The organism is Pseudaeromonas pectinilytica, from assembly GCF_054780855.1.
In genome coordinates this window covers 1-57,671 of sequence record NZ_BAAGVN010000358.1, presented here as the reverse complement: position 1 = coordinate 57,671, position 57,671 = coordinate 1, and the positions used below count along the sequence as shown (strand labels likewise).

General features: G+C 56.1%; 53 protein-coding genes and 1 other annotated feature. Of the genes, 24 read left to right on the top strand and 29 right to left on the bottom strand.

Going from position 1 to position 57,671, the window contains the following annotated elements:
* Window positions 1-207: 207 nt before the first annotated feature.
* The 13 genes from nuoN to ACYVG7_RS19475 are packed head-to-tail and all read right to left on the bottom strand — an operon-like array spanning window position 208 to window position 15,048.
* Window positions 208-1,671, bottom strand: a complete 1,464-nt coding sequence (gene nuoN / locus ACYVG7_RS19535) for an NADH-quinone oxidoreductase subunit NuoN (protein ID WP_460884773.1) — start codon at window positions 1,669-1,671, stop codon at window positions 208-210.
* Window positions 1,671-3,194 carry an NADH-quinone oxidoreductase subunit M gene (gene nuoM / locus ACYVG7_RS19530; RefSeq protein WP_460884772.1) on the bottom strand — a complete coding sequence of 508 codons (1,524 nt, stop codon included), beginning with the start codon at window positions 3,192-3,194 and terminating at the stop codon, window positions 1,671-1,673. Before nuoM ends, nuoN begins: the two co-directional genes overlap by 1 nt.
* Before the next feature lie 16 nt (window positions 3,195-3,210).
* Window positions 3,211-5,058, bottom strand: coding sequence for an NADH-quinone oxidoreductase subunit L (gene nuoL / locus ACYVG7_RS19525; protein WP_460884777.1), 1,848 nt, complete (start codon window positions 5,056-5,058; stop codon window positions 3,211-3,213).
* Window positions 5,058-5,366 (bottom strand): NADH-quinone oxidoreductase subunit NuoK, encoded by a 309-nt coding sequence (gene nuoK / locus ACYVG7_RS19520; RefSeq protein ID WP_460884771.1) that lies wholly within the window; start codon window positions 5,364-5,366, stop codon window positions 5,058-5,060. Before nuoK ends, nuoL begins: the two co-directional genes overlap by 1 nt.
* Window positions 5,363-5,893, bottom strand: a complete 531-nt coding sequence (nuoJ, locus tag ACYVG7_RS19515; RefSeq protein WP_460884770.1) for an NADH-quinone oxidoreductase subunit J — start codon at window positions 5,891-5,893, stop codon at window positions 5,363-5,365. The genes nuoK and nuoJ overlap by 4 nt, the downstream gene beginning before the upstream one ends.
* A gap of 10 nt (window positions 5,894-5,903) precedes the next feature.
* Window positions 5,904-6,446: an NADH-quinone oxidoreductase subunit NuoI gene (gene nuoI, locus ACYVG7_RS19510; protein WP_460884769.1), complete on the bottom strand. Its 543-nt coding sequence runs from the start codon at window positions 6,444-6,446 to the stop codon at window positions 5,904-5,906.
* A 10-nt stretch (window positions 6,447-6,456) separates the two neighbouring features.
* Window positions 6,457-7,431 (bottom strand): NADH-quinone oxidoreductase subunit NuoH, encoded by a 975-nt coding sequence (gene nuoH, locus ACYVG7_RS19505; protein WP_460884768.1) that lies wholly within the window; start codon window positions 7,429-7,431, stop codon window positions 6,457-6,459.
* Window positions 7,428-10,169: an NADH-quinone oxidoreductase subunit NuoG gene (gene nuoG, locus ACYVG7_RS19500; protein ID WP_460884767.1), complete on the bottom strand. Its 2,742-nt coding sequence runs from the start codon at window positions 10,167-10,169 to the stop codon at window positions 7,428-7,430. Before nuoG ends, nuoH begins: the two co-directional genes overlap by 4 nt.
* Before the next feature lie 60 nt (window positions 10,170-10,229).
* The gene (nuoF, locus tag ACYVG7_RS19495) at window positions 10,230-11,567 is read right to left on the bottom strand and encodes an NADH-quinone oxidoreductase subunit NuoF (protein ID WP_460884766.1); all 1,338 of its coding nucleotides are present in this window, start codon (window positions 11,565-11,567) and stop codon (window positions 10,230-10,232) included.
* Entirely contained in the window at window positions 11,564-12,124 is a 561-nt protein-coding gene (gene nuoE / locus ACYVG7_RS19490) for an NADH-quinone oxidoreductase subunit NuoE (protein WP_460884765.1), read from the bottom strand. Before nuoE ends, nuoF begins: the two co-directional genes overlap by 4 nt.
* Window positions 12,125-12,126: 2 nt before the next feature.
* Window positions 12,127-13,932: an NADH-quinone oxidoreductase subunit C/D gene (gene nuoC, locus ACYVG7_RS19485; RefSeq protein ID WP_460884764.1), complete on the bottom strand. Its 1,806-nt coding sequence runs from the start codon at window positions 13,930-13,932 to the stop codon at window positions 12,127-12,129.
* Between the two features lie 9 nt (window positions 13,933-13,941).
* Entirely contained in the window at window positions 13,942-14,616 is a 675-nt protein-coding gene (locus tag ACYVG7_RS19480) for a NuoB/complex I 20 kDa subunit family protein (RefSeq protein WP_460884763.1), read from the bottom strand.
* Between the two features lie 9 nt (window positions 14,617-14,625).
* Entirely contained in the window at window positions 14,626-15,048 is a 423-nt protein-coding gene (locus tag ACYVG7_RS19475) for an NADH-quinone oxidoreductase subunit A (RefSeq protein ID WP_460884762.1), read from the bottom strand.
* A gap of 318 nt (window positions 15,049-15,366) precedes the next feature.
* Here ACYVG7_RS19475 and ACYVG7_RS19470 point away from each other — a divergent pair, with 318 nt between their 5' ends.
* The gene (locus ACYVG7_RS19470; RefSeq protein ID WP_460884761.1) at window positions 15,367-15,849 is read left to right on the top strand and encodes a glutathione peroxidase; all 483 of its coding nucleotides are present in this window, start codon (window positions 15,367-15,369) and stop codon (window positions 15,847-15,849) included.
* Window positions 15,850-15,884: 35 nt separating this feature from the next.
* Here the strand turns inward: ACYVG7_RS19470 and ACYVG7_RS19465 are convergent, their stop codons facing one another.
* From ACYVG7_RS19465 to ACYVG7_RS19445, 5 genes are all read right to left on the bottom strand, one after another.
* On the bottom strand, window positions 15,885-16,406 hold the full coding sequence (locus tag ACYVG7_RS19465) for a Slp family lipoprotein (protein WP_460884760.1): 522 nt from the start codon (window positions 16,404-16,406) through the stop codon (window positions 15,885-15,887).
* 26 nt (window positions 16,407-16,432) lie between these two features.
* A complete protein-coding gene (locus tag ACYVG7_RS19460; protein WP_460884759.1) occupies window positions 16,433-16,726 on the bottom strand; it encodes a hypothetical protein in 294 nt (97 codons plus the stop codon).
* A gap of 48 nt (window positions 16,727-16,774) precedes the next feature.
* Window positions 16,775-17,482, bottom strand: a complete 708-nt coding sequence (gene tsaB / locus ACYVG7_RS19455; protein WP_460884758.1) for a tRNA (adenosine(37)-N6)-threonylcarbamoyltransferase complex dimerization subunit type 1 TsaB — start codon at window positions 17,480-17,482, stop codon at window positions 16,775-16,777.
* Window positions 17,479-19,461: an ATP-dependent DNA helicase gene (locus tag ACYVG7_RS19450; RefSeq protein ID WP_460884757.1), complete on the bottom strand. Its 1,983-nt coding sequence runs from the start codon at window positions 19,459-19,461 to the stop codon at window positions 17,479-17,481. The genes tsaB and ACYVG7_RS19450 overlap by 4 nt, the downstream gene beginning before the upstream one ends.
* 76 nt (window positions 19,462-19,537) lie before the next feature.
* Entirely contained in the window at window positions 19,538-19,822 is a 285-nt protein-coding gene (locus tag ACYVG7_RS19445) for a hypothetical protein (protein WP_460884756.1), read from the bottom strand.
* Between the two features lie 185 nt (window positions 19,823-20,007).
* Here ACYVG7_RS19445 and ACYVG7_RS19440 point away from each other — a divergent pair, with 185 nt between their 5' ends.
* The 9 genes from ACYVG7_RS19440 (at window position 20,008) to hisIE (ending at window position 29,140) form a co-directional block, all read left to right on the top strand.
* Window positions 20,008-21,537: a histidine kinase N-terminal 7TM domain-containing diguanylate cyclase gene (locus tag ACYVG7_RS19440; RefSeq protein ID WP_460884755.1), complete on the top strand. Its 1,530-nt coding sequence runs from the start codon at window positions 20,008-20,010 to the stop codon at window positions 21,535-21,537.
* A 271-nt stretch (window positions 21,538-21,808) separates the two neighbouring features.
* Window positions 21,809-21,948, top strand: a sequence feature (His leader region).
* A 19-nt stretch (window positions 21,949-21,967) separates the two neighbouring features.
* Window positions 21,968-22,864 (top strand): ATP phosphoribosyltransferase, encoded by an 897-nt coding sequence (gene hisG / locus ACYVG7_RS19435; RefSeq protein ID WP_460884754.1) that lies wholly within the window; start codon window positions 21,968-21,970, stop codon window positions 22,862-22,864.
* 11 nt (window positions 22,865-22,875) lie between these two features.
* Window positions 22,876-24,177: a histidinol dehydrogenase gene (gene hisD / locus ACYVG7_RS19430; RefSeq protein WP_460884753.1), complete on the top strand. Its 1,302-nt coding sequence runs from the start codon at window positions 22,876-22,878 to the stop codon at window positions 24,175-24,177.
* Window positions 24,174-25,268: a histidinol-phosphate transaminase gene (hisC, locus tag ACYVG7_RS19425; protein WP_460884752.1), complete on the top strand. Its 1,095-nt coding sequence runs from the start codon at window positions 24,174-24,176 to the stop codon at window positions 25,266-25,268. The genes hisD and hisC overlap by 4 nt, the downstream gene beginning before the upstream one ends.
* Before the next feature lie 13 nt (window positions 25,269-25,281).
* The gene (gene hisB, locus ACYVG7_RS19420) at window positions 25,282-26,403 is read left to right on the top strand and encodes a bifunctional histidinol-phosphatase/imidazoleglycerol-phosphate dehydratase HisB (RefSeq protein WP_460884751.1); all 1,122 of its coding nucleotides are present in this window, start codon (window positions 25,282-25,284) and stop codon (window positions 26,401-26,403) included.
* A gap of 4 nt (window positions 26,404-26,407) precedes the next feature.
* Window positions 26,408-27,022: an imidazole glycerol phosphate synthase subunit HisH gene (gene hisH, locus ACYVG7_RS19415; RefSeq protein WP_460884750.1), complete on the top strand. Its 615-nt coding sequence runs from the start codon at window positions 26,408-26,410 to the stop codon at window positions 27,020-27,022.
* A gap of 9 nt (window positions 27,023-27,031) precedes the next feature.
* A complete protein-coding gene (gene hisA, locus ACYVG7_RS19410; protein WP_460884749.1) occupies window positions 27,032-27,769 on the top strand; it encodes a 1-(5-phosphoribosyl)-5-[(5-phosphoribosylamino)methylideneamino]imidazole-4-carboxamide isomerase in 738 nt (245 codons plus the stop codon).
* Complete coding sequence (gene hisF, locus ACYVG7_RS19405) at window positions 27,751-28,524, top strand: imidazole glycerol phosphate synthase subunit HisF (protein WP_460884748.1); 774 nt, start codon at window positions 27,751-27,753, stop codon at window positions 28,522-28,524. Before hisA ends, hisF begins: the two co-directional genes overlap by 19 nt.
* Entirely contained in the window at window positions 28,517-29,140 is a 624-nt protein-coding gene (gene hisIE / locus ACYVG7_RS19400; protein WP_460884747.1) for a bifunctional phosphoribosyl-AMP cyclohydrolase/phosphoribosyl-ATP diphosphatase HisIE, read from the top strand. Before hisF ends, hisIE begins: the two co-directional genes overlap by 8 nt.
* An 81-nt stretch (window positions 29,141-29,221) precedes the next feature.
* Here the strand turns inward: hisIE and ACYVG7_RS19395 are convergent, their stop codons facing one another.
* Window positions 29,222-30,361 carry a 3-phenylpropionate MFS transporter gene (locus ACYVG7_RS19395; protein WP_460884746.1) on the bottom strand — a complete coding sequence of 380 codons (1,140 nt, stop codon included), beginning with the start codon at window positions 30,359-30,361 and terminating at the stop codon, window positions 29,222-29,224.
* Between the two features lie 96 nt (window positions 30,362-30,457).
* The gene (gene nfsA, locus ACYVG7_RS19390) at window positions 30,458-31,183 is read right to left on the bottom strand and encodes an oxygen-insensitive NADPH nitroreductase (protein WP_460884776.1); all 726 of its coding nucleotides are present in this window, start codon (window positions 31,181-31,183) and stop codon (window positions 30,458-30,460) included.
* Between the two features lie 200 nt (window positions 31,184-31,383).
* Between nfsA and ACYVG7_RS19385 the strand changes: the two genes are divergently transcribed.
* Window positions 31,384-32,373 carry a response regulator gene (locus ACYVG7_RS19385; protein ID WP_460884745.1) on the top strand — a complete coding sequence of 330 codons (990 nt, stop codon included), beginning with the start codon at window positions 31,384-31,386 and terminating at the stop codon, window positions 32,371-32,373.
* Window positions 32,374-32,383: 10 nt separating this feature from the next.
* A complete protein-coding gene (locus tag ACYVG7_RS19380) occupies window positions 32,384-32,815 on the top strand; it encodes a PAS domain-containing protein (protein WP_460884744.1) in 432 nt (143 codons plus the stop codon).
* 49 nt (window positions 32,816-32,864) lie between these two features.
* Here the strand turns inward: ACYVG7_RS19380 and ACYVG7_RS19375 are convergent, their stop codons facing one another.
* Window positions 32,865-33,143: a YfcL family protein gene (locus ACYVG7_RS19375; protein ID WP_460884743.1), complete on the bottom strand. Its 279-nt coding sequence runs from the start codon at window positions 33,141-33,143 to the stop codon at window positions 32,865-32,867.
* Between the two features lie 260 nt (window positions 33,144-33,403).
* Between ACYVG7_RS19375 and ACYVG7_RS19370 the strand changes: the two genes are divergently transcribed.
* A complete protein-coding gene (locus ACYVG7_RS19370) occupies window positions 33,404-34,153 on the top strand; it encodes a TerC family protein (RefSeq protein ID WP_460884742.1) in 750 nt (249 codons plus the stop codon).
* Between the two features lie 91 nt (window positions 34,154-34,244).
* Here the strand turns inward: ACYVG7_RS19370 and aroC are convergent, their stop codons facing one another.
* Window positions 34,245-35,333 (bottom strand): chorismate synthase, encoded by a 1,089-nt coding sequence (gene aroC, locus ACYVG7_RS19365; RefSeq protein WP_460884741.1) that lies wholly within the window; start codon window positions 35,331-35,333, stop codon window positions 34,245-34,247.
* 6 nt (window positions 35,334-35,339) lie between these two features.
* Window positions 35,340-36,275 (bottom strand): 50S ribosomal protein L3 N(5)-glutamine methyltransferase, encoded by a 936-nt coding sequence (gene prmB, locus ACYVG7_RS19360; RefSeq protein WP_460884740.1) that lies wholly within the window; start codon window positions 36,273-36,275, stop codon window positions 35,340-35,342.
* A gap of 65 nt (window positions 36,276-36,340) precedes the next feature.
* On the opposite strand from prmB, the gene smrB reads away from it, so the two are divergent.
* Window positions 36,341-36,889 carry an endonuclease SmrB gene (gene smrB / locus ACYVG7_RS19355; protein ID WP_460884739.1) on the top strand — a complete coding sequence of 183 codons (549 nt, stop codon included), beginning with the start codon at window positions 36,341-36,343 and terminating at the stop codon, window positions 36,887-36,889.
* Here smrB and ACYVG7_RS19350 read toward each other — a convergent pair.
* A complete protein-coding gene (locus tag ACYVG7_RS19350) occupies window positions 36,886-38,100 on the bottom strand; it encodes a methyltransferase (protein WP_460884738.1) in 1,215 nt (404 codons plus the stop codon). The two genes, smrB and ACYVG7_RS19350, sit on opposite strands and share 4 nt — an antisense overlap.
* Window positions 38,101-38,243: 143 nt before the next feature.
* On the opposite strand from ACYVG7_RS19350, the gene ACYVG7_RS19345 reads away from it, so the two are divergent.
* Window positions 38,244-39,932, top strand: a complete 1,689-nt coding sequence (locus tag ACYVG7_RS19345) for an aspartate:alanine antiporter (protein ID WP_460884737.1) — start codon at window positions 38,244-38,246, stop codon at window positions 39,930-39,932.
* 129 nt (window positions 39,933-40,061) lie between these two features.
* On the opposite strand, the gene ACYVG7_RS19340 is transcribed toward ACYVG7_RS19345, so the two are convergent.
* Together ACYVG7_RS19340 and sixA are read right to left on the bottom strand one after the other, a co-directional pair.
* Window positions 40,062-40,265, bottom strand: coding sequence for a DUF1107 domain-containing protein (locus ACYVG7_RS19340; protein WP_460884736.1), 204 nt, complete (start codon window positions 40,263-40,265; stop codon window positions 40,062-40,064).
* Window positions 40,266-40,391: 126 nt separating this feature from the next.
* Window positions 40,392-40,859 carry a phosphohistidine phosphatase SixA gene (gene sixA / locus ACYVG7_RS19335; protein WP_460884735.1) on the bottom strand — a complete coding sequence of 156 codons (468 nt, stop codon included), beginning with the start codon at window positions 40,857-40,859 and terminating at the stop codon, window positions 40,392-40,394.
* A gap of 165 nt (window positions 40,860-41,024) precedes the next feature.
* On the opposite strand from sixA, the gene ACYVG7_RS19330 reads away from it, so the two are divergent.
* Entirely contained in the window at window positions 41,025-43,808 is a 2,784-nt protein-coding gene (locus ACYVG7_RS19330) for an insulinase family protein (RefSeq protein ID WP_460884775.1), read from the top strand.
* 73 nt (window positions 43,809-43,881) lie between these two features.
* Here ACYVG7_RS19330 and fadJ read toward each other — a convergent pair whose 3' ends face one another.
* Entirely contained in the window at window positions 43,882-46,017 is a 2,136-nt protein-coding gene (gene fadJ, locus ACYVG7_RS19325; protein WP_460884734.1) for a fatty acid oxidation complex subunit alpha FadJ, read from the bottom strand.
* Window positions 46,014-47,327 carry an acetyl-CoA C-acyltransferase FadI gene (gene fadI, locus ACYVG7_RS19320; protein ID WP_460884733.1) on the bottom strand — a complete coding sequence of 438 codons (1,314 nt, stop codon included), beginning with the start codon at window positions 47,325-47,327 and terminating at the stop codon, window positions 46,014-46,016. The genes fadJ and fadI overlap by 4 nt, the downstream gene beginning before the upstream one ends.
* A 176-nt stretch (window positions 47,328-47,503) precedes the next feature.
* Between fadI and ACYVG7_RS19315 the strand changes: the two genes are divergently transcribed.
* The 8 genes from ACYVG7_RS19315 (at window position 47,504) to ACYVG7_RS19280 (ending at window position 56,653) form a co-directional block, all read left to right on the top strand.
* Complete coding sequence (locus ACYVG7_RS19315; protein ID WP_460884732.1) at window positions 47,504-48,460, top strand: AAA family ATPase; 957 nt, start codon at window positions 47,504-47,506, stop codon at window positions 48,458-48,460.
* Window positions 48,457-49,344: a DUF58 domain-containing protein gene (locus ACYVG7_RS19310; protein ID WP_460884731.1), complete on the top strand. Its 888-nt coding sequence runs from the start codon at window positions 48,457-48,459 to the stop codon at window positions 49,342-49,344. The genes ACYVG7_RS19315 and ACYVG7_RS19310 overlap by 4 nt, the downstream gene beginning before the upstream one ends.
* Window positions 49,341-49,805 (top strand): DUF4381 domain-containing protein, encoded by a 465-nt coding sequence (locus ACYVG7_RS19305; protein ID WP_460884730.1) that lies wholly within the window; start codon window positions 49,341-49,343, stop codon window positions 49,803-49,805. The genes ACYVG7_RS19310 and ACYVG7_RS19305 overlap by 4 nt, the downstream gene beginning before the upstream one ends.
* Complete coding sequence (locus ACYVG7_RS19300; RefSeq protein ID WP_460884729.1) at window positions 49,793-50,755, top strand: VWA domain-containing protein; 963 nt, start codon at window positions 49,793-49,795, stop codon at window positions 50,753-50,755. The genes ACYVG7_RS19305 and ACYVG7_RS19300 overlap by 13 nt, the downstream gene beginning before the upstream one ends.
* Entirely contained in the window at window positions 50,748-52,220 is a 1,473-nt protein-coding gene (locus ACYVG7_RS19295) for a VWA domain-containing protein (RefSeq protein WP_460884728.1), read from the top strand. Before ACYVG7_RS19300 ends, ACYVG7_RS19295 begins: the two co-directional genes overlap by 8 nt.
* Window positions 52,214-53,755 carry a BatD family protein gene (locus tag ACYVG7_RS19290; protein ID WP_460884727.1) on the top strand — a complete coding sequence of 514 codons (1,542 nt, stop codon included), beginning with the start codon at window positions 52,214-52,216 and terminating at the stop codon, window positions 53,753-53,755. The genes ACYVG7_RS19295 and ACYVG7_RS19290 overlap by 7 nt, the downstream gene beginning before the upstream one ends.
* Window positions 53,756-53,918: 163 nt before the next feature.
* On the top strand, window positions 53,919-55,214 hold the full coding sequence (locus ACYVG7_RS19285) for an outer membrane protein transport protein (protein ID WP_460884726.1): 1,296 nt from the start codon (window positions 53,919-53,921) through the stop codon (window positions 55,212-55,214).
* Between the two features lie 224 nt (window positions 55,215-55,438).
* A complete protein-coding gene (locus tag ACYVG7_RS19280; RefSeq protein WP_460884725.1) occupies window positions 55,439-56,653 on the top strand; it encodes an EAL and HDOD domain-containing protein in 1,215 nt (404 codons plus the stop codon).
* Window positions 56,654-56,663: 10 nt separating this feature from the next.
* Here the strand turns inward: ACYVG7_RS19280 and ACYVG7_RS19275 are convergent, their stop codons facing one another.
* The gene (locus tag ACYVG7_RS19275) at window positions 56,664-57,254 is read right to left on the bottom strand and encodes a thymidine kinase (RefSeq protein ID WP_460884724.1); all 591 of its coding nucleotides are present in this window, start codon (window positions 57,252-57,254) and stop codon (window positions 56,664-56,666) included.
* Window positions 57,255-57,671: the final 417 nt, after the last annotated feature.

Sequence of the window (57,671 nt, the reverse complement as noted above, 5' to 3'; positions counted from 1 at the left end):
GGGATGGAGTCTGGACGAAAAGCAGACCGTTGGCGGCAGGGATGCCGCCGTCGAGCCTACACGGATGTATTCACGGCGTGTCTGCGTTCGCCCTGACTCCTGAATACGGGCTTGATGCCGGGTTTTGATCCGAACAACGCGTAACTGGGACAGAGCCATTAAAAAGGCTGCCCACAGGCAGCCTTCGAAGATCGGCGTGAACCGATTTTATTGCAGCGTCACCAACTGGGTCTGTTGTACCAGTTCCAGCAATGGCTGCGGAAACAGCCCCAACAACAAGACGATCAACGCAGACAACAGTACCACGACCCCACCGGCCGACAGGGCCCAGTCGTGCTCGGCATCCCGCGCTTGCATGCCAGGCTCACGCAAGTACAGGGTCACCATCACCCGCAGGTAATAGAACAAGCCCAAACCAGAGCCCAGGATCACCGCCGCGGTCACCCACCACAAACCGGATGTCACACCAACGGCAATGATATAGAACTTGCCAATGAAACCTAACGTGGTCGGGATACCGGCCAACGACAGCATCATCACCGTCAATACGGCGGTGAGATAAGGACGATGCCAGAACAGGCCCCGATAACTGTGCAGGGAGTCCGCATCTTTGCCCCGGTAAGGACTGGACATCAGACTCACGACCCCGAATGCCCCCAGGCTGGTAAACAGGTACATCAACAGATAAACACCCGCGGCTTCCAGGGGGATCAGTTGCTGACGGCTGGCGATCACCACAGCCAGCAGATAGCCGAAATGGGCAATCGACGAGTAACCCAGCATCCGCTTGATGTTGCTCTGCACCAAAGCCAGCAGATTGCCGACCAGGATCGACAGGATGGCGATCACCGAGAGCAGCAGATGCATCATCTGGGCTTCGGCTGCCGGTATGGCCAGATAAAAGCGTAATAAGGCACAGAAGATGGCCACCTTACTGGCGGTTGCCAAAAATGAGGCCACGGGTGCGGGGGCGCCTTCATACACATCGGGAGTCCACAGATGAAATGGAGCCATCGACAACTTGAAGGCAAATCCCACCAGCATCATGCCGAGTCCAGCTAGGAACAAGGGCTGAAATTCAGGGCTGGTGGCCAGCGCCGTGCCCAATTGGGCAAAACTCAAGCTGCCGGACTGGGCATACAAGAGTGCCATGCCAAACAGCAAGAATCCGGTCGCAGTCGCCGACAGCACCATGTACTTGACCCCGGCTTCCAGTGAGCGCCGCTCGCGGTAGGCATAACCGACCAGACCAAACATCGGCAACGAGATGAGTTCGATGCCGATGAACAGCGACGCCAGATGCTGGGTCATCGCCAGAACCAAACCACCGCAGGTCGCAATCAGCAGCAGTAAATAGAACTCTTCCCGGTTATCCGGATAGAGACGCAGCCAGGCTCGAGCAAAAGTGCAACTGGCCAGTGAGGCAATCAGCACCAGCGCCATGTAAAAAATCGCGTAGTGATCCAGCCGTAACAGCGGTGTCAACTCCTGAGTGGGTAACCGCACCAGCAGCAACAGGGAAAGCAATGCGAGATTCAGGCCGCCAATAGTGACAAAGAAGGCGACATCAATACTGCGACGCCAGGCAATCGCCAGCATCAACACCACCATAGTCATGGCAGTCAGAGCCAGCGGTAAACCCGCCATGAGTTGTTCTAGAGTAAACGTCATCAAAGCACTCCTTCACTGACGGCGGGAAGAGAAACGAACCAGTGCTGCACAGCTCCGACAGTTCCGCTGGCGGTATCGATCACCGGCTGCGGGTACAAGCCCAACAGGATCAACAACCCGGCCAGCAGCAGCATCATGCCCAGCTCCCGAGGGCGCATGGCCAACAGCACGCTATCGCTCTTAGCCGGCCCGAAGCAGGCACGCTGCAACATGATGAGGGAATAGACGGAGGCCAGTACCAGTCCAGTGGTCGCCACCACGGTCACCACTGGGACACGGGAGAAACTGCCCATCAGGATCAGGAACTCACCCACGAAGTTACCAGTACCCGGCAGCCCCAACGAGGCGACCGAGAAGAACAGCATGACCGCCGGTAGATAGCGGATACGTCCCCACAGCCCCCCCATCTGCCGCAGATCACGCGTATGCAGACGCTCATACAACTGACCACACAGGATAAACAGGGCCGCAGCCGAGAGGCCATGGGCAATCATCTGGATCACAGCTCCCTGCAGCGCCAGCTCGGTACCGGCATAGATGGCAATCAACACAAAGCCCATATGCGAGATACTGGTGTAGGCAATCAGGCGTTTGATATCGGTCTGGCTAAACGCCAGCACGGCGCCATAGATGATGCCACCAATACCCAGCCACATGGCAATCGGTGCAAACTCGGCGGAGGCATGGGGAAACAGTGGCAAGCTGAAGCGTAGCAAGCCATAGGCCGCGGTCTTCAACAAGATCCCCGCCAAATCCACAGAGCCGGCAGTCGGAGCCTGACTGTGGGCATCCGGCAACCAGCCATGTAATGGCACCACCGGCATCTTGACGGCAAAAGCAATGAAGAACCCGAGCATCAACACATATTCAACCCCGGCCGACATGGGGGTATTGAGTAGCTCTTCGTAGCTAAACGTCAGAATATGGGTTGCCTGATAGTGGACAAACACCAGCCCGAGGATCGCCACCAGCATGATCAGACCGCTGACCTGGGTATAGATGAAGAACTTGGTGGCGGCATTGATCCGTGAGCGGCCATCGGAGGCGGCATGCCCCCACAGCGCAATCAGGAAATACATCGGCACCAGCATCATCTCCCAGAAGAAGAAGAACAGGAACAGATCCATCGCCATGAACACGCCGATGACGCCCCCCAGGATCCACAACAGATTTAGATGGAAAAAGCCAATCCGTTGTGCGATTTCACTCCAGGAGCACAGCACCGCCATCACCCCGAGGAAGCCGGTCAGCATCACCATCAGCAGCGACAAGCCATCAATAGCCAGATGAATGCTGATGCCAAAGCGCGGGATCCAGGGCACCAGGAACTCGGCCGTCCAGGCCGGAACTCCTTGCGCACTGAGCGAGAAATCACCTTGCCACCAGAGCCCTATACTCAGCAGTAACACGGTTAACATGGACAGGAGCGCAATCCAGCGCGGCAATTGGCTGCCTTGCCGCTCAGTCTGCCAGCAGAGTAATCCCCCAACAAACGGGGTCAAAAGTATCCATAATAGCGTCACGATCCGTACTCTCTCTTCAGACCAACAGCAACAGCGCCAGTATCATCAGCGCCCCCAAGCCCATCGAGGCTGCATACCAGCGCAGCTTACCCGTGACGGTTGTCACCAGCAGTTTGTTACCCAGTTGCGCCAGCCCACCCGGCAGTTCCATCAGCCGATCACAGGGATCTCGAGCCAAGACACGGGCGAGGAACAAATAAGGTCGGACAAACAGTCGATCATAGAGCCAGTCAAAACCCCAAGCGTGGAGCCAGAGTCCGCCCAACAGACGGCCCAGTGCCGAGTTAGCGATCCGGGTGATGAATCTGCGCTCGCCGAGGAACAACCAAGCGGCCAGCGCGATACCAGATAACGCCACACCCGCCGAGACAAACTCCAGCAGATGCTTACCCTCTTCAAGATGATCCCCTGGACCCGCGGGTAAAACACCAGTCAACGGAGGCACAATCCAGGCTCCGACTACGGTCGAAAGCGTCATCAGCACCACAAGCGGAATATGGTGCGACAAACCTTTACCGGCGTGGGCGCTGGTGTGCGCTTTGCCGTGAAAGACAATAAAGATCAGACGGAAGGTATACAGCGAGGTCAATAACGCCCCCACCAGACCGGCAATCAGCAACGGCTGCTGACCGGCGGCCTGCACTTGCCACAGGATGGCATCCTTACTATAAAAACCGGCAGTCACCAGAGGTAATGCCGCCAGCGCGGAGCCCCCGACCAAGAAGCAGGCATAGACCAAGGGTAACGAACGGCGCAAGCCACCCATCTTGAATATATTCTGTTCATGGTGACAGGCCACGATGACGGAGCCTGCGGAGAGGAACAGCAACGCCTTGAAGAAGGCGTGGGTCATCAGGTGGAAAATGGCGCCATCCCAGGCCCCAACGCCCAACGCCAGAAACATGTACCCGATCTGGCTCATGGTGGAATACGCTAGAATGCGCTTGATATCGGTCTGCACCAGTGCGGCAAAACCGGAAAGCAGCAAGGTGACAGCGCCGACAATGGCGACCAGCAGCAGGATATCCGGTGCCAGCAAGAACAGCCCATGGGTGCGAGCAATCAGATAGACACCGGCGGTCACCATGGTCGCCGCATGGATCAATGCCGACACCGGTGTTGGACCCGCCATGGCATCTGCCAGCCAGGTCTGCAATGGCAATTGAGCTGATTTACCCACGGCACCACCCAACAGCATCAGACAGGCCAGCCGGATTGTCGGGTCACCGACCTGCCAGAGCTGCTGGCCACGGATCACCAGCTCCTGAATGTTCAAGGTGCCCAATTCCCGGTACAGAATGAACATGCCAATCGCCAGGAAGACATCGCCCACTCGGGTCACGATAAAGGCTTTGAGTGCCGCAGCGCCGTTGGCCGGGTGCTTATAGTAAAACCCGATCAACAGATAGCTGCACAAACCGACGCCTTCCCAGCCCAGATAGACGAACAGCAGGTCATCGGCCAGAACCAGAAACAGCATGCTGGCAATAAATAGATTGGTGTAGGCAAAAAAGCGTGAATAGCCCTCTTCCCCGCGCATATACCAGGAGGCGAACAGATGGATGAAAAAGCCGACCCCGGTGACCACACCCAGCATGGTCAGCGATAGGCCATCCAGGTGCAATCGCAGCGCTGGCTGGAAGGAGCCGATGCTCATCCACTGCCACAGGGTTTGCGAGAAAACTCCTCCCGCCGGCACAGCGCCGAGGAAATCCACCCCCACAACCAAGGCGGTCAGCGCGGACAAGCCGATACTGCCGACCCCGACCAGTGCGGCCCTATGTTCACTCCAGCGACCCGCCGAAAAGGCCAGGAGCAGTGCGCCGAGCAAAGGAAACAAGCAGGTTAGAAACAGTAGATTCATCATCCGCGCATCTCGCTCACAATATCCACATCCAGTGTGTGATGACGGCGATACAGCATCAGCAATAACGCCAACCCGATACTGGCCTCAGCCGCTGCCAGTGAAATCACCAGAATGTACATGATCTGGCCATCTGCCTGTCCCCAACGACTCCCGGCAACCACGAAGGCCAATGCGGCGGCATTCATCATGATTTCAATGCTCATCAGGATAAACAGCAGATTGCGCCGCATGATGAGGCCACACAGCCCCAAGCAGAAAAGAATGGCCGCGACCAGCAGGCCATGCTCCATGGGTAATCCACTCATCGTTTACCTCCTTCATCCCGATGGGAAAGAACTTCGCCCTGCTTATCCTCACGTCCCAGGTGATAGGCAGTGACTAGACCGGCTAGCAACAAGATGGATGCCAGCTCCACGGCAATCACATAGGGACCAAACAGGGCGATACCGACCGCCTTGGCCGTCACGTCTGTAGTTCCCAGCGCCCCACCTGTGGCAGAGAAGATGGCATTGGCCAAAAAGATCAGCAGGATAAACGCCAACACGGCCGGGAAGACCACACTCCCCGGTGTCAGCCACTGCTTCTCTTGAACTTGAGCACTGCCCAAGTTCAGCATCATGACCACGAATACAAACAGCACCATGATGGCGCCGGCATACACGATGACCTGCATGGCACCGGCGAAACCGGCTCCCAGGCAGAAAAAGATCATCGCCACTGCTATGAGTGAAATGATGAGATTCAGTAACGCATGCATCGGGTTACTGTTACTGATGACCCGTAAGGTCGCCACTATGGCGACCAGTGACGAGACATAAAAAGCCAATTCCATGGTGAACTCCTCAGGGCAGCAGACTCTTGACATCAATGGGCTTGGCTTCGTGTTCGGCCTCGCCTTTGGCTTTACCCGCTATGGCCATGCCACTCACCCGGTAAAAGTTGTAATCGGGATATTTGCCGGGCCCACTGATCAACAGATCCTCCTTCTCGTACACCAGATCTTGCCGGCGGTACTCACCCATCTCAAAATCAGGAGTCAACTGGATGGCGGTGGTGGGACATGCCTCTTCACACATGCCACAGAAAATGCACCGTGAAAAATTGATGCGGAAAAATTCCGGATACCAGCGGCCATCTTCCCGCTCGGATTTTTGCAAGGAGATGCAGGAGACCGGGCAAGCCACCGCACATAAGTTGCACGCTACACAGCGTTCATCGCCGTCCGGATCCCGAGTTAACACGATTCGCCCACGGTAACGCGGTGCTGTGTAGACACTCTCCTCTGGATAACACAGGGTGTCCCGTTTACGCCAGGAGTGGGAAAAAACCATGGCGATGCTACGGATCTGAGTGCCAACACCTTTAATAATTTCATTGATAATCATACAGCTAGCCTCAGTTTGAACGGATCAGTACCCAAGCAGCTGTTGCCAGCATATTGAGCAAAGTCAACGGCAAACACACCTTCCAGCCGAACGCCATCACCTGATCAAAACGGGGACGCGGTAGTGAAGCGCGCAGCAGGATAAAGAACATCATGAAAAAGCCGGTTTTAAGCGCAAACCAGACAATCGGCGGTAACCAGGGCCCCTGCCAGCCACCGAAAAACAGGCTGACCAACATGGCGGAGACCAGCACTATGCCGATGTACTCACCGACAAAGAACAGCCCCCATTTCATACCGGCGTACTCAATGTGATAGCCATCTGCCAACTCTTGTTCCGCCTCCGGCTGATCAAAGGGATGACGGTGAGTGACCGCAATCCCGGCGATCACGAAGGTCGCAAAACCAAAGAACTGGGGAATGATGTTCCACAAATCCGCTTGGGCTTCGACAATTTCCCGCAGATTGAAGGTTCCGGTCTGGATCACGATACCCATCAGGGACAGGCCCAGAAAGACCTCATAGCTCAGCGTCTGGGCCGAGGCCCGCAGGCTTCCCAGTAAGGCATATTTGTTATTGCTCGACCAACCGGCGAACAGCACGGCGTAAACCGCTAGACCGGCAATGGCAAAGAAATAGAGGATACCGATATTCAAATCGGCAATGCCCCAGGTGGGAGTGATGGGTACAATCACGAACGCCATCAAAAATGCGGTGAACGCTATGATCGGCGCCAAAATGAAGATGCGCCGATCGGCAAATGGCGGGATCCAGTCCTCTTTGAAGAACATCTTCAGCATATCGGCGACTAGCTGAAAAATGCCGAAGGGACCGACCCGGTTTGGCCCGTATCTATCTTGCCATAGCCCTAACAGTCGTCGTTCGATAAAGCTCATGAAGGCCCCGGCCCCGATCATCACCACCAGGATCAGCAGCGCTTTGGCCACGGCAATGATGATGTCCCAGGTTGCATCCGACAGAATCATAGAATGGCCTCCTGCAGATCACGGATCTGCTGATGATGCAAGGCGGTAGGAATACCGCTTAGTCCCAGCGGCAGCCCCAATAAGCCCGGCGCCAGACGCTCACTCAGCACCACCGGCAGACGCCAGTGACTGCCTTCCCACGTCAGTTGCACCCGGGTGCCCGCATTAACGGCCAAACGGGCCGCATCATCCGGATTCAGATACACGACGGCTGGCGCCATGCGTTGCTGGAAAACCGTTGATTTTTGTGACAGTTCTTCCGATCCGAATAGCTGCGGGTAATCCACCACACACAACTCGGTGGGATGAGGCTGAAACGGAGCCGGAATATGGGTGGCATAACTCCATGCTGGCGTGTCACTGACCTCGAATAACCGCAAGCCAGGATCGCCAGCCCGCAGATGACCACCAACCTCATCCTGAAATTTGTTCCAGGCTGACGGTGAGTTCCAACCCGGAGCCCAGGCAAAAGGCACTTGCTGGAATGGCTCCTGGGTGCCGGAGTAACCCTCCATCGAGAAAGCAAATGGCGAATCAGGGTCTTGTGAGACTCGCGGCTCATGCACATCGATATCAGCGCGCATCGCGGTGCGACCACTATAACGATGAGGCTCCCGTGCCAGTTTCAGTCCCTTGATCCGGAAACGGGCATTGGGGGCGGCATGAATGATCGGACTCAGTGCCGGGATCGCCTCGGCGCACGCCGTTGTCACTTCTTCAAATTGGTTCCAGGCCAAGTGACGGTGGCTGAGTACTCCGGCAATAGCCCGCAACCAACGCCAACCCTCTTTGATACTGACGGTGTCGTCGTAGTAGGCGGGATCATAGACCTGGAAGTAGCGCTGAACACGGCCCTCACTGCTCACCACAGTACCGTCGCCTTCGGCAAAGCTGGCGACTGGCAGCACAAAATTAGCGCCTTGCGCGGTGGCTGTATCCTGGTGATCGAGCACCACCACGCTGCTTGCTTGAGCGAACGCAGCATCGACACGAGCCTTGCTGGCTCGACGATAGAGATCATTTTCCAACACCACAACGGCGGTTCTACCCGCCTGCTCTTGCAGACGGCTCAGGGCAGACTCCAACGGCTGACCACCGAGGAGGGCCAGGCCCATGCTATTTACCTCTTGCGCCACCAAGAACAATGAAACGGCTTGCTGACGTTGTTGCAGTGCCTTGGCAACATTGGCGGCAGCATCCAGCAGCGGCAACGAACCGGCACTGGTACCCGCGATCACTAATGGGCGTTTGGCCGCGATCAACTGCTCATACATGGCCTGCGCGGCCACTTGTTCGCTGGCGCGGAGATCGGCAACTGGCGGTGCCGATGGATCCAGTAGATGGGCTAATGCGAAGCCAATGCGCGCCTGATCCTCATAGGCACCGCTGAAGGTCACCTCGGCCACATCATCCAGCCGCGTTGCGTCCACGCTAGTGATGAGCAATGGATGGCGGGCGTTCTGACCAATGGTCTGGATCGCCGCCGCCTGCCAGGTATCCACCTTGAGTTCGGCCGCCATCTGCCGGGCTTTGCCCTTCACCGCTTGGCGAACAGCCAGGGCCAAACGGGCGGCCGTCTGGGTAATATCTTCCCCGAGGATCACCACAGCATCGTGCTCTTCCACTTCGCGCAAGGTTGCCAGCGGGATACCGCTCTCGCGCTGGATATGCTGCAGGCGATGCAAACAAGCCCACTCCCGCAATTCGATGCCGCTATAAAAATTCTCTTCCCCAACCAGCTCTCGCAGCGCGAAGTTGCTCTCCAGGCTGGCGCGGGGTGAGCCGATGCCGATCACCTGCTCGCTGCTGCGCAAGGCATCGGCAATCCGATCCAGTGCGCCATTGACCGATAGGCTGATCCGGCTCTGCGCCGTATCCGCTTCGCGCCAGAGTGGCTGTTTGGGGCGCTCCGGATTATTGACATACCCGTAACCGAACCGGCCCCGGTCACACAGGAAGTAGCGATTCACTGCGCCATTGAAGCGATTTTCGATGCGGCGTAATTCACCATAGCGTTCGCCGGGACTGATATTGCAGCCCATGCTGCATTGCTGACAGATGCTAGGCGCAAACTGCATGTCCCACTTGCGATTGAAACGTTCGGAGTGAGTCTTGTCGGTGAACACTCCCGTCGGGCAGACCTCGACCAGGTTGCCCGAGAACTCGCTCTGCAGGGTTCCGTCTTCGATCCGTCCGAAATAGACATTATCGTGAGCCCCATAAACTCCCAGATCGCCACCGTCCGCGTAATCTTTGTAATAGCGCACACAGCGGTAACAGGCGATGCAGCGGTTCATCTCGTGGGAGATAAAGGGACCCAGATCCTGATTCTTATGGGTACGTTTGGTGAAACGGTAACGCCGACTATTTTGTCCGGCCATCACCGTCATATCTTGCAGATGACAGGCGCCCCCCTCCTCGCACACCGGACAATCGTGGGGGTGGTTGGTCATCAGCCATTCCACGACTCCTTTGCGAAACGCTTTGGCCTCCTCGTCTTCTACCGAGATATAGGTGCCATCGCTCGCAGGGGTCATACAGGACATGACCAAGCGTCCGCGCTTATCATCTGCGTTCTGGTACTGTTTGACCGCACATTGCCGACAAGCGCCGACACTGCCTAACGCCGGATGCCAGCAGAAATAAGGCACATCCAGTCCTAACGAGAGGCAAGCCTGTAACAGGTTATCTGCCCCATTCACTTCAAATTCTTTGCCGTCTACATGAATCGTGGCCATAGCAACTTTGATTCCTTGTTCAATATTCCGGATGCAATCACCCGACCAGAAACATACCCATTACCAACGCTGTTGCAGCAAATTGGGCTGGATCCCAGCGATTGCATGCTTGTTATCGGAAAACGTAGGCGATATTCCGGCCTCAAATTCACTGCGGAAATACTTGATCGCACTCTGCAGAGGCTCCACGGCACCCGGCGCGTGAGCACAGAAGGTCTTGCCCGGACCCAGAGCCCGGCACAGCTGCTCCAGAGTTTCGATATCACCCGGCTGGCCCTCGCCGCGCTCCAGTGCGCGCAGTATCTTCACACTCCAGGGCAGACCGTCCCGGCAAGGCGTACACCAGCCACAGGATTCGCGAGCGAAAAATTCTTCCAGATTCCGGGTCAGCGCCACCATATTGACGGTGTGATCCACTGCCATTGCCAGCGCGGTACCCAGCCGACTGCCAGCCTTGCCGATGGAATCGAAATCCATCGACAGATCCAGGTGTTGTTCGGTGAGAAAATCGGTTCCGGCGCCGCCTGGTTGCCAAGCCTTGAGGGTCAAGCCATCCGCCATCCCGCCGGCATAGTCCTCGAGAATTTCTCGCGCCGTGGTGCCAAAAGGCAGCTCCCATAAACCAGGGCGTTTCACCCGGCCTGAGAAACCCATCAGCTTGGTGCCGTTATCGGCACTCTTGCCCTGGTTCAGACCCTTGTACCAATCCGAGCCGTTCAAAACGATGCAGGGAATATTGTTCAGGGTCTCGACGTTGTTGACGCAGGTCGGCTTACCCCAGGCCCCGACTACCGCCGGGAATGGCGGTTTGGCTCTTGGATTCGCGCGACGGCCTTCCAGTGAGCTGATAAGAGCCGTTTCTTCGCCACAGATATAACGGCCCGCGCCGGTGTGAACGAACAGTTCGAAGTTGAAGCCGGAGCCCAGAATATTATTCCCCAGATATCCGGCCGCTTCAGCCTCGCGAATGGCCTGACGCAGTCGCTCGGCCGCCACCACATACTCCCCCCGCAAGAAGATGTAGCCGCGGTAGGTTTGCAGAGCCCAGGCCGACAAAATCATGCCTTCGATCAGTTGATGAGGCAGTTGCTCCATCAAGAGCCGGTCCTTATAGGTACCCGGCTCCATTTCATCGGCATTGCAGAGCAGATATTTGCGATCAAACTTGGGATCCATGGGCATCAGGCTCCACTTCACCCCGGTCGGAAAACCGGCGCCGCCGCGTCCTCGTAACCCGGCATCCTTCACCACCTGAGTCACCTCTTGGGGAGCCATGCCCTTATAGGCCTTCTCCACGGCGGCATAGCCCTGTTTGGCTTTATATTCGTCGAGCCAGACCGGTGCTGCGTCGGAGCGTAAACGCCAAGTCAGCGGGTGGTTCTCTGCGGTCAGAATCATGGATAGGCCTCCAGTAACAGCGCCAAATCGGCGGCCGATAACTGTTCGCCGCGCCCAAAGGCGTGGGTATCGTCATCAATCATCAGAGTCGGCCCCTTGTCACAATTACCCAGACAGCACACCGGCAGCAGGGTAAAACGCCCATCCGGAGTGGTTTGCCCAAGCCCTATCCCCAGTTGACTCTCCAGCGCCTGCAGCACCGATTGATAACCGGTGATAAAACAGACCACGCTGTCGCACAAACGGATGATGTGCCGCCCGACCGGCTGACGGAAGATCTGGCTATAGAAGGTGGCAACACCCTCGACATCACTGGCCGGTATACCCAGTTGTGCGGCAATCGCCGGAATAGCGCCATCGGGTACCCAGCCCCGCTCTTTCTGAACGATTTTCAGCGCCTCTATGGTCGCGGCACGAGCATCTTCGTAATGGTGGATTTCATGTTCAATAGCTGAGCGCTCACTGTGGCTCAGGACAAAATCTGCTGTAGGGGTGGTCGAGCTGCCACATTGGCTCGCTTTCCCTGATGGTGAGTGACACTGACAATGCTGAGTCATAATTAGCGGTCCACATCCGACATGACAAAATCGATACTGCCCAGATACACAATCAAATCCGAAACCATACTGCCGCGGATCACCGACGGGATCTGCTGCAAATGTGCAAAACTGGGCGTCCGGATCCGGGTCCGGTAGCTCATGGTGCTACCGTCACTGGTGAGGTAGTAACTGTTGGCGCCCTTGGTCGCCTCAATCATCTGGAATGACTCGGCGGCGGGCATCACCGGGCCCCAGGAAACCTGGAGGAAGTGATTGATCAGGGTATCTATATGCTGCAGCGTCCGCTCTTTGGGCGGCGGAGTGGTCAAGGGATGGTCCGCCTTAAACGGGCCCTCGGGCATGTTATTCATGCACTGATCTATGATGCGCAGGCTCTGGCGGATCTCTTCAACCCGAACCATGGCTCTGTCATAGGCATCGCCGTTGACCCCTACCGGGACCTCAAACTCGAAATTTTCATAACCGGAATAGGGCCGCCATTTTCGTAAATCGAAATTCAGCCCGGTCGCTCGTAATCCAGCACCGGTCACGCCCCAATTCAAGGCTTCAGCAGTGGTATAAGCCGCCACGCCTATAGTCCGCCCCTTGAGAATGCTATTGAGCAATGCAGCTTTGACATACTCATTCAAGCGCTTGGGCAGCCAGTCGAGCAGATTGTCCTTGATGAGTTTCTGCCAACCCTTCGGCAAATCATGGGCCACCCCACCGATACGGAACCAGGCCGGGTGCATGCGCGCCCCGGTAATGGCTTCGATGATGGTGTAGATCTTCTGCCGATCGGTGAAGGCGAAGAACACCGGCGTCATGGCACCGACGTCCTGGATATAAGTCCCGAGGAACAGTAGGTGACTGTTGATGCGGAACATTTCCGCCAGCATCACCCGGATAAATTTGACGCGATCCGGCACCTCGATCCCGGCTAGCTTTTCGACCGACAGGACATAGGGAAGATTGTTCATGACCCCGCCCAGATACTCCACCCGATCGGTAAAGGGGATGTAGCTGTGCCAGGACTGGCGCTCGCCCATCTTTTCCGCACCCCGATGGTGATAACCGATATCAGGTACGCAATCGAGAACCTCTTCACCATCCAACTGCAACACAATCCGAAATGCGCCGTGTGCCGATGGGTGGTTGGGCCCCAAGTTGAGGAACATATAATCCTCATGCTCGCTGCTGCGGCGCATCCCCCATTCTTCGGGTTTAAAGCGTAGTGACTCCTGCTCCATATCCTGCTTGGCGATATCCAGCATGAAGGGATCAAACTCGGTCGCCCGTGCCGGGTAATCCTTGCGCAGCGGGTGTCCCTGCCAGCTCTTGGGCATCATGATCCGCGTCAGATGGGGATGTCCATCAAAATGGATACCCAAGAGATCCCAGACCTCCCGCTCATACCAGTTGGCATTGGCAAAGATATCGGTAGCGGTGGGCATCTTCAGATCATGCTCTTGTAGCGGCACCTTGAGCATCACATCACTGTTCCGATCAATCGATAACAGGTGATAGAAGACGGTGTAGTCGGCCGGAGGCAAGCCGTCGCGGTGGGTACGCAGACGCTCGTCGATGCCATGCAGGTCATAGAGCATGACAAACGGCCGGGGCAGCGTGTGCAGAAAGCGTAGTACCTCAATAATTTTGTCCCGTGGCACCCATACCACCGGGATCCCGGTACGAGTCGGTTGCACCACAAAGCTCTCACTGCCAAACCGGGCTTGCAGCTCGATGACCACTTCACTATTGATGTGATCACTTGGCTGCCAAGCCTGCATGCTGGCATTCACTGGAAATTGGTTGCTCAGTTTCATCGCAGCGTCCTAAATCTCATCCGGAGTACGCAGAGTCGTCACGGCGATTCGTTCGCCCCGTTTACGCTCACGTTCAGAATCCATCTGCGGCCGATAGATCCCCTGATCCCCTACCACCCAGGATAAGGGGCGTCTTTCCTTGCCAATCGAGTCCTGCAATAACATCAAGGCTTGCAAGAAGGCCTCAGGGCGCGGCGGGCAACCCGGGATATACACGTCCACCGGCAGAAACTTGTCGACCCCCTGGACCACAGAATAGATGTCGTACATACCGCCTGAATTGGCACAGGCCCCCATGGAGATGACCCATTTGGGCTCCAGCATTTGCTCATACAGCCGTTGGATAACTGGAGCCATCTTGATAAAAGGTGTCCCGGCGATCACCATGAAATCGGCTTGGCGCGGTGATGCCCGAATGACTTCGGCACCAAAACGCGCCACATCATGAGGCGCGGTAAAGGCGGTAGTCATCTCGACGTAACAGCAAGAAATACCGAAGTTATAGGGCCACAGCGAGTTTTTACGCCCCCAGTTCACGGCATCGTGCAGCACATCCTCGACACGCCCCATCAGGATGCCACGCTCGGCCTGTGCGGCTAACGGATCCTCGACGGTTCGAGGTTGTTCCAGGGGGTAACGGTCGTGCTGACCATCCGGATCAATTCGGGTAAGTGAATACTTCATAGGATGACCTCAGGCCGATGGCGGTTGTGAATGGTCCGTTACTGCAGCGCGCCGAGAGCGCACTGGAGCCCAATCCAGAGCTCCGATACGCCACAGATAAATCAGCCCCACCAGCAGCAAGATGATAAAAATGGCGGCTTCTACGAATCCGACCCAACCGCTTTCCCGCACGGAAACCGACCAGGCGAACAGATAGAGGGCCTCGACGTCGAAAATAACGAAAAACATGGCTACCAGATAAAACTTGGCGGAGAAACGCAGACGAGCCGTACCAACAGAGTCCACGCCAGATTCGAACGGTTTGTTCTTGGCGCGTCCGTATGCCTTACCGCCTAGCAATGCTGCCAATCCGATCATGACCAGGCAAATCGTGATGCCGGCCAACATGTAAACGCCAAATGCCCAGTGCTGAGCAACGACCGCTGTTGACATAGCGCTTCCTTAACCCTTGAGAATCAGACAAAAATAAAGGAGATGGGCCAACAAATAACGCCTCAATCTCCGCCCTGCCACTATAGGCGACTAAACTTGTATTTTTTGTGAGTCTTTTCTCGAATTGTAACTTTTGCGTTAAATTCGAGTTAATTTAACTGGGAAATTCAGACACCCTGTGCTAGCGCATTTTTTAACCAGCAGTGGACATGACAAGGTTTAAGATCCCCAATACAACATCATTGTGTTACTGCTGGTTAAAAGAGTAGAAGTAATAACAGACTGTTTTTGAGACATTGCTGGATAAAAGGAGAACCGATGAGCAAATTCTATGAATTTCAACTCGCTAAACTCGATGGGACCTTATTGGACAGCGCAGCATTGCGCCGCAAGGTGGTGTTGATTGTGAATGTTGCCAGCCAGTGTGGCTTCACTAAACAGTATGCGGGGCTGGAAATCTTATCTCGTCACTATGCCGACCGGTTGCTCATATTGGGATTTCCGTGCAATCAATTCGGCAACCAGGAGCCGGGCTCGGCCGAGGAAATAAGCGCCTTTTGTACTTTGAATTATGATGTCACCTTCCCCATCATGGCCAAATGTGATGTCAATGGCGCGAACGCTCACCCACTCTATCAATGGTTGAAGCAGCAGAAGCCGGGACTTCTGGGTATCGAAGCCATTAAATGGAACTTCACAAAATTCCTGCTGGATAAAGAGGGTCAGGTGTTCGGTCGTTATGCACCACAGACGGATCCGGAAGCCTTGGTAGCCGATATCGAAGTGTTATTGAGTCGCTAGATATGGCCGGTAGGCCGAAGTGCGGCGGTTCAGCGTCAAGGGTGCAGCCCGAAGCCATCGAAGGGATCGCGCACATAGCGCACTTCCACTTCCTTGACTTTGGGCCATAGCAGGTGTTCTTTCGCCTGAACCACCAGGTACCGATAACTCTGCTGACCAATGTGGCCCTCGATACTTGCCGCAAGCTCACCCACGACAGAAATAGATCGTCCCTTGGCATAGAGCTCGGGATCCAGCAAGCCGTGAACACGGATGATGAACCGACCCGGAGAGTCTTCTTGTTGTACCGGCTGGCCATTGGCTTTTAGAGGTAAGTAAACCACTTCAATATCGCTGTCTGCTACCTGCACCCGAGTCTGGACAATCAGACCACTCCAGCGCACCGGTTTGCCCAGATACGCAGCTGGTTCCGCCAACGCTTGCGGATAATCGATCAGTGCAGATTCCGGTTGATAGGCTAACTTCTCCGGCACCGAAGAACAGGCAGATGCGAAGAGGACCGCCAAGGCAGCGAGTCTCATAGGACGGACAACGCGACTGACAGCAGAAAACGACATGATTGATAACCCATAAATCGCCATCATCAGGCGTAGAGATCGACGCGCAGCATTTGCTGTAGTTGCTCGCGTTTTTCCTGGCGGGACACACTCTGGTAGGCAAAGGTCGCCTTGCCCTGCCAACCTGAGGGTTGATCATAACTCAAGCGCTCGGCAGCCTGCTCGGCACCCTCGTCGAGTCGCACAATACCCGCCGAGCTTTGGCGACCCGCCGCTTGCTCATCCACCTCATCAGCTTGTGGCGGGCGTGCCGGAGCAACAGCGGTCCGACCAACCGAAGTCAGCTGCTGTAAACTTGTATCCAGCGCACCAATGCTCATCAACCACTCCTGCCTACTGTTCTCAAGGCACCCGGGTATTACACCTAATTATTCGCGACCCGGCAATTTTTTCCAGGTTACTTTATCGCGAAGATAGACGGGAGTCGCCAACTCAGGCGCACACCCCTTGCCTTCCTGCCACGCAGCGACAGCCAAAGGCAACATATCCCGGGCATCGGGTAGATGCTCCGTGTCCAGTGCAAGCTGCTCTGGTACGGCATCGTGTAGCTCTGGATAGGCCGCAAAGCCGGTACCACAGGCCCACCAGCGACCTGGCTCTTGCTCCAGCAGCGCCTTGATTTTCTGCTGTGCAACTTCCGGAGCCAAGACCTCTTCGTCGCACAATGGCGTCATCACCCCAGCTTGTTCGACAAAAGCAGCAAAGTAGATCTCATTCATGCGCGCGTCGATGGCAGCCACCACATAGCGAGCCTGTTGTCTACGCCAACAGCCCTGCGCCAGAGCTGCCAAATTGGAGACCCCAATCAAGGGGCGTTGGGCGCCAAATGCCAAGCCTTGCGCCACGCCGATCCCGATCCGCACGCCGGTAAAGGAGCCGGGTCCCTGGCCAAAGGCGATGGCATCCAGCGCCGTCAGTTCTAATCCAGCCTCCTGCAACAACTCGCTGCACATGGGCAGGATCTTGCGTGTATGCGCCTGTGGCGCTAATTCATACTGAAAGCTGAGTTGCCCATCATGCAGGAGTGCGGCTGAACAAGCCTCGGTCGCGGTATCCAATACCAGAATGTTGGTCATATGATTGATTCTCTATCGATAGCAGCATCAGCGCTGCTCGTGGAGCCATTCTCTGCGACGTTGCCGTAGTGCCAGAAGCGATTGATCGCGGCCAGATCCCGACAACGCGGCATGGGAGGAAGACTTTGCAAAAATGTCGCCCCATAGGGACGATTGACCAGACGAGGATCACACAGCACCAGAACGCCTCGATCCTGAAAATCACGGATCAAACGTCCGACGCCCTGCTTCAAGGTGATGACGGCATCCGGAAGTTGTAACTGGGTGAAGGGATCGCCTCCCTGCAAGCGACAATCTTCCATCCGCGCCTTCAACAAGGGCTCATCCGGCGCGGTGAAGGGCAGTTTGTCGATGATCACGCACGACAGCGCGGCCCCGCGTACATCCACACCTTCCCAGAACGAGGCCGTCGCTACCAGGATGGCGCGGCCGTTATCCACAAACTGGGCCAACAACCGCTGCTTGTTGTCCTCCCCTTGCAGCAACACCAGGCGGCCAACATCACGGCGCAACACCTCGGCAATCTGCCGCATGCTTTGATAACTGGTACAGAGGAAAAACACACCGCCAGGCACCTTGTTAATCACTGGCGTCAGCAATTGCGCCAGCTCCGTGGCGCGACGGGCGAAACCGGTATCCGGCAAGCCGCGAGGAACACAAAGCAAAGATTGCTCGGCATAGGCAAAGGGACTGTCCAGCACCAGTTGCCGCGCCTGAGCGATCCCCAGTTGCTGACTGAAATGACCAAACTCATGGCCCACCGTCAAGGTGGCTGAGGTGAACACCCAGCTGCAACCGGCGCGCATCACTTCGCTATTGAAGCGGTCGGCAATCGACAACGGCGTCACATTGAAAGAAAAATGGATGCGAGTGGTATCAAACCAGTAGGCGGCACCGGGTTGTTCGGTTTGCAGCAGCCGTTCGAGTTTGCCCTGATATTCCACCAGGCGCTCGAAACAGTGATCGAGCCGCTCTCCCCGTCCTAATGCCAGTTTGAGGACATCGTAACAGAGACGTAATGCATCCTTGAGGCGCTGCAAGGTTCGATCAAACAGCGGATTACCGATCCAATCCCGCAGATTGCCCCGTGATGGCTCGATACCGAATGCCAGTCGCTGTTCACGGCATGCCAGCTCGAGTGCATCGGCCGAGCGCGCCAACTGGGCCATGTCGGCGGCTTCGGCACGCTGGGCTAGTAGTATCTCGTGCGCCACATCCAACAGCTGACGACTGGATAAGCTCTCACCGAAATAGCCACTGGCGATATCCGGTAGTTGATGGGCCTCATCGAAAATATAAACGTCGGCATCGGGGATCAGCTCGGCAAAGCCGGTGTCCTTGACCACCATATCCGCAAAAAACAGGTGATGATTGATCACCACTAACTGGGCATCCATGGCCTTGCGACGAGCACGTACTAAATAGCAGTCGTCATAGCGTGGACATTCACGGCCCAGGCAGTTGTCGTTGGTACTGGTGACATGAGGCAGTATGGGTGCTTGTTCCAGCAATTCGGGGATCTCGGCGACATCCCCACTGATGGCGTTGATCGAGTACGTTTTAACGCGTACCAGATCGGCCAACACTTCGGCCTCTTGCAGATGGGAGGTAGCCAGCAGCTGATCCAGGCGATGCAAACACAGATAGTTGGCTCGTCCCTTCAGCAGCGCAACGGGATAGCTATAATCCATGGCCGCCAGCAAGGTTGGCAGGTCGCGGTTATACAACTGTTCTTGCAGTGCTTTGGATCCGGTACTGATGATGACCCGTTTGCCAGAGGCCAATGCTGGAACCAGATAGGCGAACGTCTTGCCGGTCCCTGTCCCGGCCTCCACCATCAATTGTCCGGTCCCGGTAATGGTGTCCGCCACTGCCTCCGCCATCAAACGTTGCGATGTCCGAGGCGCAAATCCGGAAAGCGTCCGCGCCAGTAAGCCATCGGCAGCAAAATAGTCGGAGACAGTCGAGTGATGACCCACAGTGTTATCCAGCGAGAAACGAGGCGGCGATTATAGGAAAAAGTCGGGATAAGACGAAGCAAAATACCAAGCCGGATCAGACAAAGAGATCAACGTGTTCGTTTCCAGTTCCCGGAGGCGCGTCACTGGTTGGATTTTCCGGGTTATCCGCGTCTACGTCGACGTCATCCTCAGCAGGTGGCTTGTGGTGGCGGGGATGATATTCATCCTGCGGTGAATGTTCCGCCGGATCTTTGTGGATTTCGGTCTTGGGTGTCACCGGTTCTTTCTGGATGGCCGGGATATCACGATGAAAGTCGCCCGATCCCGGTGCTAAGGGGGGCCGAGGAAGGATACTAAACAGCAAATCTTGATTAGCCATACAGCCTCCTTAACGGTGCGCCGGAAAAACGGCACTGAGGGCATACTTCTATTATCGGCTGGAACTATCCGTACTGGAGTCATTAATGCGATACATGATACCTTTTCTCGCTCTCTTCCAGACCGACTCGCCTCCAGAGCAACACTCATCCGGCATCACGACGTAGACAGACCTGTAGGTATTTCATGAACGAATTCGCGACCTGTTCCTGGTTACTCTTTGCTTCGTCGTTAATCACTCTGGTTCTGAGCATCTCGGCAGCCCGTCAACATCGAAATCCGGTCGCGTACTGGTTCAGCTGGCTGATGCTGGCCGTCAGTTTTTATAGTTTTGGCTACGGCATGGAATTGGCCTCCGCCACCCTGGCAACAGTCAAATACTGGCTCCGGGTGCAATATCTTGGCATTGCTTTCATACCGGCGCTCATCATGGCGACCGCTCTGAGTTATCGACAGCATCGGCACCCGCCCCTGGTTCTGCTTATCGTATTGCTGGGTATTTCTGCGCTGACCCTGGCCCTGCACTTCAGTAATGATCTCCATCAACTGTTCTATGCCCACATGGCCATCACACATCATCTGGACATGACCATCACCCAGCTCGGTTTTGGCCCCTGGTATTATGTGCATGTGGTGTACCTGAATTTGGCATTACTGCTCAGCAGCCTGATCTTCTTCCGGAGTTGGCATACCGCCCCCGATTATTATCGCCGCCAGGCTGGTGTGATTCTGCTGGGATCCTTGACCCCCTGGCTCAGCTACCTCATCTACCTATCTGGCGCGGCCCCCATGGGTATTGATCTGAGCCCGTTTGGCTTTGTGATCACGGGTCCGCTGTACGCTTACGGACTATTTCGCTACAGCTTCGTCGATCTGACGCCGATCGCACGGGAGCAGGTATTCGATGACATCTCGGACGCGGTTCTGGTGCTGGATATCTACCATCGTCTGGTGGACTTCAACCGCATGGCCCGGCAACTATTTCCAGATCTCTCCACACAAAGTTACGGTGACTCTCTGCAGCAGTTGCATGTAGATCTTGCGTCACTGACCCGCTCTCTGAGCGTGCAGGAATCACAGACTCTCGCCATGGCGGATCGTTGGTTTGAAATACAGCGTCATGACGTGCTCGGCAACCAGCAACGCTGCGTCGGCTATGCCCTGATCTTGCGCGATATCACCGACCGCCAGCGACTGCTGACCCAACTACAAATTCAGGCGGAATATGATGGTCTGACCCAGATCTACAATCGCCGGATGATACTGGAGCAGTTGGAGCAATCCATGGCACAGCTCCGGCACGCCGCAGACACTCTGAGTGTCGCCATGTTCGATATCGACCATTTCAAACAGCTCAATGATAGCCAGGGCCACCAAGCTGGCGACCAGCTACTGCGTGATCTCTGCGCCTTCATCCGCCAGCAGTTGGGCAGCGAGGATCATTTTGGTCGCTACGGAGGCGATGAATTCTTACTGATATTCCGCGACCGGACACTACAAGAAACCCACCAGTTGATGGCGCGGATCCATCAAGGTGTCGGTCAAGCGCTCGGCACCGGGCTGAGTATCGGTATTGCAGGCTTTCAGACTGGCGATTCATCGCAGCAACTGATCCATCGTGCGGACTCCGCGCTCTATCAAGCCAAGCGAGCGGGGCGAAATCGGATTGCGCTCTGCGCCGATGGCTCGTTGGAGCAACCAGTATTCCACCCGTGACTCAGAATGAAGCCATGCTCCCCCTATGAGCATGAATAGTCTTATTCACTGTTATTGAAGTGATATCCAGTTTATTTGCAGCACCATTTTCATATATACCCGTTGTGATGTTGTCATATTTAAAACATCCCACAGATCAAGCTGCAAACAATCCGATAGCCGTTGCACTCTCCTCTTGCAATTTTTAACAGGGTCGGTATGTTGAAGCTCCAGCCGAACAAGGAAACTGGATCGCCGTTATGATTCGTCAACTTCTGAACACTATTCATCACCATCACCACCATCATCCGGAATAGTCTTTCAGGAGGGTGACTGCTGGAAGACACTGACAAGGTGAACTTCCACAAAGCAGCGGCCCAGAGCACAGTTGCAAAACCCTCGGAAGGTCACCACCTCCGAGGGTTTTTTTTTTTAAGAAGGAAAGGAATACATGGAAACCAAACGTCTACGCATTGCCATGCAAAAGTCCGGTCGTCTGAGCCAGGACTCCCAAGCCCTATTCAAGAGTTGTGGTCTGAAGATCAATCTGCGCGAAGATCGCCTGATTGCCCACGTTGAAAATATGCCGATCGATATTCTGCGCGTCCGTGACGACGATATTCCTGGCCTGGTGATGGATGGCGTCGTGGATCTGGGCATCGTCGGCGAGAACGTCCTCGAAGAGACCATGCTGGAGCGTCAGGCGCTGGGGCTGCCCGTTGGCTACAAAGAGCTCAAGCGTCTGGATTATGGCGACTGCCGCCTGTCTTTGGCGATCCCCCACGAGCAAGTGTGGGATGGTCCGGCAAGCCTGGCAGGCGCTCGTATCGCCACCACCTACCCTAACTTACTCAAGCGCTTTTTTGATGAACAGGGCATCAAATTCAAGCCCGTCATGCTCACCGGCTCGGTAGAGGTTGCACCTCGTGCCGGTCTGGCCGACGCCATCTGCGATCTGGTCAGCTCCGGTGCCACACTCGAAGCCAATGGCTTGAAAGAAGTTCAGGTGATCTATCGCTCCAAGGCCACCCTGATCCAGGCAGCTGAGCCACTGGAAGCTCAGAAGCAAGCCGTGATCGACAAGCTGATGCCGCGTCTGCAAGGCATGCTGCAAGCCCGTGAAAGTAAATACATCATGCTGCACGCGCCGAAGGACAAACTGGCTGAAATCAGCGCTCTGCTGCCGGGCGCCGAAAACCCCACCATCATGAATCTGGCCGGTGATACCAATCATGTTGCCCTGCATGTGGTTTCCAGCGAAACCTTGTTCTGGGAAACCATGGAGAAGATCAAGGCCCTCGGTGCCAGCTCTATTCTGGTACTGCCGATTGAAAAGATGATGGAATAAGGGGCTGTTTGATGCGTACTGTGAACTGGAATGATCTGAACCCGGCCGAACGGCGTCAGTTGCTGACACGTCCGGCCATGAGTGGCGCCGATGATATCAGCAGCACCGTCAGCGATATCATCTGTCGTATTCGTTGTGAAGGCGATAAGGCACTCAAAGAGTACACGGCCGCGTTCGACCGCGTTGTCGATGGCAACATACTGCTCAGTACCGCGGCCATTACCGAGGCTTGCGAACGGGTGACTCCGGCGATGAAAGATGCCATCGCCCACGCCTATCGCAACATTGCCACCTTCCATGAGGCACAACAAAGTGTGCCTCTGGCTCTGGATACCCAGCCGGGTGTGCGCTGTGAATTGCACACTCACGCCATCAGTCGAGTCGGCCTGTATGTTCCCGGTGGCAGCGCCCCTCTGGTCAGTACTGTCCTGATGCTGGCCATACCGGCCAAGATCGCCGGTTGCCGCAAAGTGGTGCTCTGTTCACCACCGCCGATCGCCGACGAGATCGTTTATGCCGCTCACCTGTGTGGCGTCAGCGAGATCTATACCATGGGTGGCGCTCAGGCGATTGCCGCCATGGCCTACGGTACCGACACGGTCAGCAAGGTCGATAAAATCTTCGGCCCGGGCAATGCCTGGGTCACGGAAGCCAAGCGTCAGGCCAGCATGGATTTTCGCGGTGCCGCCATCGATATGCCGGCCGGTCCTTCCGAAGTGCTGGTCATTGCCGATGACAGCGCCAATCCGGCGTTTGTGGCTGCCGATCTGCTCTCTCAGGCCGAGCATGGCCCTGATTCCCAAGTCGTTCTGGTCACCCCGAGTGTCACCCTGGCAGAACAGGTGGAGATCCAATTGCAGCAGCAACTCAAGCAACTGAGCCGCGCCGGGATCGCCAGCAAGGCACTGGCCTCCAGCTTGACCATCATCTGTGATGATTTGCCCCAGGCCTGCATCATCTCCAATGACTATGCGCCCGAGCATTTGATCGTGCAGACCCAGGAGCCACGGCAACTACTGCGACGCCTGGAGAACGCTGGCTCTATCTTCCTGGGAGCCTGGACGCCGGAGTCGGTTGGTGATTATGCCAGTGGTACCAACCACACCTTGCCAACCTACGGGTATGCTCGTACGGCTTCGAGTCTCGGTTTGGCCGATTACCAGCGCCGTTACACGGTGCAGGAGCTCAGCGCTGCTGGGTTGCAAGGCTTGGCGAATACCGTCACCACCATGGCCGATGCCGAGGGCCTGGACGCCCACAAGCGCGCCGTCACCATTCGGATGGATGTGATCCGTCAGGAGCAACAGGCATGAGCACCAAGACCCAAACTCCGGCTCCAACCTATCTGACCCAGCTCGCCTGCCAGCGCGTTCAGGATCTGACCCCCTACCTGTCGGCTCGCCGGATCGGCGGTAAAGGACATATCTTCCTCAATGCCAACGAATCACCGAAGAGTGAAGAGTACCAACTCGATTGCAGTCGCCTGAATCGTTATCCGGAATGCCAGCCGCCCGAAGTAGTGAGCCGCTATGCCGCCTATGCCGGCGTCGAGCCAAACCAGGTGCTGGTCAGCCGGGGGTCGGATGAAGCAATTGAACTGCTGATCCGCACCTTCTGTGAGCCAGGACAAGAGGAGATCCTGTTCTGCCCTCCGACCTATGGCATGTACAGCATCAGCGCCGAGACCTGTGGCGTCGGCATGCGGACTCTACCACCGTTGCCTGATTTTCAACCCGATGTGCCTGCCATTATTGCCGCGCTGGCGCAGGGCAAGCCCATCAAGGTGCTGTTCTTCTGCTCACCGAATAATCCGACCGGTACGGTACTGCAACGGGATAAGCTGTTGGCCATTCTCGATGCCACCGCTGGCAAGAGTATCGTGGTGGTGGATGAAGCCTATATCGAGTTCTGCCCAGAGTTTAGTATGGTTGACTTGATCAAGGGTTGCCCCAATCTGGTGATCACCAGAACCCTGTCCAAGGGTTTTGCCTTGGCTGGGCTGCGTTGTGGCTTTACCATTGCCCATCCAGAGGTGATCAGCCTGCTGCTCAAGGTGATCGCCCCCTACCCGATCCCGGAGCCGGTAGCCCAGATTGCCGCCCAGGCATTGTCGGATCGCGGACTCGACACCATGCGCCAACGGGTGCTGTGGCTGAACCGTCTCAAGGCTGAACTGAAGGCCGAACTACTCAAACAACCGTGCGTCAAACAAGTCTTCGATGACCACGGCAACTTCCTGCTGGCGCGGTTCGAAAGTGGCTCCCGGTTGTTCCAGGCCATGGTCGATGCCGGGATCATACTGCGGGATTTTGGCACCAAGCCCATGCTCGAAGAGAGTGTACGCATCACCATCGGTGATGAAGCCGAAATGGCCGCCGTGCTCGACGTGTTAAAAAGCCTGTAACGGCAAGGAGAAGATGGTGAACAAGGAACGCATTCTATTCATCGACCGGGATGGCACCCTCATTGAGGAGCCCATTACCGACAAGCAGGTCGACCGTCTCGACAAGTTACGCTTCGAGCCTATGGTGATCCCGGTACTGCGCGAGCTGCAAGCCGCCGGTTTCAAACTCATCATGGTCACCAATCAGGATGGTTTGGGTACTGCCAGCCTGCCGCTGGAAAACTTCCAGCCGCCGCAGGATCTGATGATGCACATCTTCGAATCCCAGGGCGTGCACTGGGCTGATGTACTGATCTGCCCGCACTTTCCCCATGAGGATTGCACCTGCCGTAAGCCGAAACTGGGCCTAGTCAAGCCGCTGTTACAAGCCGGTAAGCTGGATCACGCCAACAGCTACGTGATCGGCGATCGCATCACCGATGTGCAACTGGCTGAGAACATGGGCATCACTGGAATTCAATACAATCCAGTGAGTTGTAACTGGAATCACATCCGGGATCGTCTACTCGGGCAAGGCCGGACCGCCACCGTGATCCGCAACACCAAGGAAACCGAGATCCAGGCTACCGTCGATCTGGACCACAGCGGCGGCAACCAGATCAGCACAGGTATCGGCTTCTTCGATCACATGCTGGATCAAATTGCGACCCATGCCGGTTTCCGTCTGCAGCTGGCCGTGAAGGGCGATCTGCATATCGATGATCACCACACGGTGGAGGATGTCGGTCTGGCCTTGGGCGAAGCCTTGAAGAAGGCGCTCGGCAACAAGCGCGGTATCGGCCGCTTCGGTTTCGTGCTGGCGATGGATGAAGTCCAGGCCCGGGTCGATGCCTTCCCGGAGTCACTGGTCGAGCAGGAAGTGACCGCGGCACTGGATCTCTCCGGTCGTCCCTACTTCCAGTTCCGTTGCGATGCAGAGTTTGGCCGTGACATGGTGGGTGAGATGGCCACCGAGATGGTGCCACACTTTTTTCGCTCCCTCTCCGATGCGATGGCGATCACCCTGCACCTGTCGGTGAGTGCGGGCAACACCCACCATCAGGTCGAGGCACTGTTCAAGGGGTTTGGCCGTGCGCTACGGCAGGCTATCCGGGTCGAAGGCACTGAACTGCCTTCCAGCAAGGGAGTCTTGTAACATCATGCTGGCACCGCAAAAACTGATCATCATAGATACGGGTTGCGCCAACCTCTCCTCGGTGCGTATGGCCATTGAGCGGCTGGGCATCAACGCCAAGGTCAGCAAGGAGGCCGCCGATATTCGTGGCGCCGACAAGCTGATCCTGCCCGGTGTCGGAACGGCTCGCGCCGCCATGCACAATCTACACGAGCGCGGCCTGGTCGAGCTGGTGCGCGATGCCAAGCAACCGCTACTCGGCTTCTGTCTGGGGATGCAAATGCTGGCTCAGGCCTCGGAAGAGCACATGGGCGGCGAAAGCGATATCGACTGTCTGGGGATCGTGCCGGGTAAGGTCAAATTAATGCAGGTCGGCGATTTGCGCTTACCGCACATGGGCTGGAATCAGGTCGAGCACGATGGCACTCATCCATTGTTCAAGGGGATCCCCAGCGGTAGTTACTTCTATTTTGTGCACTCCTATGCCCTGGAAGTAACAGCCGCGACGCTGGCGACTTGCAACTATGGCGGGCCTTTTACCGCCGTGGTTGGCAAGGATAACTTCCTCGGAGCCCAGTTCCATCCCGAGCGCTCCGGCAAGAGCGGCGCGCGTTTGATCCAGAATTTCCTTGAGCTTTAAGAGGTAGCCATGATTATTCCGGCAATTGATCTGATTAACGGCAAGGTGGTTCGCCTCTATCAAGGCGACTATGGCCAGAAAACTGAATACACCGCCTCGGCTCAGGAGCGTTTCGATCTCTACGTCGCGGCTGGCGCCACCCAACTACATCTAGTTGATCTGGATGGCGCTAAAGATGCCTCTCAGCGGCAGCTCACGGTGATCCGCGAGTTGCTGAAAAACACCCGTGCACCCGTGCAGATTGGCGGTGGTGTCCGAAGCGAGCAGGATGTCAAAGACTTGCTGGATGCCGGTGCCAATCGGGTGGTGGTTGGATCCACCGCCGTCAAAAGCCCTGAGCTGGTGATGGGCTGGATGGAAAAATATGGTGCCGACAAGATTGTATTGGCGCTGGATGTCAACATTGACGCCGACGGCCGCCGCAAGATCGCGGTAGCCGGTTGGCAGCAAGACAGCGGAGTCACCATCGAGGATCTGATCGAGCGCTTTTTACCGGCCGGTCTCACTCATGTACTGTGCACCGATATTAGCCGCGATGGCACCCTGCTGGGCTCCAATGTCGCGCTCTATCAGTCCCTGGCAGCACAGTACCCGCAGGTGAGTTTCCAGGCGTCCGGTGGCATCGGTGGTATTGCCGATATCGAGGCACTCAAGGGCTCTGGCGTTGGTGGCGTGATCCTGGGGCGTTCGCTGCTGGAGGGCAAATTCACTGCCGAGGAGGCTATCGCATGCTGGCACGGCGCATAATTCCCTGCTTGGACGTGAAAGACGGCGTCGTCGTCAAGGGGATACAGTTTCGCAACCATGAGGTGATGGGTGACATAGTCCCGCTGGCTAAACGCTATGCCGAAGAGGGTGCCGACGAGCTGGTGTTTTATGATATCACCGCCTCCTCCGATGCTCGGGTAGTCGACAAGAGTTGGGTCAGCCGGGTTGCCGAGGTGATCGATATCCCCTTCTGTGTCGCAGGCGGCATCAAGAGTGTCGAGGATGCACGACGCATTCTGGAGTTTGGTGCCGATAAGGTCTCTATCAACTCCCCTGCACTGGCCGACCCCACGCTCATCACAGCACTGGCTGAACGTTTCGGTGTGCAGTGCGTGGTGGTGGGGATTGACTCCTACTTCGATGCTGACACCGGCCATTATCAGGTCAAACAATATACCGGCGATGAGAGCCGCACCCGTATCACCCAATGGACCACTCCAGAATGGGTGACCGAGGTGCAAAAACGGGGTGCCGGTGAGATCGTGCTGAATATGATGAACCAGGATGGCATGCGTAAAGGTTATGATCTGGAGCAATTGAAACTGATCCGGAGTCTGTGCCGGGTGCCATTGATTGCTTCGGGCGGTGCTGGCGAGATGGAGCATTTCCGCGATGCCTTCACGCTGGCCGATGTGGATGGCGCTCTGGCCGCCTCCGTGTTTCACAAGGGCATCATCCCTATTCCTGAGCTGAAAGCTTATCTGCGTAACCAAGGAGTGCAGATCCGTGACTAATTCCGTGCCATTTGATGCAAGTACCCTCGACTGGAACAAGGTAGACGGCCTGATGCCGGTCATAGTCCAACACGTTGCCAGTGGTGAAGTGCTGATGCAGGGGTTTGTCAACGCTGAAGCCTTGAGTCAAACCCTGGCCAGCGGCCATGTCACCTTCTTCAGCCGCACTAAACAGCGGTTGTGGACCAAAGGCGAGAGTTCAGGCCATTTCTTGCAGCTGCGCGCTATCACCACCGATTGTGATCAGGATTGTCTGCTGATTGCCGCCGAGCCCATTGGCCCAACCTGTCATAAGGGAACTGTGAGCTGCTTCGATGGCCATCCGCTACCACCGCTCGGGTTTCTCGCCGAGCTGGAGCAGATCCTGGCCGCGCGTAAGAGTGCCGATCCGGAATCCAGCTACACAGCTCGTTTGTACGCCAAGGGCACTAAGCGCATCGCACAGAAAGTTGGCGAGGAAGGTGTGGAAGTGGCACTTGCTGCCATGGCCAAGGATCGGGAAGAGCTGATCAACGAGTCGGCGGACCTGCTCTATCATCTGACGGTCTTGCTACAAAACGAAGGCCTGCAACTGGCCGATGTCGTCACCCGTCTGCGCGAGCGACACAGCAAGTAATCCAATGGCCACCCGAGGGTGGCCATCTTGAGTTTTCAACATTGGCCGCCGCGAGCGGCCAATTTTTTATCTCCACAGTGCTCAGCCCTGGATCATGACCCGCTTGGGCACCCGGATAAAGAACACCGGCACCACCAGCATCGCCATTAACCAGAACACCTGGCCTTGCACCTGCTGGTAGCCAAAACCTGCTACCGCCGTCAACAGAGCCATTACGACGCCGGCGGGAAATGCTGCATATAACGTCTGCGCCGGGATCACCTGCTCGGCGGGTAATTGCTGGGTCATGTATCGAATAGCACCCAAGTGGCTGACGCAAAAGGTCACCGCATGCAGCAGTTGGGCGACCAATAGCCAGGCCAGTTCGGTGGTGTTGGCTAATAAGGTCCAACGCAGCACACACCCCAGTCCACCGATGAAAAACAGTTGCTGATAGCTGAACCCTTTCAGCAGACGGCGGCTGAGCGCAAACATCCCGATCTCAGCCATCACCCCCAGCGCCCACAGGTAACCAATCACATTTTCGGCATAGCCATGGGCTTTCCAGTACAAGGCACTGAAACCGTAGTAAGCGGCATGACTGCCCTGCAGTAAGGAGACCACCAGCAAAAAGATGAGGAACGACCTATCGGTCAGCAAGGAGCGGAAGCCGATTTTGTTGCCACTGGACGGCGCATCCTGCGGTGCCGGGGCCATCGGTAACCAACTTAACCCGGTCAGCAGCAGCAAGCCCAGAATCATGGCATGCAACACCCAGCTAGCGCCGTAATGCTGGACCAAGGCACCGACCAGCGTCGACCCGACGATAAACGCCGCCGAACCCCACAGTCGGACCTTGCCGTAATCCAGCTTCACTTGCAGCATCATCCGTGCCGCCAGCGCCTCACTCAGCGGCAGCAAGGTGGGATAGATAAAGTTCGCCAGGAGCATCAGCGCCAGCAGTGCCCAGAAGCTATCCACCCAGTAAAAGCCCAGGTAGCAGAGCAGACTCAAAACGGCCAGATAACGACAAGTCGGGATCAATAAACTGGCGCGGTTGGCGCGGCCCATGATCAGCAGGTTACCGGCGAAGCGAATGCCAAGACCCAAGCCAATCAACAAGCCGATCTGCTCCGCGGATATACCTTTTGACTCCAACCACAGGGACCAAAAAGGCACATAAGCGCCGTAGACGAAATAAATTGCAATCAGAAATAGCGATAGCCAGGAAAAAGGGCGCATGAAGAACTCCTGCAAGACAGAGGCGAGGCAGAATAGCAAAAACCCCGCGCCCTGTCAGAGCAATCACCGAGCCGATAAGCGATCAAACGGTGGCAATTAGCGAGTGATAAATCCTTGCCCTTGCAGATACGCCAACATGAAGGGACGGCTCTCCTTACCCAGAATGGCGCGAATTTGTCCGCTCCAGTTCTGCTGCTTGGCATGGGAACTACGGCTGGCGTAATAGTGTTGCATAGTGGCATCGTATTCAGCCAATGCCGCCCGATCCAGTTCGACCGGATAGTGATTTTCATGGAACATCAAGGAAACCGGTAACCGGGGTTTGGTTTCTGCAGGTGTGTCCGGATGCCCCAGGCATAAGCCAAACAGCGGAATGACGTGGGGCGGCAGCCCAAGTAAAGCAGTCACCTCGACGGGATGATTACGCAGCCCGCCGATCAAGACGCCACCCAATCCCAAGGATTCAGCAGCCGTCAACGCGTTTTGTGCCATCAAGCCGGTATCGATACACCCCATCAACAACTGTTCGGCAAACCCAAGTTTAGCGTCTGGAGCAATCTGATAGTTGCGTTGGAAATCGGCGCAAAACACCCAGAACTCGGCGGCCGTCGCGACATAGGCTTGCTCGCCTGCCAGATGTGCTAACTGTTGTCGCAAGGCAGGGTCCGTCACGCGAATGATCGAGACCAATTGCAGAAAGCTGGAGCTGGAAGCCGCACGGGCAGCTTGCAGTATGGCCTCGCGTTGCTCCGGGTCGATAGGTTGTGCGGTGAAGTGGCGAACCGACGCATGGCGGCAGATCAGCTCGATAGTACTATTCATGGTCATAGGATCTCCTTTAGCTACCACTAATGTACTGCAAGCCACCCGTCCGCCCAAGCGTCTTCGAATGTGAGCAAGAGCAAGGCTTGCAAAAAGAATCGTTGCTGAATGACGATCCGCAGATTCTTTAAACAGTCGTTCCACGAACTAGCTCTTATACTCTGTTGGAAACATCTTGCTAACATGCTGGGAGAGTGGCGTTGAATGTACTAATTTGTGATGACTCCGCATTTGCCCGCAAGCAAATGGCTCGCGCCCTACCGAATGATTGGCCCGTTACCCTGCATTTTGCCGAACATGGCCAACAGGGTCTGGAGCAGATCCTCAGCGGCCATGGCGATCTGGTCTTCCTCGATCTCACCATGCCCATCATGGATGGATACCAGGTACTACAAGCACTCAAGGAACAGGAAGTCCGCACCAAAGTGGTGGTAGTTTCCGGGGATATTCAACCCGAAGCCCGTCGCCAGGTACTGGAGCTCGGAGCCCTGGATTTCATCAAGAAACCTTGCAGTAGCGAAGATATTCTTGCGCTGTTGCTACGGCTGGATCTCTATCAGCCCGGTCAGACCGAACTCACCACTCAAGGTGGCGTCAATCTCACCGTTGAAGCCCGAGATGTCTATCAAGAGCTGGCGAACGTGGCCATGGGTCAGGCAGCTGATCTGCTAGCTCGTATGTTGGGGGGATTCGTGATCCTGCCGATCCCCAACGTCAATGTGCTGGAAGTCAGTGAATTGCACATGGCGCTGAATTCAGCCGCCAGTTCCGGCACCCTCTCAGCGGTATGCCAGGGGTTTATCGGCGCCGGCATCGCGGGTGAAGCGCTGGTCCTGTTTCATGACTCCAGCTTCGCCGATTTAGCCAAACTGATGGGTCATACCGACCAGGTCACCAAAAGTGTCGAGCTGGAATTGTTGATGGACATGTCCAACGTGCTGATCGGTGCCTTTTTGCGCGGCTTTGCCAACCAGCTGGACACCCCCTTCAGCCAGGGCCACCCGGTGGTGCTCGGGCAGCACAGGCCCATCGAAGAGTTGATCCAAGCTAACCGTCATCGCTGGCGCCGCACCCTAGCTATCGAGATCAATTATCAAATTCGGGATCACCAGGTGCAATGTGATCTGTTACTGCTCTTCACCGAAGATTCGATTCAATTCATGAACAACAAGATCCTGCATCTGATGTGAGGCGACAGCGATGGAAATCAGAGAATTTCACTGGTTGATGAACATCATCCAAAATCTTGAAGTCGGACTGGTCGTGCTGGATACAGACAATCGCATCCAGGTCTGGAATGGCTTCATGGAGAGTCATAGCAGCCGGTTAAGCTATGAAGTCAAGGACAAGGATCTATTCGAGCTCTACCCCGAACTCGACCGGGTTTGGCTTGAGCGAAAGTTGAATATGGTCAAGACGCTGAACAACAAAGCCTTTATCAGTTGGGAGCAGCGCCCCTTCCTGTTTCATTTTTCCAACTATCGCCCCATTACGGGAACCGCTACGCACATGTATCAGAACATCACCATCATGCCGTTACCGGATTTCACCGGCGAGATCCAGCATTTGGCCATCCTAATTTATGATGTCACCGATCAAGCTGTCGCCCGACTCACGGCTACGCCAGCCTAAACAAAAAGCGGGCATTCAAGCCCGCTTTTTGTTTGTCAGGAAAGCTTGGTCAGCGCGCGACTTGTGACAACAAACGCTGCCACATTGCCTCAACCAGCTTCTGATCTGCATCCTGCAGTTCCCCATTGAGGCAGGCCTGTTGCAATCCACGCAACACGCTCATTTCCACATCGCGGGTATGAGTCCGGCCATGCATTTCACAGTTGGCGACCGCCAGTGAAATATGGCCTCGCAGATAGCCGCTGGCAAACAGTTCATCATCAGAACCATTGGCCACCAAGTTATCAATCTGCGCAAGCAACAGCTGTTCAAATTCAAATATGTTCATGGTTCCGATCACTTGTATAGCGCCAGGGATAAGGCGAATCAGAACGGCCTGAAGGGTAATCAGGCCGAAGGCGCAAATACTGCCTCAGTCATACATTTTTTACCAGTTACCAACGCCTATCGGCGTTATTTTTTTGCTTTTAATGGTCACCTCACGGCAGTTGTTCTCTTCAGCCAGACTGGTAGACTTGGCATCTTTGTTATGGGCTCTAGGATGCCATGTCATCAGCCCGTTAAATACCACCACTACAGGATCTGCTCATGTTTGAATGGTTAATGGATCCCAGCGCCTGGATGGCACTGGCCACGCTGACCCTGCTCGAAATCGTCCTCGGTATCGACAACATCATCTTTATCTCAATTCTGGTCAGTAAGCTCCCCCCCGCCCAGCGACAACGAGCTCGTGTGCTGGGTCTGGCGGGCGCCATGGTCACTCGGGTTCTGCTCCTGCTCTCGCTGGCATGGGTCATGCGCCTGACCTCCCCCTTGTTCAGCATGTTTGACGAAGCCATATCTGGACGGGATCTGATCCTGATCATCGGGGGCCTATTTCTGCTGGCCAAGAGTACTCATGAAATCCATGGCAGTCTGGAGGGTGATGAAGGGGAGTCCAGCGCCAAAACAGGTGCTGCCCATGGATTCATGGCCACACTGGTGCAGATCGCCATCCTGGATATCGTCTTCAGCCTCGACTCGGTGATTACCGCCGTCGGCATGGCCAGCCATGTACCCGTCATGGTGCTGGCGATTATGATTGCGGTCGGTGTGATGATGTTCGCCGCCAAGGCGATCGGTGATTTCGTGGATACGCATCCGACCATCAAGATGCTGGCACTTTCTTTCCTGATCCTGGTGGGTGTCGCCCTAATTGCCGAAGGCTTCGATCTGCACATACCGAAGGGTTACATCTACTTTGCGATGGCGTTCTCACTGGGCGTGGAGATGCTGAACATCCGTCTGCGCAAGAGTTCACAAGCAGCGGTCAAATTGCACAAAAGCGTTAATGAATAAGCAATAGCTCCTGTCGTTAAAAAAGAAGGCCGTGCAATGCACGGCCTTCTTTTTATCTCGATAACAGGAAGTATCGATCAACGGCGCTGGATTAAACCAAGTGCGGAGTGGTCGTGACCACATGAGGATTCTGTGCCCGGTGGCGCATCAGATGATCCATCAGCACTAGTGCCAGCATCGCTTCGGCAATCGGTACGGCACGGATCCCGACACAGGGATCATGGCGGCCCTTGGTGATCATCTCCACTGGATTACCCTGGGTGTCGATGGTATTGCCCGGCACTGTGATACTGGAGGTGGGTTTGAGCGCAATGGTGGCTACAATATCCTGACCAGAGCTGATCCCGCCCAAGATACCGCCAGCATGATTACTGCTGAAGCCTTCCGGGCGCATCTCGTCTCTATGCTCGGAGCCCCGTTGCTCGACCACCGCAAAGCCGTCGCCAATCTCGACTCCTTTAACCGCGTTGATGCCCATCAACGCATGGGCGATATCCGCATCCAGACGATCAAATACCGGTTCACCCAAGCCAACCGGCACCTGCTTGGCCACCACCTGCAAACGGGCACCAATCGAGTTGCCCTCTTTCTTCAACTCGCGCATGAATTCATCCAGCGCCTCCAGCTTATCCGGATCAGCGAAGAAAAAGGGATTCGTTTCTATGATGTCTCGCTCATGGCGCTCAGCCTTGATCGGACCGAGTTGAGTGAGAAAGCCGTAAATTTCAATGCCGTAAGCCTGCTTCAGATACTTCTTGGCAATGGCACCAGCGGCCACCCGCATCGCCGTTTCCCGCGCCGAAGAGCGACCACCGCCCCGGTAATCCCGCACCCCATATTTCTGATGATAGGTGTAGTCGGCGTGGCCCGGACGAAACAAGTCCTGAATTTCGGAGTAATCCTTGGAGCGTTGATCGGTATTCTCGATCAGCAGACCAATCGAAGTGCCGGTGGTTTTGCCTTCAAAAACTCCAGAGAGGATCTTGACCTCATCCGGCTCTCGGCGCTGGGTGGTAAAGCGCGAAGTCCCTGGCTTGCGTCGATCCAGATCATGCTGCAGATCCTCGACGCTCAATTCCAATCCTGGTGGGCAACCATCCACGATGGCACCCAACGCCAGCCCGTGACTCTCGCCGAAGGTCGTCACGCGAAAGAGTTGACCCAAGCTATTCCCTGCCATAAATCCTTAACTCCTGTACGCGGCGAACTGGTCGCGACAAGCATCCAGTTGCGCCTTGGTCATTACAAAAACCCCATGGCCGCCCTGCTCAAACTCGACCCAGGTGAAAGGCACATCCGGGTACTGGGCCTGCAAGTGGACATAGCTATTGCCTACCTCCACCACCAAAATCCCCTGTTCGCTCAAGCGATCACCGGCTGTTGCCAGGATCCGCTTCGCCAGGATCAAACCATCCTCTCCTGCAGCCAACGCCAACTCAGGTTCATGCCGAAACTCATCCGGCAGATCAAACATATCGTCCGCATCGACATAGGGCGGATTAGAGACAATCAGATCATAAGTCAGACCTGCAGGCAGATCGTTCATCAGATCGGAAGCCATCGGCACCACCTGCTGCTCCAAGCCATACATCTCGATATTGATCTGGGTGACATCCAGCGCATCCGGGGAAATATCGATAGCATCGACTTCCGCCTCTGGAAAGGCTTGTGCCAGCGCGATGGCGATACAGCCAGAGCCTGTACACAAATCCATCACCCGCAGCGGCTCATGGTTCAGCCAGGGCGCAAAGCACTTGCCGATGAGCTCACCAATCGGCGAGCGCGGCACAATCACCCGCTCATCGACGTAAAATTCCAGCCCGCAAAACCAGGCTTTGTTGGTCAGGTAGGCGGCGGGGATCCGCTCCTCCACCCGACGAGCCACCAGTTCGGCCACTTGTTGGCGTTCGGCTCGGGTCAGACGCGCGGTGCGGATCTCTTCGCTGATATAGGGCGGCAGATGCAGGGTCGGTAAAATCAGCTGTACCGATTCATCCCAAGCATTGTCGGTGCCGTGGCCATAAAACAAGCCCGCTCCATTAAACTGACTGACCGCCCAGCGCATCATGTCGTTGACGGTACGCAGCTCACTGACCGCCTCATCGATGATAATCTTTTCCAAAACCGCCTCCGGGTCGAGTAGAATTCGGGATACTTATCCCACTACAAAGTGCAGATACCTGATTAATGAAGAAAAATACCGATCTCGATGAACAGGATCTGGCGCTGTTCCGCGAGGCCGTGGCGGGTACCCGCCAAATTAGGCAGGATACCATAAGTCCCACCCACAGGACGGTCAAGCAGAAAGCGCTGCAGCGTGAAGTCCGCGAAACCCTGGGGGTAAGCCATTACTTTTCCGATGAATTTGTTCCTCATCTCAGCGAAGAGGGGCCGATGCGCTATGTGCGCAGCGATGTTTCCAGCTTCGAAGTCAAGCGACTCCGCCGCGGTGATTACTACCCCGACATGTTGCTGGATCTGCATGGCCTCTCCCAGCAACAGGCCAAGTTGGAGATCGCCGCCCTGCTAGAGGCCTGCCGCCGCCAGCAGATCCGTTGTGCCTGCGTCATGCATGGTCATGGCAAGAATGTGCTCAAACAAAAGGTACCGCTCTGGTTAGCCCAACATCCGCTCGTTGAAGCCTTTCATCAGGCACCCCGGGAATGGGGCGGTGATGCCGCCTTGCTGGTGCTGATTGAGCAAAGCGACGCGGCGGCGGCGTCTTTCAAACGTTAACCGAGATCCGGGATGGCGCTCGACTTCTCGGCATGGATCAGGATATTGCGCGGTGTCAGCTCCCAGGCACAAAATTGACTGAGTTCCACCTGATAACCTTGCTCCTGTAAAAACAGCGCCCGATCCAGCACCAGCCAAAGTTCGAGGGGGCGCCGGAACAGATGCCGCACCAGTTCCATCCTTGCCATCACTGGCAGTCGCTCGGCACCGGCTTGCTCGTAACGGGCGACTCGCTCGGCTGTCATATCATCAGTCAAGACTAATCCCTTGGCAGCCAGCGCCCAACTCACAAAGTCGCTAAAGGTTCCCGATAGCCAGCTTTTCTGCAGATTAGGGACCGGAAGATACTCATCAACTCCGCGAATATCCCGCTGCAACAGATCAAAGCCCAGCCGCCAGGTGAGTTCAATCTGCCGCAAACGACGCACCCGTTGTCCTGCGGTGACCGTTTCTTGCACTGTCATGCGCAGATCCTGAGTTGTCAGCTGCAGCGGACTATTCTTGCCTGCTTCCGACATCGGCTGATAGTTCGAACCTTCAATCAGATGATAACAACAGGGGGAAATACTCAACGCCCGGGTCTGCTGCAGGCTTGCCACCTCGAGCAAACGCATATGCAAGGCGCCACAGGCATGCAAGGCAACGGCATGCTGCTCTGGCCTGATGAGCTCCCTTGCTGCCGCCGAAAATGCATCGGCACAGACAAAATCCATAGGGACCTTGGCGCGCTTGGCCAAGCGTTGGCCGGCATCGCAGAGTTCTGACTGCCACTCCAGACTGAGGACCGATTGCCCCGACTGAAAACCCAGCAGACGCCCCAAGTGCCCCTTCCCCGCGCACCACTCCAGTACGGGGCCGCGCACGCCGGGCAGCGCAGCAGCAAAATGGCGCAACTGCTGCCATTTACGTCCAGGAATATAGTTGCCCAACACCTCGGGCACCGGCTCGGGAACTTTCGAGTTCAATGGCAGGGCACAGAGCGCGGAGAATTGCTCAATCTCAGGAAACCAGGGCGTCAGCAGTGCCATCAAAGGGGTTGGAGCGGCCTCCAGCGCAAACACTTGCTCAGGCGATAACTGATCGAGAAATGTCGCCAGCTCTGGAGCGCTCTCACGCCAGCAGTTGTCACGCCAATGAAACGGCTGACACTGCCAGAATGGCTGATAGCGAGTCAGCAGCTGATCCAGGGCTTCAAAACGGCGATAGAGCATCAATTTTTTCCCGCTTGCAGGCATAGCCAAAGGTTGGCCAGTCTATCGGGCAAAATGGCTGATCACCAGTTGCATGCAACACTTCTTTATTATGTTGCCAAGTAGCATAATATTGAGACTTTCAGCTAGAAAAACACTATTCCATGACCATTGATATTACCAATATGCTCCACATGAATGAGGTTTTGCTGATCTTTGTGGTGCTCGGGATCGGTTTGCTGGTCGGCAAACTGCGCATCGGCTCATTTCAAATCGGCAATACCATAGGCGTGCTGTTTACCGCCTTGCTGTTTGGTCAGTTGGGTTTCAGCCTCACCGGTAGCGCTGGCAACATTGCATTCATGCTGTTTATCTTTGCCGTTGGCATAGAAGCAGGCCCCCATTTTTTCAGCGTCTTTTTACGGGATGGACTGCGCTATATCAGCCTGGCACTGGTCATTCTCACCTCAGCCCTGCTACTGACGTTCGGGCTGGCAAAACTATTCGATCTAGGACCGGGTCTGGCCGCAGGCATTCTTGCCGGAGCATTGACTTCCACTCCGGCGCTAGTCGGCGCCCAGGACAGTCTGCAGAGTGGCTATCTCAGTATTCCGCACAATACCAGCATCAGTCAGCTACTGGATAACATGAGCGTCGGTTATGCCCTTACCTATATGATTGGTTTGCTCGGGTTGATGCTGGTGGTGCGCTATCTCCCGGGACTGTTCAAACTCGACTTGTGTGAAGAGGCCCATAAGATTGCCCGCGAGCGAGGTCTTTCCGATCAATATGGCCGCAAGACCTATTTGCCGATCATTCGCGCCTATCGGGTCGGAACCGAATTGTCGGAGTGGATTGGCGGACGCACGCTGCGCGAAACCGGTATTTATCCCCACACCGGCTGCTATGTAGAACGCCTGCGACGCAATGGCATTGTGGCGGCGAGCCCGGATGGGAATACCGTGATCCAGGAAGGTGACGATATAGCCCTGCTCGGTTATCCCGAAAGCCACGAGAAACTCGATCTGAGTTACCGCAACGGCAAAGAAGTGTTTGATCGGGATCTGCTGGATCTGCAGATCGTGACCGAAGAGATAGTGGTCAAAAACGACAACTATGTCGGTAAGTATCTCATCGAGCTCAATCTGACTGGCAAGGGTTGCTTCTTGAATCGTATTGTTCGTTCACAGATCGAGATGCCACTGGATCGCAACATCATGCTGCAAAAAGGCGATGTACTGCAGATCAGTGGCGAAAAGCACCGTGTAGAGCGCCTCGCCAGCCGGATAGGTTTCATCAGCATTCACAGTCAAGCCTCCGATCTGGTGGCCTTTAGTACCTTTTTTGTCTGTGGTCTGCTCATCGGCAGTATCTCGCTGGTGTTCGGTCCTTTTCAATTTGGGCTCGGCAATGCCGTAGGCTTGCTACTCGGCGGCATTTTCATGGGTTATCTGGGCTCGACCCATCCGACCGTGGGTTACATCCCATCTGGTGTACTGCGCTTTATCAAGGATCTGGGATTGACGCTGTTTATGGCCAGCATAGGACTCAAAGCCGGTGGCGGAGTCATCAGCCACCTGAGTGACAATGGACTATTGGTGCTGGTTGCCGGTGCCGTGGTGGCCGTGCTGCCGGTACTCATTGGCTATCTGTTCGGTATTCATGTGCTGAAGATGAATCCAGCGCTGCTGCTGGGCGCCATCACCGGAGCCCGGACATCGGCACCAGCCATGGAAGTGGTGAACAGCATGTCGGGGAGCTCGATCCCCGCCTTAGGCTATGCTGGCACCTATGCGGTAGCTAACGTGTTATTGACGCTAGCCGGAACTCTGATCATTGCCCTCTGGTTCTAGGCGTGGAATTCATATGCATGGACTCTGCATCGAGTGGTGGCGATAGTGGGGATTCAACACCAACAAAACGGGCTGCCATTGGCAGCCCGTTTTTCAAATCTGTGGTCATCAAACTCCGAAGCCGTTCCGTTACGCCGCATTCGAGAGTTGGCTAATGGTGGAATTCACCTCGGTAACGGTATTTTTGTGCACATGATCGGCCGTTGCAGGCATCACCAAGTGCCCCTTGTCAAACTCGTACCCACCGCGCCCCTGAATATAAATGCGCCCCTTGAAGAAGGTTTTCACGTACTTGGCAATCATGAACGGCAAGTATTTTTTGAAAATTCTCATAGTTATTCACCTTTTCTCGTACCACGCAATCTTAGGCATAGATTAGCGAGAAAAGTTCCGTCTGGATGAGATATCAATCTGCAAAAACGCAAAATCTAACAATTAAATGCGTTAAATCGGTCGCAATCACAGATTTTTCAGCAAATGTGGCGCCTGTTGCCACAGCAGGGTCCCCGTGGAATCATCGATTTCAACGGCGGCCATGGCCGAGGTGACAAACATGGGCGGTACTTGCACCGGACAGAGCTCAGCCACCAGATATCCCACCAGCGGCAAATGACTAATCACCAACACAGTGGCGATGTCATCCTGCAGGGCCAGCAGCTCATCCACCACACGGCTGGCACGGCCATGGGGAACCAGTTCAGCGAGGGTTTCGACCTTGGCCCCCGGAAACAGGTCGCTGATGGTTTGCCAGGTTTGCTGAGCACGCAAATAAGGACTCACCAATACCAGATCCACCTGTGGAAGCTGCGACTGTAGCCAGTTGGCCATATTCCGGGATTGCTGACGCCCTGTAGCAGTCAAGGCACGAGCGGCATCATCATCGGCACCGATAACGGCATCGCCGTGCCGCATAATCACGATTTTCATCGATAGGGTTCCCAGAAAAGACACAAGAAAACAGCGCGAGTTTACTGGCTTAGTGCTGGCTTCACAATGGGCGGCTCTCGCAGAAACGGTTTGCGCCCCCGTCGGCACCAGTCAATAATAACCCTGTAGATCAATAAAATGAGCGTATCCATGGGTCATCAAATCCTGCGTGTGCATACCAGTCCGAATGATCATCGCGCCTACCGTTACCTGACCCTGCCCAATCAGCTGCGAGTTTTGCTGATTGAAGACCACAAAACCGAGAAATCAGCCGCCGCCCTCGCCGTCAATACCGGTCATTTCGATGACCCGGGGGCACGACAGGGGATGGCTCATTTTCTGGAACATATGCTGTTTCTCGGTACCGAAACTTTCCCGCGGCCGGGGGAATATCAGGAATTTATCAATCGGCACGGCGGTAGTAACAACGCCTGGACCGGCACTGAATTTACCAATTATTACTTTGACCTCCAGCACGAGTGGTTTGCCGAGGGGTTGCAGCGTTTTGCGCAATTTTTTATCTGCCCGACCTTTGATGCCCAACTCGTCGATAAAGAGCGCAACGCCATCGACTCCGAGTTTCGGCTCAAACTGCAGGATGATGTCCGCCGGACCTATCAGGTGCACAAGGAAACCGTCAATCCGGATCATCCCTTCGCCAAATTTTCGGTCGGCAACTGGCAAACACTCGGCGATCGGCCGGATGAGTCGATCCGCAATGAATTGCTCCAGTTTTATCATGAGCATTACAGCGCCGATCGCATGACCCTGGTGGTGCAATCCAATGCCTCCCTGGCGCAACAGCTGCAGTGGGTAGAGACCTATTTCTCAGCCATTCCCGAGCGGGAAATCGCGCGCCATGCCATCCAGACGCCGCTCTATCGGCCACAAGATATGGGGATCCGCATCGAGATCAAACCGGTGCGCGAAAGCCGGAAGCTGGTGGTCAGTTTTGCCCTGCCCAGCATAGAGCCCTTGTATCGCACCAAACCGCTGACCTTCATCAGTCACCTGTTGGGCTACGAGGGTAAGGGCAGTCTCTATTCCTGGTTGAAACACCAAGGCTGGGTGAACACCTTATCCGCCGGTAGCGGTGTCGGTGGTAGTAATTTCAAGGACTTTTGTGTCAGCTTCGGCTTGACCCCGGAAGGCGTTCACCACGAAGGCAGCATCATCGAACTATTGTTCGGTTATCTGGCTCTGATCCGTAAGCAAGGGGTTGAGGCCTGGCGCTACCAGGAAAAACGTCAGGTTCTAGATGCCATTTTTCGCTTCCAGGAAGGCAATCGCGCCATCGACAACGTATCGCACCTGGCGGTGAATATGCACCACTATGCCCCGGAACATATAGTGTCCGGGGACTATCTGATGGAAGAGTTCGATGCCGAACAAATCCATCACATGCTCGACTATTTGACGCCAGATAATATGCGTATTCAGCTGGCAGCCCCTCATGTGAAAACCGATCGGGTAGCCCGCTGGTATGACACGCCCTACCGAGTACAAGCGATAGAAAGTACCTGGCTGCGGCGCTGGCGTGACCCGGCGCCGCTGGATGGGCAACTGACACTGCCCGAGGCCAACCCCTTCATCTGTGATCGCCTGGAGCCCCATGGGGTGGATCCTGTCTACCCGGTGCCGCAATGCCTGATTGAGCGCGCAGGTATGCGCGTTTGGCATCTCCATGATCAGGAGTACCCGGTGCCGAAGGGAACCTTGTTCGTGGCGGTCGACAGTGAACATGCCGTACGTTCAGCCCGGCATATCGCCTTGATGCGGCTGACGGTGGAATTGCTGATCGATCATCTCAATGAGCTGACCTATCCCGCGGAAGTCGCCGGACTCAGTTACGACATCTATGCCCACCAAGGCGGCTTCACCCTGCAGCTGTCCGGATTCAGCAGCCGGTTGCCCCGCTTGTTGGAGCTGATCCTGAAGAATCGCACTTTTGGCCGCGTCGATCCGTTGCGCTTCAATATCATCAAGCAGCAACTGTTGCAGAACTGGCAAAACCAGAACAAGGGACGGCCGATTTCCCAGCTGTTCACCCATCTGACCTGTGTGTTGCAACCGAACAATCCGCCGATTGAGCAACTGATCCCCCACCTCACCGAGCTCACCCACAGTGAGTTGCCGGAATTTGTGCGTCAGCTGTACAAAGCGGTCCACCTGGAGGTGCTGGCCCATGGCGATTGGCTGGAAGAGGAAGTACGACAAGTCGCAGGGCTGCTGGAGCGGGAATTGACACCCTTGAGCCTACCCAGCCGTGAAACCCGGCGTCGCCTGGTCGATATCAGCCAGCGCGGAACCCTGCGCAGGGAACTGGCTTGTGCCCATCAAGATTCGGCACTGCTCATCTACTACCAATCCCCTTCGTCTCATCCACGGGATATCGCCTGTTTCACCCTGGCAAATCACTTGCTGGCCTCGACGTTTTTTCATGAATTGCGGACCCGCCAGCAGCTCGGTTATGTCGTTGGTACCGGGAATTTACCCCTCAATCGTCACCCGGGGTTGATCCTGTATATTCAATCCCCGGTGGCCGGTCCGCAGGAGTTACTGGATGCCATCGAACTCTTTATCGATGACTTCTATCTGGTGCTGATGGAATTATCCGAACAGACCTGGCAAGAGAGCAAACAAGGTCTGCTCGGTCAGTTACAGGAGAAGGACGCCAATCTGCGGACCCGCAGTCAACGCTTGTGGGTCAGCGTGGGTAGTCGGGATTTCCACTTTAATCAACGGGAGAAAGTTGCCGAGGCGGTTGCCCACATGAGCCGGGCCGAGATGATTCGGTTCTTGCGCTCGTTGCGCAGTAGCCGCGCCGATCGGGTCATCTTGTGCAGTTACGGGGACCCGCATCAGGATGGAAACCGGATCCAAGAGGGTGAATTGATTGAAGATCTGGAGTCATTTCAGCGTCACAGTCGTAAATTCTGCAACGTCTAACCTGAACCACCGGGGCAAGATTGCCCCGGTGGTTGAACCTTGCTCGCACCTCGCTGTTCTGATCCCGCCACGCTCAGTGCTCCTCGCCAGTTAAGCCCCCATGGGGATAAAATAGCTCTCCGGCTTCGGCGCGGCGCAACAAGCCGGCACAGGGGGCAAAACGCTCGCCATAATGACTCGCCAGCTCCTGCATCCGGATCACCACCGAGGCCGCACCGCGCTGATCCAGGTAGCGGAAGGGCCCACCGGTAAAGGGTGGAAAGCCTATCCCGTACACAGCCGCCAGATCGCCATCCCGTGGTGAGGCAATCACCTCATCATCCAGGCATCTCACAGCTTCGTTGAGCATCAACAGCAGACAGCGATCGACGATGAGTGATGCTTCGAGACGTTTCACCGGCAAGACCTTGAGTAGATCATAGAGCCGGCTGTCGGCGATTTTTTTCCCTCGCGCCGGATAGCGGTAGAAGCCTTGCTGGCTCTTGCGTCCCTTTCGGCCATCCGCCAGCATGGTTTCTAATACCGGACTCGGCGTGAAACGCGAACCATGGGCTTCGACCAGGATAGGACCTATCTTCGCGGCTACATCAAGCCCTACCTCATCCAGTAGGGCCAACGGTCCCACCGGAAAACCGGCATCCAGCAGCGTCTGATCAATATCGGTAATCGTCTCGCCTTCCAGCAGCAGAGTCACGGCTTCATTCATGTAGGGGGCCAGGATCCGGTTGACATAAAACCCGGCACAATCCTGAACCACAATCGGCGTCTTGCCCTGCGCACGGGCGAGCGCCATAACAGTGGCCACCACCTCAGGCGCGGTTCCTGAGTGGGGAATGACCTCGACCAGCGGCATCTTTTCGACTGGGCTGAAATAGTGCAGCCCCACCACACGAGCCGGATCCGGCGCTCCCTCGGCGATCTGACGGATCGGCAACGACGAGGTATTGCTGGCAAAAATGGTCGCCCCATGACCGGCTGACTGCACCTCTGCGACCATCTGGCGTTTGAGCGCCAGATCTTCAAACACCGCCTCCACCACCACATCGAGTCGCTGGAAACCCCGATAATCGATGCAACCGCTCAACCGTGCCAACTGCTCACGGTAGCCGACCTCACTGAGCCGCCGTTTGCTCAGCTGGCGCTGCAAGGCTTGCCGGGAATGGCTGATGGCCCGATCCACTGCATCATAGCGAGTATCCTTGACTCGAACCGGCAGTTTTGCCTTATCCACGGTGACATGGGCGATCCCGGCCCCCATCAATCCGGCACCCAGTACGCCTACACGTCGCACCGGGAAGGGTTCAGCCCCTTGGTAAGCTTTCTCTTTTTTGTGCGCCGTACTGGCGTGGAATAGGCTCCGTAGCGCCTGAGATTCGGCCGAGAGCACCAGTTGGCCAAAGTTTCGGGCTTCCGCCTCCAATCCGGCACTCGTCCCCTGGGCCAGACCGATTTCCACCGTCGCCAGCAACTGTTCGGCCGCCGGGTAATTGCCGCGGGTCTTGGCCCGAGTTTGCTTGCTGGCTTGAGCCATCAACCAGCGTCGCAGGGGTGCACACTCGCCCATCAAGCGTTGCGTCCAGGGCATACGCGACCGCCGTTTGCCTTTGCCAATCCAATCGGTGGCGGCCTGCAGCAGTAGCGGTGTTGCCACGCGCACATCGGCAAGCCCCAACTGGCAAGCGCTCCGACCATCGACTTGGCGGCCGGTCAGCATCAGATCCAGCGCCTTGGGCAGGCCGATCAAGCGCGGTAATCGCTGGGTTCCCCCGGTACCCGGTATCAGTCCGAGCTGGATCTCCGGTAACCCAAGGCGGGTTTGCGGCGACTCGGTGACCACACGGTAATCGCATGCCAAGGCCAGCTCCAGGCCACCGCCCAGGCAGGAGCCATCGATAGCGGCAACCACCGGGAACGGCAAACTGGCCAGGCGGGTGAATAGTTGCTGTCCTTGCGCCGCTAATTGCTGCGCCTGTTCGGCACTGGTGCAGCCGTCCAGCATATGGATATCGGCACCGGCGATGAAATTGCCCGGTTTGGCCGAGTCGATGATCAGGCCCATGATGCTGGTATCGCTCTGCCAACGGCTCAGCAAGGCCGCAAACTCAGGGATCAGTGCTGCCTGCAGGGTATTGACACTTTCCCCCTGCACATCGAATGTCAGATGAATAATGCCGGTCGGTTCGACCTCGATACGGAAAAATTGGCTCATTCTGCAACCTCCCAAATCATGGCGACACCCAAACCACCCGCCGCACAGGCGGTGGTTAACCCAAGCCCACCTCCCCGGCGTCGCAATTCCCGCACCGTTTGCAAAATCATGCGGGCTCCCGTCGCAGCAAACGGATGTCCATAGGCCAAGGAGCCACCCAGCACATTGAATCGCTCCGGATCCACCTCACCCAGGACCCGCTCTTGCCGTAACACGTCGCGGGCAAAGCGTTCATCTGCCATCAACTTCAGGTTACACAGCACTTGAGCCGCAAAAGCTTCGTGCATCTCCACCAGAGCCATGTCGCTAAGTTGGCAGCCACCACGGGCCAAGGCCTGGGGGATGGCATAGGTAGGGCCGAGCAGCATGTCTTGTTGCACCGGCAACCCGGCGAAGGCATAGCTGCGTAAGAAAGCCAGCGGGGTAAAGCCCAGCGCAGCAGCCCGTGTTTCGGTCATCAGTAGCAAGGCGGCAGCGCCATCGGTCATCGGCGAGGCATTTGCGGCCGTCACAGTGCCATATTGGCGATCAAACACCGGCTTGAGCCGTCGGTAGCTGGCTTCGTCAGAGTCAAAGCGGATGCAGTTATCCCGCAACAAGGGCTCATGACGGCCACCACACAGGATCGGGGCCACCTCCTCGGCAATATCACCGCGTTCCCAAGCGGCGGCGGCTAATGTATGGGAGCGATGAGCAAAGGCGTCCTGCTCTTCGCGGCCGATGCCATGTCGCTGCGCCATCTGTTCGGCACTCTGTCCCATGCTCAACCCGGTCGAGTATTCTGCCACCGCGGGGGCCACCGGTTTGAAATCGGCCAGCCGCAACTGACTAAGGAGTCGCAGGCGCTGGGGCAGCGTGCGTGCTTTGCTCAGCAGTAACAGGGTTTGTGCCAGCTTGGCCGTCACCCCGACCGGTAGCACCGACGAAGAATCGGCGCCACCGGCAATGCCCACTTGGCAGCGGCCTGCCAGCATGGCTTCAGCCACGTTGGCAACAGCCTGGAAACTGGTGGCGCAAGCACGGCTGACACTGTAAGCATCGGTGGCCACATCCAGTTGGGATCCCAGCACGATTTCGCGAGCAATGTTGGGGGCGGCCGGCATCTGGATCACTTGGCCAAAGACCAGCAAATCCACCACCGCCGGATCCACACCCGTGCGCCATATCAATTCATCGACCACCTGGCGGCCTAACTCCACGGCCGGTAATCCCAGATAAGCCGAGGCCTGCCTGGCAAATGGACTCCGCAAACCGCCGACCAGGGCAATCCGTTCACCCTGTGCCGTACGTAAACATGAAGCTCGGGTCATAGCATGCTCCTGCTCAAGAGAGGTCAGACCATTTCTGATACCATGATTTAACGGTATTTTTACAACTACTTATTCAGTCTGGCTCACAATGTGACGCGCTGCCTCAATTGCAGCCTGCCCATTATCCGGGTCCAGTAGTAAGATAGCGCCGTTTAAGGATGAACTAAGGCGTTGATATGTCGAGACAAGTGATAAATGCGGTGCGAGCCTACCTCAATGAGCAGGTTGTTGGACAACCCGAGCTGGTCGATGGACTGATCACAGCGCTGCTGGCCGATGGCCATATCCTGGTCGAAGGTCCTCCGGGTCTCGCCAAGACCCGGGCGATCAAGATGCTCGCCAACTGCATCGAAGGCCGTTTTCACCGGATCCAGTTCACGCCGGATTTGCTACCCGCCGACTTGACCGGGACCGATATCTATCGCCCGCAAGATGGCAGTTTTGTGTTCCAACCCGGCCCGCTGTTTCATCATTTATTGCTCGCCGATGAAATCAACCGCGCCCCGGCCAAGGTACAAAGTGCGTTGCTGGAAGCCATGGCCGAGCATCAAATCACCATAGGGCGTAAAAGCTACCAACTGCCCGAGTTGTTTTTGGTGATGGCTACCCAGAACCCCTTGGAACAAGAAGGCACCTATCCCCTGCCTGAGGCCCAGCTCGATCGCTTCATGCTGCATTTGCAACTCGGCTATCCGGATGCCATGACCGAACTGTCCATCCTGCGTCTCAACTACGCCGAGTGTGCTCAGCAAGCCGAGATCACGCCACCGCGCCTGACTCAAGAGCAGCTGTTTTCCACCCGCCAGGAAGTACTCAAAGTCAAACTGGCTACGGCGATCGAGAACTATATTGTCACCCTGATCATGGCGACCCGCCGACCCCTGGGCTACGACGCCGAGCTGGCCCGCTGGCTCAGTTATGGTGCCAGCCCACGGGCGACCATGGCGCTGGCCCGTTGCTCACGGGTTCGAGCCTGGTTGCAAGGCCGCGATTTTGTCACCCCGGACGATGTGCAGGCCTGTGCCTATCCGATACTGCGTCACCGACTGATCCTGAGTATGGAAGCCGAAGCCGATGGCATCGATGCCAACAAGGTGATCGCCCGCCTGCTGCAACGGGTCGTCGTGACATGAACGATGGCATTGCCTTGAGTCTGGAGCAGTTACTGCGCCCGCCCACGCTGGCACAGCTGCTGCCCTCACGCCAGGTGAGCGGCCAACGCACGGGTCTCCATCAGGCCAGCAGTAAGGGCCGCGGGATGGAGTTTGCCGAAGTGCGCCCCTACCTGCCGGGGGATGATGTGCGCAGCATCGATTGGCGCATTACCGCGCGCACCGGCAAACCGCACACCAAATTGTTCCGTGAAGAGCGGGATCGCTGCGTCTATACCTTGCTGGATCTGGATCCGGCCATGTATTTCGGCTCGCAAGGGCAACTCAAGTCCCGATTAGCCACCATCTTGGCCGCCGCAACCGCGTGGCAGGCACTGGAGCAGGGCGATAAAGTCGGCGGCGTGATCCTGTTGGGAGCAGAGCCCATTCGGCATAGTCCGGCGGGTCGCCGCAAGGATCTGCTGATGTGGTTGCAACAACTGTTGCAGGCCTATCAGCTGGGATTGACGCGGCCCGAGCCGCTGCTGAATATGACCGAAGGACTCAAACTACTCAGCCGAACGGTGCGCCCCGGCAGTCTGATCCACCTCATCAGCGATTTTTACCGCATGAGTGACAGCTCTTGGCTGTGGCTAAAACGCTTGAACAAATCCCATCAGGTGCACTGCTACCAAATCATGGACCGTTTGGAGGCGCAGCTGGTCGGTCAGGGAACTCTGGCCGCCGACAATGGCCGACAACAGGGCTTTCTGACCAGCCATGATGCCCGATTCATCCAGCATTACCGCCAGGTCGGTATGCATCGGCAACATGGCATAGTGCGTCAGCTGCGGGAGTCCAGTCAGCGATTTTACTGTCTGGATACCAGTCATCCGCAGAAGCGGGCGGCAGGAGCCACCCCATGAGTTATCCGCTGCAGCAGCTCAAGGATATTCATCCTGGCCCGCCACCGGCAGCCGATCTTCTGACCGGAGCGCTCAGCCTCACGCTGGTCTGTATCCTGCTGGCTGGCTTGGGCTTCTTGTGGTATCGGCTGTGGCCCCTGGTGCAGGCTTATCGACAACTGGCTCGATTATCACGTCAGGCGAAGTCGCAACACCCCGACTGGGTGCCCGCACTCAATCACTGGCTGAAGGCAACTGCCCTGCTGACATGGCCACGCTCGCAGATAGCCCCGCTGCATGGAGTCGCCTGGTTGAGTTTTCTCGATCAAACCGCACAGGGTGATTTCATGCCCTATGCCGCCTCGTGGAATGGCTGGCTATATGGCCAACAACCGATCAGCGAGCAGGAACAGCAAGCACTGCTGCGGAGCTGTCGCCGCTGGTTGCACGCCCAGATGGTGAGGTGTTTATGGTCACGTTAGGCTGGCCCTGGCTGTTGTTGCTGTTACCGCTTCCCCTGCTGATCCGGTTGTTGCCGGCCCGTCGGCAAGAGATTGAGCCGCTGTATGTGGCCACCCTGCCCCATCTGAGCCAACAGGCTCCTCACCGGAGCTACTCGCTGTTTTTGCTTGCGCTCCTGATCTGGAGTCTGCTGCTGCTGGCGCTGGCCCGCCCCGCCTGGCTCGGCGAGCCAGAGCCACTGGAGCGCCCGCACCGGGATCTGATGTTGGCCATCGACCTGTCGGACAGCATGCGCACCATGGATATGCTGGAGCAAGGGCGCCCCGTCAATCGCTTGCAGGTCGTCAAACATCAGTTGCGACAGTTTGTCGGCCAACGGGCCGGGGATCGGATCGGGCTGATTTTATTTGCCGATCACGCCTATCTGATGTCACCGCTGACCAGTGACTGGCGCACCTTACAAAGCTTTATCGACGAGCTGGATTTCAGCATGGCGGGCTATCTCACCTCGATTGGCGAGGCGATTGGCCTATCCATCAAGCGTTTCCGGGATGAAGGCAGCCGCCAGAAGCTGTTGATCCTGCTCAGTGACGGTCGCGATACCGTGGGCACGGTTTCACCGCTGGCGGCCGCCACCCTTGCCGCACAGCACCAGATGCGGATCTACACCATAGGGCTCGGGGCCGAGGTCGCTCTGGATGATCCCTTAGCCTCGGCGACCGATAATCCGGCCGCAGATCTGGACGAACAGACGCTGCGCGAGATTGCCCGTGTCACTCAGGGCCACTATTTCCGGGCCCGGGATCCGGAGTCACTGGCCGCGATATATCAGGAGATCGATGCGCTGGAGCCGATGGAAAAGAGTCAGCATTTCTATCAACCCCGCCTCGAGCTCTATGCCTATCCGTTGGCGCTGGCGCTGCTGCTGAGCCTCTGGCTGGCCTTTCTGGTGAGACGTCGTCATGGCTGATTGGACTCTGTTACGCCCCTGGTGCCTATTACTGCTCCTGCTACCGGGCCTGCTGCTGTATTGGCACTGGCACCAGCACCATACCGGGCAAACCTTTATCCGACAGAGCATATTGCGCTATCTGCGGGGCCAGCAAGCCGAGTCAAGCCGCAGGTTTGCGCTCTGGTGGCTGCTACCCTGGAGTCTGGCGGTGCTGGCGTTGGCGGGCCCAGCTCACCGACAAGCCGACGCCCTGTATCAAAGCGACGACGTCTGGATCTGGATGCTGGATACCTCCCGCTCCATGCTGGCCGATGATGTTGCGCCCTCCCGGCTGCTCAGCAGTCGCTATCAACTGTTTGATCTACTCGAAAAATCGCCGGGGCGGCGGATTGCCTTGATCGCCTTCGCCGGGGATGCCTATGTCATCACTCCCCCCACCGATGATCACGAGACCCTGCGCTTCTTATTGCGAGAATTGGAGCCGGAGGTGATGCCCGTCGCCGGATCCAACCCGGTTGCCGCCATCAAGCTCGCGTTGACCATGCTCGGCAACCAGCAGCGCCAGTCGGGACGGTTATTGCTGATCAGTGATGATCTGCAGGCCGCCCAGCGGCAGACCATTACCGATTTATTACGACCTGAGCAACAGGCTCTCGACATACTCGCCGTCGGCACCGAAGCGGGAGCCCCCATCCGCCTGAATGATGGCTCCTTACTCAAGGATCGTCAGGGGCAACTGGTTGTCGCCCGCAGCAATCTGACGCAATTGGCAACACTCGCCCATGACACCGGTGGCCATCTACTGCACAACGAGAATCAGCCCGTCGATCTGGAGCGGCTGCTGCGTCCATTACATGGCCAGGGCACCACCGGCGGAGCAGCCCAGATCCGGTTACAGGATGTCGGTTATTGGCTGCTATTGCCATTACTCGTGCTGGTGGTGGGCTTTCAGCGCGGCTGGTTTTTTGTGGTGCTACTGGGCTGCTCGCTGCTGTCAGCGCCCAAGGTGGAGGCCGAAGAGGCCATGGTTCTCTATCAGCGCGGCGAGTTTGCTGCCGCAGCGACGCAATTTACCGATCCCCTCTGGCAGGGCAATGCCTGGTTCCGGGCCGGCCGGTACCAGGAAGCAGCCGCGGCCTATCAGCAGGCCGGCGACAATCCAGAGGCACTGTATAATCTGGGCAATTGTCTGGCCTATCAGCAGGAGTTTGCTGCCGCGATCGAGGCATATGACCTGGCACTGCAACAGAAACCCGAACTCGATGATGCCCGATTTAACCGCGCTCTAGTGACGCAATGGTTGCAGCAGCAACAGGCCCGACAGACGCCGCAGAAGGCTGCTACACGTCGTCAACCCTCCTCCTCGACTCGCGCCAGCGAGGTACTGGATCTCATCGCGGAAAAGCCGGGTAACCTGATGAAAAACCGCCTGCGTCTGCAGCAGCAACGTCGTCTACACCGGGAGCCTGCACAAACATGGTAAAACCAATGCTGGGTCTGCTGTTATTGCTCTGCATGCCGGTTCATGGGCTGGAAACTATCCAGGCGCACACCGATAAGAGCCGCGTGTATGAGCAGCAAAGCCTGGTGCTAACCATCAGTGCCGATGATCAACTGGATGTCGGCGCTCTGGATATCCGGCCCTTATTCCGTAGTTTTATCGTGGGTGAGGTTCGGTTTGCCAGCCAGAGTCAGGGCTCCCGGTTTTCCAGTCAGTGGCAGATCCCGTTGTTGCCGCTAGGCACCGGTGCTCAACAGATCCCCCCGCTGCCCGTCGCAGGCTTTATGACCCAACCGATCACTCTGCAGGTTCTGCGTGGAGAGGCCCCCAAAACACAGCCGCGCGTGCTGGATGTCAGCCTGGACCATCCAACCCTGCTTCCCCATCAGGTCGCGTTGTATCGCATCAAACTGTCGCAACCACCGGGCGTGCAGATTGATGCCATCTCACCGCCGTCGCTCAATGCGGCACGCATCCGGCAAATTGGTGATGATGTCATTGATAACGAAATTATTCGCGGCAAGCGGGTCCGCACCCTGACCCGCTACTACGCGGTGACTCTGGAGCAAGCCGGTGAATATGTGCTGCAAGGTCCTCTGGTCCAGGGCCAGGACATGAGCTCCCGACGCCAAAATACTCCCTTCTTACAACAGGGAGACAATTTAGCCCTCAGGGTCAAGGCCGCGACGACGCCAACAGCGTTGATCAGTAACCAACTGACGCTGGAGAGTCATTGGCAACCCGCCAAAGGCCCGTATCGAGTTGGCGAGCCGCTATTGCGGGTACTAACCCTCAAGGCCGAGGGTACCTCGCTGGAACAGTTGCCGGAGCTTGCCTTACCCGAGTTGGCCGGGGTCCGGAGCTACGAAGATGGCGGTAGCAGTCATGAATCTGTGGTCCAAGGCAAGCTCATCGCCGAGCGGGTTGTGCGCCAGGCCTTTATTCCGCAGCAACCCGGTGCTTTTAGCCTGCCGGATCTGACCCTCGAATGGTGGAATGTAACAACAGAAAGGCTCGAAACGATTCGTCTGGCACAGCCAGCACTGAACATCGACACCGCCACTAGCACGCCTTCCATAGCCCCGTTGCCTGATGCGGATACCGACACTACGCAGTGGCCTTGGCTAACGATCAGCTTTGCGACGGCCTGGCTGGTTACGCTGCTGATTTGGTGGTTCACCGGGCGGCGATTGCCCTCGGTACCTCGCCTGAGGTATATCGACGATAAATTGAGCTGGCGTCAGCTCAAACGCGCCTTGCAGACCGAAGATCCACAGTTGGTACATCAAGCCTTGCTGGTTTGGGGCGCCCAACGCTGGCCCCAACTACAACCGACTTGTCTGGAAAACCTCCCCTGTTATCCGGCTCTGCAGCCCGAGATGGAGCTATTATTGGCCGCTTGTTATCGTGAAACCCCTGGCCCATGGTCAGCGACGGCATTGCGACGAGGTCTATTAAACTGGCGAGAAACGGAGCAGAAACAGCAGGAAAGACTCAATCCGCACGGTCTTTGCTAGTACCCAATCACCATAACCGCCGAGAATAAGCACTATAAATGCTATTTATCCTGCATTTTTGCGACAGATCACTATGCTTTCCCCGCTGGTCTGATTTGTGCATCTGATGGCGCCAAGTAAGATCGCCGCGCCATTGGGTTAACGCCCGTTAACAGGAATTAGCATGAAACAGCATACTCTCGCATTAACACTGACCTCTGTCCTGGCCGCGATGGCCATGCAACAGGCGCACGCCGCCGCATTCAACCTGAACGAACACTCAGCCTCAGGTCTGGGTCGGGCGTTTGCCGGTGAAGCCGCCATTGCAGATAATGCCAGCGTGCTGTCTCGCAATCCTGCCGCCATGAGCCGTTTTAAATCGATGGAACTCAGCGTTGCAGGCACCTACGTGCAACCGAATATCGATCTGCAAGGACAGAGTGATATTTCGGCATTGGGCGTTAGCGCCTCGGATCTGGATGCCCAAGACATAGCCCCTAGTGCCTTCGTGCCGACCTTTTACCTGATCCAGCCGTTGAATGAACAATGGGCGTGGGGTCTGGCGCTATTCACCAATTTTGGTTTATCCACCGAGTTTGATAACAATTATGCGGCAGGCCTGATTGGCGGCAAAACCGAGCTGATGACCTACAACTTCAATCCGAACATCTCCTACCGTCTGAATGATCAGTGGAGTTTCGGCGGCGGGATTTCAGCGGTCTATGCCGACGCCACCCTGATCCGTCGCGCCGGTGCCGCATCAGCCAGTAACCCCTTGATGAGCGACGATACGGCATTAGTGGATTTGAGCGGTGATACTCTGGATTGGGGTTGGAATGTCAGCTCGTTATTCGAGCTCAATGAAGCCAATCGCTGGGGCCTGAGTTACCGCTCCGGCACCACTTTGACCTTCAAGGGCAAGTTTTCAGGCAGTGCATCCGGTGTTTCCTCCATGTCACCGCTGACCTTCAATGAAGTCGACGGCACTCTGGATCTGGAACTGCCGGCCATTGCCGAATTCTCCGGGTATCACCTGCTATCCCAGCAGTTTGCCGTGCACTATTCCGTGCAATGGACCGACTGGAGCGTGTTCAAGGAGTTGACCGCCAACAGCCCGGATTGCAATGACGGTACCGCCGGCGAGTGCTTCAGTAAGCCAGAAGAGTTCTCCGATAGCTGGCGCTATGCCATTGGGGGGACTTATTACCTGAACAACCTGTGGACCCTGCGTGCCGGTCTGGCGCTGGATCGTCAAGCCGCCCACAACGTGATCAGCATTCCGGATACCGAACGTCTGTGGTACAGCTTGGGCACCAGTTATCAGGCCACACCGGCATTGAGTCTGGACGTCGGGGTTGCCTATCTACAGGGTAAGGATGTCACCATCAGTGAACAACTCTCGGCCGGTTTGCCCAATGCCGAGTATCAATCCTCCGCTTCGGCATTCCTCGCCTCCGCGCAGGCAAACTACCGCTTCTGATCCCCAAGCTTCGTTAACCAATTCAAGGGCCCGTGTGGGCCCTTATTCGTTACCGCCGTTCGATTTTCCGCCAGTTACACCAACGAAGTGCCGGTGATGTCGCTAAATTAGCTCCCCCCTGTTGCCACAAGGCATCAAGTACTGCAAATTTGCCTCAGTACAGGTAAATAGCATGTCACTTTTCACTCCGACAGCTGTAGTTAGCGAGCAATAGGACGACCACGATGTATTCATTCGTCGCCAGACAACCGATCCTGGATCACCACCAAAGTCCAGTGGCTTATGAGCTGCTGTTCCGCGAAGGGTTGAATAATCAATTCCCCGACGTCAGTGCGGAACATGCCACGACCTGTCTGATCGCCGAACAATTTTTGAGTCAACCCATTCAGCAACTGGTAGGCGAGCATGCCTGCTATATCAATTTTCCCTACAGTCTGATTTTAAATGGCCTCGCCGACTCGCTACCGGTTGAACAGGTGGTGATCGAGATCTTGGAAGATGCCGAGCCAGATGAACAGTTGCTGGAATGTGTCAAACGGTTGAAACATAAAGGCTACCGTTTGGCGCTGGACGACTTCACGCTGGATCCCCGCTGGGAAGCATTTCTCCCCTTCATCGACATCATCAAATTTGATTTCCGGCTGACAGCCCATGCCGATATCAGCCGTTTTATCAACCAGCATACAGGCAGTCATCTCATTTATCTGGCCGAAAAAGTCGAAACCCAACAAGAGTTCACCGCAGCGAAGAAGATGGGCTTTACCCTGTTTCAGGGCTATTTCTTTAGTCGACCCGAAATTGTACAGCGCAAGACACTCTCCGATAGTCAATTGACGGTCATGCAACTGCTCAAAGAGGTCAACTCTCCGGAGCTGGATTACGAACGCATAGAAGCATTGCTGAACCGGGATCTGACCCTGGCCTATAAACTGATGCGCTACGTCAATAACCTGCGTTATAAGGCCGCCCAGCCCATTACCTCATTTCGGCACGCCACGATATTTTTAGGCCAACAGGAGATGCGACGATTCGTCTCGCTGGTCAGTGCCACCAGTGGCGGTGAAAACAAGTCGACCGAGCTCTATCGGATGAGTTTGATCCGTGGGCGGTTCTGTGAATTATTGTCGTTGCACCGCCAAGGCTGGACTGATCCAGCGGAAGCCTTCCTGTGCGGTTTATTCTCCTTGCTGGAGGCAATTCTTGATCAACCATTTGCCGAAATTCTGGCACAAATACCCTTGTCCGCAGCCATTAAGCAGGCATTATTGGATAAAAAAGGCGAGTTGGCGTTTTATCTGGCATTCGTAGCCGATTATGAACAGCTCAATTGGGAGCGAGTTAAATTACGCGCCGGGAAAATGCATTTGCAGGAAAAACAAACCATCGAATTGTTTCTGGAATCCACGCAATGGGCAGACCAGGTCATGTCTGCCCATTAATCAGCCGATATTATCCGGCGGGCTTATAGGCTAGTCCTTGCAGGTAATGTTTGCGGCATAACGAAACATATTTATCATGCCCGCCGATCTCGACCTGATTACCATCCCGGAGCACACGACCATCATCCGCAACCCTGGCATTCATATGAGCCTTGTTGCCACACCAGCAAATGCTCTTAAGCTCCTCCACCTTATCGGCTAAACAGAGTAGATGATAGGAACCTTCAAACAGTTCACCACGAAAATCACTCTTGAGGCCGTAGGCAATCACCGGAATATTCAATTCATCCACGATCCTTGCCAGTTGATAAACCTGGGTGCGCGTTAAAAATTGCGCCTCATCGACGATAAAGACATCCAGAATTTGTTGTTCTATTCGCTGCTGCACTATATCGAATAGATCGCTGGTGGCCGTGAATACATCGGCACACAGCTCTAATCCAACCCGTGCCGTAATAACCCCGACGCCGTAACGATCATCAATAGCCGGAGTCATGGCATAGGGTACCATTCCCCGTTCACAATAATTGAAATGCGCTTGAATCAGTTGGGTCGATTTCCCTGAATTCATAGCTGCAAACTTATAATGCAGTGACGCCATAATTCCCCCTGTTAACGTGGCGGCTATGATGCCAGATTGCTTGGCATGAGCGAAGTACCAATAGCTGATTAGTCTTGAGGCTCAATCATTGCCGCTGCTTCTATAGCCATAGCATCCGCCATCTGCTGGCCAAGGTACCCCAACAGCTCAACCCCAGTCAGCTCAACCTCAGTCAGCTCAACCTCAGTCGCATCATATCAAGCAGAAGATTTTTTGAGTGACCCCAATACGCAGAGATAATCAGGCTGTTAGCATCGAGAAGAAACAATGCCAACAGAGAAACTCAGACGGGTTCAATTCATCGATATCGAAGATAAAGGCGTGCCGTTAATGGGTAATGCCGATCAGTTAAGGATCCATTGACCGATCCTCAGGCTGTGTAAAAATCCGAAACTCACGGTTGGGTTTCGGTTTTTT

Bases quoted from the DNA above. Each gene is read 5' to 3' on its own strand.
- nuoN (WP_460884773.1), bottom strand. From the start codon at position 1,671: ATGACGTTTACTCTAGAACAACTCATGGCGGGTTTACCGCTGGCTCTG.
- nuoL (WP_460884777.1), bottom strand. From the start codon at position 5,058: ATGAATCTACTGTTTCTAACCTGCTTGTTTCCTTTGCTCGGCGCACTG.
- nuoK (WP_460884771.1), bottom strand. From the start codon at position 5,366: ATGAGTGGATTACCCATGGAGCATGGCCTGCTGGTCGCGGCCATTCTT.
- nuoJ (WP_460884770.1), bottom strand. From the start codon at position 5,893: ATGGAATTGGCTTTTTATGTCTCGTCACTGGTCGCCATAGTGGCGACC.
- nuoI (WP_460884769.1), bottom strand. From the start codon at position 6,446: ATGATTATCAATGAAATTATTAAAGGTGTTGGCACTCAGATCCGTAGC.
- nuoH (WP_460884768.1), bottom strand. From the start codon at position 7,431: ATGATTCTGTCGGATGCAACCTGGGACATCATCATTGCCGTGGCCAAA.
- nuoG (WP_460884767.1), bottom strand. From the start codon at position 10,169: ATGGCCACGATTCATGTAGACGGCAAAGAATTTGAAGTGAATGGGGCA.
- nuoF (WP_460884766.1), bottom strand. From the start codon at position 11,567: ATGATTCTGACCGCAGAGAACCACCCGCTGACTTGGCGTTTACGCTCC.
- nuoE (WP_460884765.1), bottom strand. From the start codon at position 12,124: ATGACTCAGCATTGTCAGTGTCACTCACCATCAGGGAAAGCGAGCCAA.
- nuoC (WP_460884764.1), bottom strand. From the start codon at position 13,932: ATGAAACTGAGCAACCAATTTCCAGTGAATGCCAGCATGCAGGCTTGG.
- ACYVG7_RS19480 (WP_460884763.1), bottom strand. From the start codon at position 14,616: ATGAAGTATTCACTTACCCGAATTGATCCGGATGGTCAGCACGACCGT.
- ACYVG7_RS19475 (WP_460884762.1), bottom strand. From the start codon at position 15,048: ATGTCAACAGCGGTCGTTGCTCAGCACTGGGCATTTGGCGTTTACATG.
- ACYVG7_RS19470 (WP_460884761.1), top strand. From the start codon at position 15,367: ATGAGCAAATTCTATGAATTTCAACTCGCTAAACTCGATGGGACCTTA.
- ACYVG7_RS19465 (WP_460884760.1), bottom strand. From the start codon at position 16,406: ATGTCGTTTTCTGCTGTCAGTCGCGTTGTCCGTCCTATGAGACTCGCT.
- ACYVG7_RS19460 (WP_460884759.1), bottom strand. From the start codon at position 16,726: ATGAGCATTGGTGCGCTGGATACAAGTTTACAGCAGCTGACTTCGGTT.
- tsaB (WP_460884758.1), bottom strand. From the start codon at position 17,482: ATGACCAACATTCTGGTATTGGATACCGCGACCGAGGCTTGTTCAGCC.
- ACYVG7_RS19445 (WP_460884756.1), bottom strand. From the start codon at position 19,822: ATGGCTAATCAAGATTTGCTGTTTAGTATCCTTCCTCGGCCCCCCTTA.
- ACYVG7_RS19440 (WP_460884755.1), top strand. From the start codon at position 20,008: ATGAACGAATTCGCGACCTGTTCCTGGTTACTCTTTGCTTCGTCGTTA.
- hisG (WP_460884754.1), top strand. From the start codon at position 21,968: ATGGAAACCAAACGTCTACGCATTGCCATGCAAAAGTCCGGTCGTCTG.
- hisD (WP_460884753.1), top strand. From the start codon at position 22,876: ATGCGTACTGTGAACTGGAATGATCTGAACCCGGCCGAACGGCGTCAG.
- hisC (WP_460884752.1), top strand. From the start codon at position 24,174: ATGAGCACCAAGACCCAAACTCCGGCTCCAACCTATCTGACCCAGCTC.
- hisB (WP_460884751.1), top strand. From the start codon at position 25,282: ATGGTGAACAAGGAACGCATTCTATTCATCGACCGGGATGGCACCCTC.
- hisH (WP_460884750.1), top strand. From the start codon at position 26,408: ATGCTGGCACCGCAAAAACTGATCATCATAGATACGGGTTGCGCCAAC.
- hisA (WP_460884749.1), top strand. From the start codon at position 27,032: ATGATTATTCCGGCAATTGATCTGATTAACGGCAAGGTGGTTCGCCTC.
- hisF (WP_460884748.1), top strand. From the start codon at position 27,751: ATGCTGGCACGGCGCATAATTCCCTGCTTGGACGTGAAAGACGGCGTC.
- ACYVG7_RS19395 (WP_460884746.1), bottom strand. From the start codon at position 30,361: ATGCGCCCTTTTTCCTGGCTATCGCTATTTCTGATTGCAATTTATTTC.
- nfsA (WP_460884776.1), bottom strand. From the start codon at position 31,183: ATGAATAGTACTATCGAGCTGATCTGCCGCCATGCGTCGGTTCGCCAC.
- ACYVG7_RS19380 (WP_460884744.1), top strand. From the start codon at position 32,384: ATGGAAATCAGAGAATTTCACTGGTTGATGAACATCATCCAAAATCTT.
- ACYVG7_RS19375 (WP_460884743.1), bottom strand. From the start codon at position 33,143: ATGAACATATTTGAATTTGAACAGCTGTTGCTTGCGCAGATTGATAAC.
- ACYVG7_RS19370 (WP_460884742.1), top strand. From the start codon at position 33,404: ATGTTTGAATGGTTAATGGATCCCAGCGCCTGGATGGCACTGGCCACG.
- aroC (WP_460884741.1), bottom strand. From the start codon at position 35,333: ATGGCAGGGAATAGCTTGGGTCAACTCTTTCGCGTGACGACCTTCGGC.
- smrB (WP_460884739.1), top strand. From the start codon at position 36,341: ATGAAGAAAAATACCGATCTCGATGAACAGGATCTGGCGCTGTTCCGC.
- ACYVG7_RS19350 (WP_460884738.1), bottom strand. From the start codon at position 38,100: ATGCTCTATCGCCGTTTTGAAGCCCTGGATCAGCTGCTGACTCGCTAT.
- ACYVG7_RS19345 (WP_460884737.1), top strand. From the start codon at position 38,244: ATGACCATTGATATTACCAATATGCTCCACATGAATGAGGTTTTGCTG.
- ACYVG7_RS19340 (WP_460884736.1), bottom strand. From the start codon at position 40,265: ATGAGAATTTTCAAAAAATACTTGCCGTTCATGATTGCCAAGTACGTG.
- sixA (WP_460884735.1), bottom strand. From the start codon at position 40,859: ATGAAAATCGTGATTATGCGGCACGGCGATGCCGTTATCGGTGCCGAT.
- fadJ (WP_460884734.1), bottom strand. From the start codon at position 46,017: ATGAGCCAATTTTTCCGTATCGAGGTCGAACCGACCGGCATTATTCAT.
- fadI (WP_460884733.1), bottom strand. From the start codon at position 47,327: ATGACCCGAGCTTCATGTTTACGTACGGCACAGGGTGAACGGATTGCC.
- ACYVG7_RS19315 (WP_460884732.1), top strand. From the start codon at position 47,504: ATGTCGAGACAAGTGATAAATGCGGTGCGAGCCTACCTCAATGAGCAG.
- ACYVG7_RS19310 (WP_460884731.1), top strand. From the start codon at position 48,457: ATGAACGATGGCATTGCCTTGAGTCTGGAGCAGTTACTGCGCCCGCCC.
- ACYVG7_RS19305 (WP_460884730.1), top strand. From the start codon at position 49,341: ATGAGTTATCCGCTGCAGCAGCTCAAGGATATTCATCCTGGCCCGCCA.
- ACYVG7_RS19300 (WP_460884729.1), top strand. From the start codon at position 49,793: ATGGTCACGTTAGGCTGGCCCTGGCTGTTGTTGCTGTTACCGCTTCCC.
- ACYVG7_RS19295 (WP_460884728.1), top strand. From the start codon at position 50,748: ATGGCTGATTGGACTCTGTTACGCCCCTGGTGCCTATTACTGCTCCTG.
- ACYVG7_RS19290 (WP_460884727.1), top strand. From the start codon at position 52,214: ATGGTAAAACCAATGCTGGGTCTGCTGTTATTGCTCTGCATGCCGGTT.
- ACYVG7_RS19285 (WP_460884726.1), top strand. From the start codon at position 53,919: ATGAAACAGCATACTCTCGCATTAACACTGACCTCTGTCCTGGCCGCG.
- ACYVG7_RS19280 (WP_460884725.1), top strand. From the start codon at position 55,439: ATGTATTCATTCGTCGCCAGACAACCGATCCTGGATCACCACCAAAGT.
- ACYVG7_RS19275 (WP_460884724.1), bottom strand. From the start codon at position 57,254: ATGGCGTCACTGCATTATAAGTTTGCAGCTATGAATTCAGGGAAATCG.